Annotated in this window: 44 protein-coding genes; 24 read left to right on the forward strand and 20 right to left on the reverse strand. The window is 72.3% G+C overall.

Annotated features, from left to right (window positions below):
• Positions 1-872: 872 nt before the first annotated feature.
• From ACFTWP_RS24410 to ACFTWP_RS24420, 3 genes are all read right to left on the reverse strand, one after another.
• Complete coding sequence (locus ACFTWP_RS24410; RefSeq protein WP_380266859.1) at positions 873-1640, reverse strand: hypothetical protein; 768 nt, start codon at positions 1638-1640, stop codon at positions 873-875.
• A 261-nt stretch (positions 1641-1901) separates the two neighbouring features.
• Positions 1902-3062, reverse strand: coding sequence for a toll/interleukin-1 receptor domain-containing protein (locus tag ACFTWP_RS24415; RefSeq protein WP_380266860.1), 1161 nt, complete (start codon positions 3060-3062; stop codon positions 1902-1904).
• Positions 3063-3257: 195 nt separating this feature from the next.
• Positions 3258-4634 (reverse strand): helix-turn-helix domain-containing protein, encoded by a 1377-nt coding sequence (locus ACFTWP_RS24420; RefSeq protein ID WP_380266861.1) that lies wholly within the window; start codon positions 4632-4634, stop codon positions 3258-3260.
• Positions 4635-4869: 235 nt separating this feature from the next.
• On the opposite strand from ACFTWP_RS24420, the gene ACFTWP_RS24425 reads away from it, so the two are divergent.
• Entirely contained in the window at positions 4870-5370 is a 501-nt protein-coding gene (locus ACFTWP_RS24425; RefSeq protein ID WP_380266862.1) for a hypothetical protein, read from the forward strand.
• Positions 5371-5509: 139 nt separating this feature from the next.
• On the opposite strand, the gene ACFTWP_RS24430 is transcribed toward ACFTWP_RS24425, so the two are convergent.
• On the reverse strand, positions 5510-6514 hold the full coding sequence (locus tag ACFTWP_RS24430; RefSeq protein WP_380266863.1) for a hypothetical protein: 1005 nt from the start codon (positions 6512-6514) through the stop codon (positions 5510-5512).
• A gap of 458 nt (positions 6515-6972) precedes the next feature.
• Positions 6973-7650, reverse strand: coding sequence for a TetR/AcrR family transcriptional regulator (locus ACFTWP_RS24435; RefSeq protein WP_380266865.1), 678 nt, complete (start codon positions 7648-7650; stop codon positions 6973-6975).
• Positions 7651-7820: 170 nt separating this feature from the next.
• Between ACFTWP_RS24435 and ACFTWP_RS24440 the strand changes: the two genes are divergently transcribed.
• The 3 genes from ACFTWP_RS24440 to ACFTWP_RS24450 are packed head-to-tail and all read left to right on the forward strand — an operon-like array spanning position 7821 to position 12011.
• Positions 7821-9284 carry a purine-cytosine permease family protein gene (locus ACFTWP_RS24440; RefSeq protein WP_380266866.1) on the forward strand — a complete coding sequence of 488 codons (1464 nt, stop codon included), beginning with the start codon at positions 7821-7823 and terminating at the stop codon, positions 9282-9284.
• Entirely contained in the window at positions 9277-10404 is a 1128-nt protein-coding gene (locus ACFTWP_RS24445) for a DUF917 domain-containing protein (protein ID WP_380266867.1), read from the forward strand. The genes ACFTWP_RS24440 and ACFTWP_RS24445 overlap by 8 nt, the downstream gene beginning before the upstream one ends.
• Positions 10401-12011, forward strand: coding sequence for a hydantoinase/oxoprolinase N-terminal domain-containing protein (locus ACFTWP_RS24450; RefSeq protein WP_380266868.1), 1611 nt, complete (start codon positions 10401-10403; stop codon positions 12009-12011). Before ACFTWP_RS24445 ends, ACFTWP_RS24450 begins: the two co-directional genes overlap by 4 nt.
• A gap of 229 nt (positions 12012-12240) precedes the next feature.
• Here ACFTWP_RS24450 and ACFTWP_RS24455 read toward each other — a convergent pair whose 3' ends face one another.
• Both ACFTWP_RS24455 and soxR read right to left on the reverse strand, forming a co-directional pair.
• Positions 12241-13191 (reverse strand): GNAT family N-acetyltransferase, encoded by a 951-nt coding sequence (locus ACFTWP_RS24455; protein ID WP_380266869.1) that lies wholly within the window; start codon positions 13189-13191, stop codon positions 12241-12243.
• Positions 13192-13376: 185 nt separating this feature from the next.
• A complete protein-coding gene (gene soxR / locus ACFTWP_RS24460; protein WP_380266870.1) occupies positions 13377-13841 on the reverse strand; it encodes a redox-sensitive transcriptional activator SoxR in 465 nt (154 codons plus the stop codon).
• A gap of 90 nt (positions 13842-13931) precedes the next feature.
• Between soxR and fdxA the strand changes: the two genes are divergently transcribed.
• Positions 13932-14276, forward strand: a complete 345-nt coding sequence (gene fdxA / locus ACFTWP_RS24465) for a ferredoxin (RefSeq protein ID WP_380266871.1) — start codon at positions 13932-13934, stop codon at positions 14274-14276.
• Positions 14277-14451: 175 nt separating this feature from the next.
• Here the strand turns inward: fdxA and ACFTWP_RS24470 are convergent, their stop codons facing one another.
• From ACFTWP_RS24470 to ACFTWP_RS24480, 3 genes are all read right to left on the reverse strand, one after another.
• Positions 14452-15132 carry a GNAT family N-acetyltransferase gene (locus ACFTWP_RS24470; protein ID WP_380266872.1) on the reverse strand — a complete coding sequence of 227 codons (681 nt, stop codon included), beginning with the start codon at positions 15130-15132 and terminating at the stop codon, positions 14452-14454.
• Positions 15133-15312: 180 nt separating this feature from the next.
• Positions 15313-15459: a hypothetical protein gene (locus ACFTWP_RS24475; RefSeq protein WP_380266873.1), complete on the reverse strand. Its 147-nt coding sequence runs from the start codon at positions 15457-15459 to the stop codon at positions 15313-15315.
• Positions 15460-15932: 473 nt separating this feature from the next.
• Entirely contained in the window at positions 15933-16406 is a 474-nt protein-coding gene (locus ACFTWP_RS24480; protein ID WP_380266874.1) for a hypothetical protein, read from the reverse strand.
• 231 nt (positions 16407-16637) lie between these two features.
• Between ACFTWP_RS24480 and ACFTWP_RS24485 the strand changes: the two genes are divergently transcribed.
• Positions 16638-17168, forward strand: coding sequence for a suppressor of fused domain protein (locus ACFTWP_RS24485; protein WP_380266875.1), 531 nt, complete (start codon positions 16638-16640; stop codon positions 17166-17168).
• A 20-nt stretch (positions 17169-17188) separates the two neighbouring features.
• On the opposite strand, the gene ACFTWP_RS24490 is transcribed toward ACFTWP_RS24485, so the two are convergent.
• Positions 17189-17602 (reverse strand): hypothetical protein, encoded by a 414-nt coding sequence (locus ACFTWP_RS24490; RefSeq protein ID WP_380266876.1) that lies wholly within the window; start codon positions 17600-17602, stop codon positions 17189-17191.
• 169 nt (positions 17603-17771) lie between these two features.
• Positions 17772-18611 (reverse strand): DUF4190 domain-containing protein, encoded by an 840-nt coding sequence (locus ACFTWP_RS24495; RefSeq protein ID WP_380266877.1) that lies wholly within the window; start codon positions 18609-18611, stop codon positions 17772-17774.
• Positions 18612-18771: 160 nt separating this feature from the next.
• On the opposite strand from ACFTWP_RS24495, the gene ACFTWP_RS24500 reads away from it, so the two are divergent.
• Together ACFTWP_RS24500 and ACFTWP_RS24505 are read left to right on the forward strand one after the other, a co-directional pair.
• On the forward strand, positions 18772-18993 hold the full coding sequence (locus ACFTWP_RS24500; RefSeq protein WP_380266878.1) for a hypothetical protein: 222 nt from the start codon (positions 18772-18774) through the stop codon (positions 18991-18993).
• Positions 18994-19085: 92 nt separating this feature from the next.
• Positions 19086-20270, forward strand: coding sequence for a HEAT repeat domain-containing protein (locus ACFTWP_RS24505; protein WP_380266879.1), 1185 nt, complete (start codon positions 19086-19088; stop codon positions 20268-20270).
• 35 nt (positions 20271-20305) lie between these two features.
• Here the strand turns inward: ACFTWP_RS24505 and ACFTWP_RS24510 are convergent, their stop codons facing one another.
• Positions 20306-20716, reverse strand: a complete 411-nt coding sequence (locus ACFTWP_RS24510; RefSeq protein ID WP_380266880.1) for a DUF6262 family protein — start codon at positions 20714-20716, stop codon at positions 20306-20308.
• Between the two features lie 166 nt (positions 20717-20882).
• Between ACFTWP_RS24510 and ACFTWP_RS24515 the strand changes: the two genes are divergently transcribed.
• Positions 20883-21278: a hypothetical protein gene (locus ACFTWP_RS24515; RefSeq protein WP_380266881.1), complete on the forward strand. Its 396-nt coding sequence runs from the start codon at positions 20883-20885 to the stop codon at positions 21276-21278.
• Positions 21279-21734: 456 nt separating this feature from the next.
• Here the strand turns inward: ACFTWP_RS24515 and ACFTWP_RS24520 are convergent, their stop codons facing one another.
• Positions 21735-22508, reverse strand: a complete 774-nt coding sequence (locus ACFTWP_RS24520; protein WP_380266882.1) for an SDR family oxidoreductase — start codon at positions 22506-22508, stop codon at positions 21735-21737.
• A gap of 159 nt (positions 22509-22667) precedes the next feature.
• On the opposite strand from ACFTWP_RS24520, the gene ACFTWP_RS24525 reads away from it, so the two are divergent.
• The 11 genes from ACFTWP_RS24525 to ACFTWP_RS24575 all read left to right on the forward strand — a co-directional run bounded on the left by ACFTWP_RS24525 (position 22668) and on the right by ACFTWP_RS24575 (position 35011).
• Positions 22668-23525, forward strand: coding sequence for a helix-turn-helix domain-containing protein (locus tag ACFTWP_RS24525; protein WP_380266883.1), 858 nt, complete (start codon positions 22668-22670; stop codon positions 23523-23525).
• 524 nt (positions 23526-24049) lie between these two features.
• Positions 24050-25324 (forward strand): ATP-grasp domain-containing protein, encoded by a 1275-nt coding sequence (locus tag ACFTWP_RS24530; RefSeq protein ID WP_380266884.1) that lies wholly within the window; start codon positions 24050-24052, stop codon positions 25322-25324.
• A complete protein-coding gene (locus ACFTWP_RS24535) occupies positions 25321-26124 on the forward strand; it encodes a Rossmann-like domain-containing protein (RefSeq protein WP_380266885.1) in 804 nt (267 codons plus the stop codon). The genes ACFTWP_RS24530 and ACFTWP_RS24535 overlap by 4 nt, the downstream gene beginning before the upstream one ends.
• Positions 26121-27191: a PLP-dependent cysteine synthase family protein gene (locus tag ACFTWP_RS24540; protein ID WP_380266886.1), complete on the forward strand. Its 1071-nt coding sequence runs from the start codon at positions 26121-26123 to the stop codon at positions 27189-27191. Before ACFTWP_RS24535 ends, ACFTWP_RS24540 begins: the two co-directional genes overlap by 4 nt.
• A complete protein-coding gene (locus ACFTWP_RS24545; RefSeq protein WP_380266887.1) occupies positions 27188-28240 on the forward strand; it encodes an enolase C-terminal domain-like protein in 1053 nt (350 codons plus the stop codon). Before ACFTWP_RS24540 ends, ACFTWP_RS24545 begins: the two co-directional genes overlap by 4 nt.
• Positions 28237-29484, forward strand: a complete 1248-nt coding sequence (locus tag ACFTWP_RS24550) for an MFS transporter (protein WP_380266888.1) — start codon at positions 28237-28239, stop codon at positions 29482-29484. Before ACFTWP_RS24545 ends, ACFTWP_RS24550 begins: the two co-directional genes overlap by 4 nt.
• A complete protein-coding gene (locus ACFTWP_RS24555; protein ID WP_380266889.1) occupies positions 29481-30278 on the forward strand; it encodes a class I SAM-dependent methyltransferase in 798 nt (265 codons plus the stop codon). Before ACFTWP_RS24550 ends, ACFTWP_RS24555 begins: the two co-directional genes overlap by 4 nt.
• The gene (locus ACFTWP_RS24560; RefSeq protein ID WP_380266890.1) at positions 30275-31825 is read left to right on the forward strand and encodes an ABC transporter substrate-binding protein; all 1551 of its coding nucleotides are present in this window, start codon (positions 30275-30277) and stop codon (positions 31823-31825) included. The genes ACFTWP_RS24555 and ACFTWP_RS24560 overlap by 4 nt, the downstream gene beginning before the upstream one ends.
• Entirely contained in the window at positions 31822-32766 is a 945-nt protein-coding gene (locus ACFTWP_RS24565) for an ABC transporter permease (protein WP_380266891.1), read from the forward strand. Before ACFTWP_RS24560 ends, ACFTWP_RS24565 begins: the two co-directional genes overlap by 4 nt.
• Positions 32763-33557, forward strand: coding sequence for an ABC transporter permease (locus tag ACFTWP_RS24570; RefSeq protein WP_380266892.1), 795 nt, complete (start codon positions 32763-32765; stop codon positions 33555-33557). The genes ACFTWP_RS24565 and ACFTWP_RS24570 overlap by 4 nt, the downstream gene beginning before the upstream one ends.
• A complete protein-coding gene (locus tag ACFTWP_RS24575) occupies positions 33554-35011 on the forward strand; it encodes an ABC transporter ATP-binding protein (protein WP_380266893.1) in 1458 nt (485 codons plus the stop codon). The genes ACFTWP_RS24570 and ACFTWP_RS24575 overlap by 4 nt, the downstream gene beginning before the upstream one ends.
• Positions 35012-35044: 33 nt before the next feature.
• Here the strand turns inward: ACFTWP_RS24575 and ACFTWP_RS24580 are convergent, their stop codons facing one another.
• Entirely contained in the window at positions 35045-35482 is a 438-nt protein-coding gene (locus ACFTWP_RS24580) for a hypothetical protein (protein WP_380266894.1), read from the reverse strand.
• Positions 35483-35959: 477 nt separating this feature from the next.
• Positions 35960-36277, reverse strand: a complete 318-nt coding sequence (locus ACFTWP_RS24585) for a hypothetical protein (protein WP_380266895.1) — start codon at positions 36275-36277, stop codon at positions 35960-35962.
• A gap of 164 nt (positions 36278-36441) precedes the next feature.
• Between ACFTWP_RS24585 and ACFTWP_RS24590 the strand changes: the two genes are divergently transcribed.
• Positions 36442-37563, forward strand: coding sequence for a hypothetical protein (locus ACFTWP_RS24590; protein ID WP_380266896.1), 1122 nt, complete (start codon positions 36442-36444; stop codon positions 37561-37563).
• A gap of 261 nt (positions 37564-37824) precedes the next feature.
• Here ACFTWP_RS24590 and ACFTWP_RS24595 read toward each other — a convergent pair whose 3' ends face one another.
• Both ACFTWP_RS24595 and ACFTWP_RS24600 read right to left on the reverse strand, forming a co-directional pair.
• Complete coding sequence (locus ACFTWP_RS24595; RefSeq protein WP_380266897.1) at positions 37825-40128, reverse strand: tetratricopeptide repeat protein; 2304 nt, start codon at positions 40126-40128, stop codon at positions 37825-37827.
• Positions 40129-40418: 290 nt separating this feature from the next.
• A complete protein-coding gene (locus ACFTWP_RS24600; RefSeq protein WP_380266898.1) occupies positions 40419-40619 on the reverse strand; it encodes a LuxR C-terminal-related transcriptional regulator in 201 nt (66 codons plus the stop codon).
• Positions 40620-41522: 903 nt separating this feature from the next.
• Here ACFTWP_RS24600 and ACFTWP_RS24605 point away from each other — a divergent pair.
• Complete coding sequence (locus ACFTWP_RS24605) at positions 41523-42821, forward strand: ricin-type beta-trefoil lectin domain protein (RefSeq protein WP_380266899.1); 1299 nt, start codon at positions 41523-41525, stop codon at positions 42819-42821.
• A gap of 58 nt (positions 42822-42879) precedes the next feature.
• Here the strand turns inward: ACFTWP_RS24605 and ACFTWP_RS24610 are convergent, their stop codons facing one another.
• Together ACFTWP_RS24610 and ACFTWP_RS24615 are read right to left on the reverse strand one after the other, a co-directional pair.
• Positions 42880-43419, reverse strand: a complete 540-nt coding sequence (locus ACFTWP_RS24610; RefSeq protein ID WP_380266900.1) for a recombinase family protein — start codon at positions 43417-43419, stop codon at positions 42880-42882.
• 491 nt (positions 43420-43910) lie between these two features.
• Positions 43911-45260 (reverse strand): BNR-4 repeat-containing protein, encoded by a 1350-nt coding sequence (locus tag ACFTWP_RS24615; RefSeq protein ID WP_380266901.1) that lies wholly within the window; start codon positions 45258-45260, stop codon positions 43911-43913.
• Positions 45261-45951: 691 nt separating this feature from the next.
• On the opposite strand from ACFTWP_RS24615, the gene ACFTWP_RS24620 reads away from it, so the two are divergent.
• Both ACFTWP_RS24620 and ACFTWP_RS24625 read left to right on the forward strand, forming a co-directional pair.
• Entirely contained in the window at positions 45952-46998 is a 1047-nt protein-coding gene (locus ACFTWP_RS24620; RefSeq protein WP_380266902.1) for a substrate-binding domain-containing protein, read from the forward strand.
• 120 nt (positions 46999-47118) lie between these two features.
• Positions 47119-47975: ATP-binding cassette domain-containing protein (locus ACFTWP_RS24625; protein WP_380266903.1), on the forward strand; the 857-nt coding region annotated here is incomplete at its 3' end.

Genomic DNA, 47975 nt, shown 5'->3' on the forward strand with positions numbered 1-47975 from the left:
CGTACCGGCGTACCGGCGTACCGGCGTACCGGCGTACCGGCGTACCGGCGTACCGGCGTACCGGCGTACCGGCGTACCGGCGTACCGGCGTACCGGTGTACCGGTGTACGGCGGGGGCTTGGCCATCGGGCAGCAGGGCAGCCCGAGCCCCGCGCCACGACTCGGCAGTCCCCCCGCACAAGGAGGACGGATTAGGCAGGGAGATCTTCAGCAGGCACTGCCGAGCGGGCCACCGGGCAGGGCGGTGCCTTGGGTCGTCACGCTCCAGACTCGCTCTGTTAGCGCTAACAAATCTGACGGTAGATCGAACAGGGGGCGGGTGCTTGAGTGCCACAGACGCTAGGCCGCCACAGCGGGACGCGCAAGGGTTTCTGCCAACTCTCCCGAAGTGGCCCTGCACGCAAGGCCGTTCGGGACTCCTCGGAACGCCCCGCGCCGATCACCTGTCCCGGTCGAGCCGGCCGAGGCTCCGCCGCGGCAGCCAGGCAGGTGGGCATGAGCCTCGCAATGCCCAGAACACCCATCGCCCTGTGGGGTGTTGGCCCCGTACTCCTGCGAGTGTCGGCCCGGCCGCATGCGGAGCCACCGTCGACCGAACCGGGCCGATCAGCCCGGCGTTACGGCGGCGAGTGCCGACAGGTCCCGCACCAACTCGGGCCCCGGTCGCGCGGGCACAGTGGAAGTTCGGGGCGAAGTCACGCAGTCGCAGCCGGTGCCCCCGGTGCAGGGCGGCACGGAACTCGCCGCGCCGGGCGTGGTCGAGGAACAGCGGGTACTCCGAGGCACCGTCACCCGGGCCGGCCTCGCACTGCCACCAGAACGGCGTCGGAACCTGCCGGCCCGGCCGGCGCGCAGGGGTGCGGGGGTGCGGGTCAGCCGGTGGTGGGGGTCAGGTCGTCCCGGGTCTCCAGGTAGGCGCAGAGCTCGGCCCAGCTGGCGACCGTGCGGCCGTTGGGGGACGGGATCAGGGGCGGGACGGGGTGTTCGCCGACCAGGATCAGTCCGGCGTGTTCGCGTTCGGCGCGGCCGTCGTCCCTGATGATCACCTCGGTCCGCTTCCACCGCGGGTGGTAGCGCCGCTCGGGGATCTCCGCCAGGTCGGCCGCATCGGGCAGGCCGGGGCCGGGGTGGTCCAGGAACCGGATGACGGGGCCGGTCGAGCAGCCCGCGTCCGCCAGCCCGACCACCCGGAGGAGGTACGGCCGTCCGCTGTGCGCGCGGTAGGCGTAGACCCGGCCCGGGACGGCCCGCGCGGGCTGCGGGCGGCGGGCGCGCAGCGGACGCGGTTCGGGCTGCGGGCCCTCCAAGCGGGCCCGCACTCGTCGCAGGACGGCGGCCCGACGGCGGACTTCCGCGACGCCGGCTTCCTGCCAGCGGTCCAGGTCACCGCCTGAGTCCAGCAGGGTCAGGGCTTCCCGCCGGGCGGCCTCGGCCAGCCGACCGAACCGGGACTGGGTGTCGGCCAGGGCCAGCCGGACCACGGTCCGCTCGCCCGGGTCCGCGAGTTCCTCGGCGAAGGCGCTCAGTACCCGCGCCTCGGCCTCCTCCGCATCCGCCCCCGCCTGCAGGGCATCGCGATAGGCGTCACGGACATCGCACGCGGTGTCGTCCGAGTACAGCCCGGTCCCGTTCGTTCCCACGCTCGCCGGTCCTCCCGCCGAAAGCCGCACCCGCGCCAGGCACCGGTGGTCGGGCCGGTGCACGGGCGATCACCTGCACGAAGTCTCGCACCCCGCCGTCGCAGGCCCTGCCCGACCCCCCCGCTCACCGGCACCCGGCGAGCACCGGGCTCCGGGCTCCGGCCGCTACGATCCGGATTCGCGAGAGCTACAGGGTGGACGAGGCAGCGGGCTCGGACCGGACTGCGCCGCCCGCCCGGCCTGCGGGCGCCGGGCGCGTCCTCAGCCCTCCCGCAGGTCGCGGACCAGGCGGCTGACGGCCTGGTGGAGGGCGAGGCCGTCGTCACGGAAGTCCGGGATGTGGTACTCGCGGATGGTGCGGGCCACGTCGTAGCCCGCGTCCGCGTCGAACAGTTCCCAGCGCAGCAGCCGCTCGTGGGCGACGATGCGGATCGGGAAGAGCTTGCGGGTCCCGCTCTCCCGCTCCGCCCGCACGGCTCGGCCGATCTCGGTCGCCACCCAGTTGCTGGCCATGCTGGCCTCGGACAGGACGAGGATCATCCGTCCGCGCCGCTGGATCTCCTCGGTCACCTGTTCCAGGATCGTGCGGCCGCCCCGGATGTCGTGCGGGGCGAACCAGGTGTCCACGCCGTTGGCTTCCAGCTGGTCGCGCAGCTCGGTGGCGAAGGACTCGTCGGCGGAGCTGTAGCTGATGAAGACGCTGGGGCGGGCCGGCTCGCGGGAGCTGCGGGCGGTGTCGAGGTAGCCGCGTACGGTGTCCGGGTCGGCGCCGGCCCGGACGAGGAACCGTTCCAGGCCGGCGAGGTCGCGGGTCAGCTCCCGGACGGCCTCGTCGTCCCGGAGTTGGTCGCGGGCGAGGTCCAGGGCCCGGCTGTTGAGGATGAAGGAGGCCGCGATGGTGCGCTCGTCGATCCGGCAGAGCCCGTCGACGACGACCGGATCGAGGGTGGTGGCGACGAGCTTGGCGTCGGCGAAGACGTTGAATCCGAAGTGGGCGCCGTCGAAGCGGGCGCCGCGGAAGGTGACCTCGTCGAAGACGGCCTGGACGAGGAACGCCTCGCGGTAGTTGCCGCCGAACGTCCCGCCGCGGAAGGTGGCCTTGTAGAAGTCGGCGCTGCGGAAGGCCGCCTGTTCGAGGTCGCAGTGCAGGAACCGGGCCTCGATGAAGCTGGCCTGGATGGCGTTGATGCGGCGCAGGCGGCAGCCCCGGAACTCGCAGCGGTCGAAGGTGCCCAGGGCGAGGACGCAGTCGTCGAACTCGCAGTCGACGAAGACGGCGTCGCTGAGATTCTCCTGGCCGAGCCGCAGACCGGTGAACGTCCGGCCCTCGAACCGGCGGGTTCCGGCGGCGTATTCGGCAAGCAGTGCTCGGGTGGCCCGCTCCCCGCCGCCGGCGTCGGTGTCGCGGTCGGCGTCGGTCATGGGAGGCTCCCGGGGTTCCTGTGGACGCGGAGCTGGCGCCTTCAACATAGCACCGGGGCAGCGCAGTTCGGGCGCCGTTCGGAGCGCCGGGGAGGCGGCGGGGTGCCAGTGCGCGTTCCTCCGCCCCGGCGCGGGGTGGCCGCGAACGGCGCCCCGGCCCTGCGAGCTGCAGAGCCGGAGCACCGTTGACGCCGCTCAGCTCGTGAGCGGGGCCCAGCCGTGGTCCCCGTACCAGTAGTGCGGCAGGTCCTTGGTGCCGCTGGTGCGGAACGGGAGGCCGTGGTCGTCGATGCGCTCGGTGCCGGTCCGGCCCAGCGAGGACCAGTCGAGTTCCAGGTACCAGCGGCAGTCGCAGGCGACCGTCCGGGCGTCGACCAGCAGCACCTCGGGGTCCTTCGAGGACACGCGGTAGGGCATGCGCGCGGCCGGGGTGCCCGGTGCGCCCTCGGTGCCCTGGACCGATCGGGCGATCGGTCGGTCCAGGTCCAGGTTCACGGCGAACGTGCGGGGGTCCAGGTCGCCGCCGCAGCCCTGCCCCGTCGCGTAGACGGTGCCCTTCACCGGGGCTGCCCGTTCCACGACACGGACCCGCAGCGCCTCCAGGACGACGGCCTCGTCCGTCCGCCCCTGTACGGAGATCTCCACGAGTGTCTGGCCGCCGTGCACCGCGCCCTGATTGCGCGCCCACGGCGTGGCGTCCTGCGGAGCCGGGGGTCGCGGCACCTGCTCGGGTGCCTTGTCGATGACGTAGTCGTGATCGCAACCGACCTCCCAGAGCTGGGAGTTCACCGTCCAGGCGAGGGGTGTGACGGCGGGAGCGGCCGCCCCGGAGGGATGCACGGCCGGGCTCGACGAACGGTCACCCCCGGCGGAGGCGGACACGGCCGGGGAGCCGGGCCGGGCGCCCGGCGTCTTCGCGGCGGTCGTGCCGGACAACCGGTCGCCGCCGGCGGCCGAGGAGGAGAGGCTGCCCAGGACTGCGACCAGCGCGGTCACGACGGTCGCGGTGACCACGGCACGGCGCCGGTACCAGTTCCGGCCCGAGGCCGGACGCGGGGGCGAACCCGAGGCCGGACCCGAGGCCGCATCATGCACGGGTGACGAACCGGGGTTCGTCGCGGCGCTCCCCCCGGGACCGGGCGGGAGGCCGGTCGCCGCTGCGGGCGCGGAGTCGGCGGCCGTCGCGGACGCGGAGTCGGAAGCGGAAGCGGCGGCCGACGCGGGAGCGAACCCCGCCGCCCCCTCGGCCCGGTGGCTCCCGCTACCCGCCGAATCGGGTCCGGCGACCTCCGGTACGGACCGCGTCACCGCCCGGGACCGCTGTCGGGCCGCCACCGCCAGGACCCACCGCCGGTGCAGCTCGATCCGTTCGGCCGGACTGGCCCGGCACATCACGGCGAACCGCTCCACCGGGGCGAAGCCGAGCGGCACGGCCTCCCCCGTGCAGTACCGGTGCAGCGTCGAGGTGCTCATGTTCAGGCGGCGTGCGAGCGCCGCGTAACTGCGGTCCGTGCGGCCCTTCAGACGCCGCAGCAACGCCGCGAACTCCTCCACCTCGTCCTGGGACGACACCCGGTACCCCTTCCTCGCGTCCCAGGACGGCATCCCAGGCACTCCCCATAGGGAGAGGTCAGGAGGCCTGGGACGGTTCCACCGTTCCGGACGGGGCGCCGGCCGTTGTGCCCGGACCGCGGGGCCGCGGATGCTCCTGGTGTCGCCGGGGCCGCCCCCGCACCACGAGGGTCGAGGGGCCGCCCCACACCCGGCGACGCACGTCCGAACCCATCGAAACCGGGGAACCACACTGATGAACAGCAACACGACCACCCGCAGGCGCATCCGCCGCACCGCTCTGATCGCCGGCCTCGTCGCCACCGTGGCCCTGCCCCTGGGGCTCACCGCGTCGGCGCAGGCGACCACGGGAGCACCGACGGCCGGCGCCGCGGCGCAGCGGACGGTGAGCGGCAGGGCCTCGGACGACCTCACCCGGGTCGCCGACTTCTACGGGGCCTACATCGACGCCCGGCTCGACTCGGAGAACGGCGGGCTGGCCACCGAACTCCGCGCCTTCTACGTCCGGCCCGACTACCTCGGTGAGGTGGCGAAGTGGGAGGAGCTGAACCAGGCGGACGGCATCCTGCGGGCGCAGAACGTCCCGCTGACGTGGACGGTCCGGGACACCGGCGCCGCCGGCCGGGTCGCCGTCACCCTCACCTGGGGTCAGTCGGTCACCACCAGGCTCGTCGTCGACCTGGACCGCAACCACAGGATCACCCGCATCGGCGTCCCGGGCGTCGGCGGCAACTGACCGCGGCCGCGCTACGGGCCGGGCCCGCCCACCGCGGGCCCGGCCTGCCCTCCCCGGCGCGCTGGGCAGGGACGTGCGCCGGGCCCGGGAGACCGGTGTCGGCGTCCCGGGCGCGGCGGCTCCGTCCTCCCGGCTGGTGTCAGAACTGCCGCGAGGGCTTCCAGCTGACCACGCCGTTGTACTGGGAGGCCAGGAGGTAGACCGTGGTCGCGTAGGCGACGAGGGAGATGGCGCTGACCACCCGCCCGGTGTTCTCGGCGTCCCAGTAGCCCTGCCATCCGCCGGTCGAGAAGATCGACGTCAGGGAGATCTGGTGGCTTCCCAGGCGGCGTGTGGCGAGCTGCCCGTTCGAACCGTCCGCCATCGCCACCGCGGGCTGCCCGTCCGCCGCGACCCCGGGCAGGACGTCGTGACCCCACCACCAGCCCTCACCCCAGGACTGGCGGATGAGGTTCATCTGGCTGTCCGTACCGCGCCAGGCGAGGACGGTGATGTTGGTGCTGCGGCTGAAGGCGAGCGCGGGGGCGGAGTCGCTCCGCGCATCGGTGACGCGTGCGGGGTTGCTCCACTGGTTGCTCGTCCCGCTGAAGAACTGGCCCCAGATCTCGGTGCTGCTGGCTCCTCGGAAGGCCAGGTAGATGCTGTTGTTCGGGAGTGCGGCGGCCGCCACGGGGAAGTTGTTGGGCGTCGCCGTGCCGTTGGGGACCTGGTTCCACCACGGCTGGATGTTGGGGAGGTGGTTCACGCCGACGGTCGACACGTCCGTGTAGAAGACGAACCCGTTGGTGCCGGTGTGGAACACCCGGAAGACCGCGTTGTCGCCGGTCGACCACCGCCACACCACCGCCGGGTTGGCGTACGTGGTGGCGCCCGGCATCGGCGTCACCCGGCCGTGGTTGACGGACAGGTAGATCACGTTGTCGTAGCCGCGCCACGTCTGGATGAGCACCCCGTTGTTGGGGTCGCGCGCCTCGACCATGCCGCCGGCGGTCTGGACCGCCACGTTGTTCTCGACTTCCTCGCTCCAGCTGACGCCCTCCCCGTTCTGCGTGGCGAACGCCGAGGAGTTGGAGAGGAAGAGGACGGAGAAGGCCGTCAGCATGGCGACGGCGGCTATCCGCCATCGCTTAAGGGAGAGGTTCACTCGGACTCCTGGCCGTGGACTCGGATGAGGGACGGGTGCGGCGCGGCCTCGGGAGGACCGACCACCGGTGGTCGTCCTGGCTGCCCGCAGCCCCACTGTGCTTCCTCGCAGCACGTCGACGCATCCGACATCTGACGGCACGTGAGTCATCGGCCCGTTGAGTCAGATGACTCACCGTCGGGGCCGAGCCCCGCGGCCGCCCTCGCACTGACCGGTTCGTCGTGTTCAGGGGGTGGGTTCGTGTCGTCGCACGGGGTGGCGCCGGCGGAGATCCCGGAGGAGGCCGCGCGGTCGCCCGGGCCGTCCGCGTCCGCCTCGACGCCCGGCCTACCGGCAGACCCCTCGCCCCACCCGCGTCTCGACCTTCGCAGCACTCGGCCCTGCCGGATGGGATCCGGCGGCAGCGGCCCGCGCGGCTCGCGCAGGTGAGGCCCGGAGGGCGGCGGAGGAGCCCGGGGTCAGGCCGGCGTGTCCCCCGGTGCGGCAGCGGTGGTGCCGACGGTGTCGAACACGGTGCTGAGGGCTTCCGGGGGGAGACCGAGTTCCTTCTCGGCGAAGCGGGCCATGGTGCGACGGACGTCGACCAGGCCGCGGTTGACGCCGAGAGTGACGTGGATGATCACGCCGTCGAGGGCGGTGAGCAGTTGCCAGGCGACCGCGTCGGGGTCGTGCGGGGCGAAGGAGCCGTCGGCCAGGCCGCGGGCGAGGAGGCCGGCGACGCGGGCGTGGCCGGCGCGCATGATCCGGTCGACGCCGTCCTTGACGGCGGGGCTGCGGTTGGAGCGGCACCAGGCGTCGAGCCAGAGCCTGGCGTGCTGGTCGGGTTCGTCGGAGACCCAGGCGAGCAGCAGGGTGCGCAGGCTCTCCACCGCGCCGTCGGCTTCGTCGACCCGGGCGAAGACGGCTTCCAGGGTGGTGCCGGCGGCGTGGCCGAAGGCTTCGGCCTCCAGGGCGTCGACGCTGTCGAAGTAGTGGTGGACCAGCCCCCGGGTACAGTCCGAGGCCTCGGCCACGCTGCGGTACGTCACCTCTTCCAGGCCTTGGCCGAGTGCCACCCGCGCCGCTGCCTCGACGATCCGGTGGCGGCGCTCGGCGGGCGACAGGCGCTTGACGCGGGGCTGCTCGACGGCGGTCATGGATCACTTCTACGCCAGTGGGAGCAGGTGGGGCAAGCTTCGGCGGCACATTGTCGGCCTGGAGGCCAACAACTGTTGACAGGAACTTTCGACCATGGTGCACTTCCCGCACTCCAGCTTGTTGGCCTTCGGGCCAACAATGCTGTTCCCCCACAAGCGAGGCGGAGAGCATGGACTCCAGACACCCCCTACCCCCCGACCCTGCTCCCGCGCTGGCCCCGAACGCGGAGCTCGAAGACCTCCGGGACGGCAACAGGGCTGGCCGGATCGAGGTTCGCGGCATCGACCGCGTCCCCGACAACGAGCGGCACGGCCGTCCGCGTGACCTGTTCTGGGTGTGGTTCGCCGCCAACATCACCTACCTGTACTTCCTGCTCGGTGGCTTCGTGCTGCTCATGGGCCTGAACCTGTGGCAGTCGATCGCGGTGGTCGTGGTCGGGAACCTCTACTGGGCGGGCGTGGGGACGCTCGCCGTCAGCGGCCCGGCGTCGGGCACGCCCGGTGTGGTCGTCACGCGGGCGATGTTCGGGATCCGCGGCAACCGCCCGCTGTCCGCCGGGATCGGTTGGCTGATCGCGGTGGCCTACGAGGCCGTCAACCTCGCGCTGGGGGCACTGGCCGGCTTCGCCCTCGCCGCGCACCTCGGCCTGTCGGTCTCCACGCCCGTCAAGGCCGCCATCCTGCTGGTGATCGCCGCCGCGACCTTCGTCATCAGCGTCTACGGGCACGCGACGATCGTGCGGGTCAGCCCCTGGTTCACCGCGCTGCTCGCCGCCGCCATGGTCCTCCTGGCGGTGTTCGTGATCGGGCACACCCGCACCGACTACGCCCCGCCGCAGCCGCTGCACGGCAGCTCGCTGCTCACCGCGCTCTGCCTGGGCGTGGCGCTGATCGCCGCCGTCCCGCTGTCCTGGGCCAACGGCGCCGACTACGCCCGCTACCTGCCGGCCACCACCTCGAAGCGCGACGTCCTGCTCAGCACCGCCCTCGGTGCGTTCGTCCCGGCGGTCCTGCTCGGCGTCCTGGGCGTGCTGGCCGGTACCAGCATCGACATGGGCGACCCGCAGACGAACCTGGCCGCGATCGTGCCCGGCTGGTTCTACCCGGTGTTCCTGTTCGTCGTCGTGTTCAGCTCGCTGACCAACAACGTGCTGACCGCCTACTCCTCCGGGCTGTGCCTGCAGTCGGTGGGCATGCGCGCCAGTCGCTCCCGCACCGTGCTGATCGACGCCGCGCTCAGCGTCGGCATCGCCGGATACGCGCTGTTCGTCAGCGACTTCATCGACTCGCTCAACAACATCCTCGCGGTCACCGTCGTGATCCTGGCGCCGTCGATGGCCCTGTACGTCTGCGACATCGTGCTGCGCCGCAACCGCTACGACGGAGTGGCCCTGCACGACGAGACCCCGACCGGCCGCCACTGGTACCGCGCCGGGTTCAACGTCGCCGGCACCCTGGCCTTCGCGCTCGGCGCCGTCGCGTCGCTCCTGTGCGTCAACACCACCGTCTACCAGGGCCCGCTCTCCCGGGCGATGGGCGGCGCCGACCTGTCCTTCCTGTCCGGACCGCTGGTCACCGCCGCCGTGTACGCGGTGCTGTGGCGTCGGAGCGAGCGAGGAGCCGACCGTGGCTGACACCCTTCTGACCCGGACGGACCTGCCCGACCTGGCTCTGGGCTGCGCCGTGTTCGGCACCGGCGGGGGCGGCGACACCGCCGCCGACCTCCTGGCCGCCGACCACGCCCTCGCCGTCCACGGCGACGTCCCCCTGATCCGCTTCGCGGACCTGCCGCCCGACTCGCTGGTCCTGCCGCTGTCCATGATCGGCGCACCCACCGCGGGCCTGGAGATGCTCGGCAGCGGCCGGGAGGCCAGCACGCTGCGCGCCGAGGTCGAACGCGCCACCGGGCGGCCCGTCGCCGCGGTGATGGCCCTGGAGATCGGCGGAGCCAACGGACTCGCCCCCGTCGGCTGGGCCGCACAGCTCGGCCTGCCGCTGCTGGACGCCGACGGCATGGGGCGTGCCTTCCCCGAGCTGCAGATGGTGTCCATGCACGTCATGGGCATCCCCACCGACACCGTCTTCATGGTCGACGCACTGGGCAACACCGCCGCCCTGCGCCCCGTCGACAGCGCCTGGTCCGAACGCTGGGCGCGCGCCCTGTGCGTCGCCTCCGGCGCCTCCGCCCTCATCGCCGACTACCAGCTCACCGGCGACGACGGCCACGCCGTCATCCACGGGTCCGTGTCGCGCGCGCTGCGGGTCGGCCGGCTGCTGCGCACCGCCGAACACCCCGTCGACGCCCTGGTCGCCGAGCTCGGCGCCACCCGCCTGCTCACCGGCACCGTCGAGGACGTGGTCCGCGACACCGGCGACGGCTTCGTCCGGGGCGCGCTGCACGTCCGGGGTCACGGCACCGACCAGGGCCGCCACATCACCGTGGACCTGCAGAACGAGAACCTGGTCGTCCGGGAGGACGGGACGGTCCTCGCCGGCGTCCCGGACCTGATCGGCGTCCTGGACACCGAGACCGGCATCGCCATCGCGACCGAGGCGCTGCGCTACGGACAGCGGGTCACCGTCCTGGCCTGGCCCTGCGACCCGCTGTGGCGCACCCCTCGCGGCCTGGAGACCGCCGGGCCGGCCGCCTTCGGCTACGCCCACCCCTACGTGCCGGTCGAGTCCACCACCCTCCCGGCCGAGTCCACCACCCTCGCCGGCCCCGCCGTGCACGAGAGGCAGCCCGCCCGATGACCACCACCGGCCACCCCCGGAAGCCCCTGCGGATCGGCATCGACGTCGGTGGCACCCACACCGACGCGGTCGCCCTCGACACGGACGACCGCATCCTCGCCCACACCAAGCAGCCCACCAGCCCGGACATCACCGCGGGCGTCCGCGCCGCCGTCGACGCCGTCCTCGAACTGCTCGGACCGGACGACGCCCGCAACGTGCGGCAGGTGATGCTCGGCACCACCCACGCGACCAACGCGGTGGTCGAGCGCCGGAACCTGGCCCGGGTCGCGGTGATCCGGATCGGACGCCGGATCACCTCCGCCGTTCCCCCGCTCACCGCCTGGCCGGCCGACCTGCGCGACGCCGCCGTGGCCGGGACGGTCATGGTCGACGGCGGATACCTCGTCGACGGGCACCAGGTCGCCCCGGTCGACCGGGACGAGGTCCGTCGTTTCCTCCACCAGGTCGCCGGCCGGGCCCAGGCCGTCGCCGTCACCGGTGCGTTCGCTCCGATGTACCCGGACCAGGAGCACCTGGTCGCCGAACTCGTCCGCGCCGAACTGGGCGCCGGGACGCCCGTCTCGCTCAGTCACGAACTCGGCTCGCTCAGCCTGCTGGAGCGCGAGAACGCGACCACGCTCAACGCCGCCCTCGGCCGGGTCGGCGCCCAGGTCGCGGACGCGCTCGACCAGGCCCTGCGCGAACACGGCCTGGACGTCGCCGGCTACCTCGCCCAGAGCGACGGCACGCTGATGGAGGCCGCCCACGCCAGGCGCTTCCCCGTCCTGACCATCGGCTCGGGCCCCTCCAACTCCCTGCGCGGCGCCGCCCTGCTGACCGGCCACCAGGACGCGATCGTGATCGACGTGGGCGGTACGACCACCGACCTCGGCGTCCTGGTCGACGGCTTCGCCCGCGAGAGTGCCGCCGGCAGCCTCATCGGCGGGGTCACCACCAGCCTTGCCATGCCCGACGTCCTGTCCCTCGGCTACGGCGGCGGCACCGTCATCCACCCCGACCGCGTCGGACCGGAGTCGGTCGGCCACGCGATCCGCCGCCACGGGCTCGTCTTCGGCGGCGCCACCCCGACCCTCACCGATGCCGCCGTACACGCCGGACGCAGCACCACCGGTACCCGCTCCCGGCTCCTGGACCGGCCCACCGAGCCGTTCCGGCGGGCGATCACCGCCTTCGACGACGATCTCGCCCACGCCGTGGCCCTCGTCTCCCACGGCCGCCGCGACCAGCCCGTCGTCGCCGTCGGCGGCGGCGCCGACCTCCTCCCCGACACCGTCGCCGGACGCACCGTGGAGCGCCCCGGCCACGGCGGCGTGGCCAATGCGGCCGGCGCCGCCATCGCCCTCATCAGCGGCGAGTACGAAACCCTGATCCCCGCCGGCCCCGGCCGCGGCGAAGCCCTCGCCCGCGCCCGCACCGAGGCCCTCGCCCGCGCCCGCACCGAGGCCCTCACGCGCGCGGCGGCCGCCGGCGCCGCGCCGGAACACACCACGATCGTCCGGATCCGTGAAGTCCCCCTCAGCTACGCCGGACAGCCTGCCGTACGCGTCACCGTCAAAGCCGCCGGACGCCTGCGCACAGGCCCACCACTCCCCCGTCGACCGTAGAAGCCCGCCAGCCGTCGCCTCCCGGGTTCGTCAGGGACGGTCGGGTCGCCCCGCCGCCTTGAGCACAGTGCTTCCGGGCGCGGACGCTGGTGGTTGCCTCCGCCCTGCCGGATCTCGTCCGGCAGGGCGGAGTGCTGCCAGGGACGCAATGCGGGTGGGGGCGAGGGGTCCGCCGGTGGGCCGGGCGTCGAGGCGGGCGAGGTCGACGGAGGCGATCCCGGCTCGCACGTCAGGCCGGACGGACCAGCTCCCAGGTGTCCACCGCGAAGTCCAGCGCCATGCCGTGCCGCTCGTAGAGCGCCAGGGCGCCCGAGCTGTTGTCCGTGTCGACGCCGAGGCCGACCCGAGTCCGGCCGAGGGCGGCGTAGTGGGCGAAGAAGTGCCGGAGCAGGTAGCTGCCGAGCCCACGCCCCCGAGCAGTGGCGAGCACGCCGAGGTTGGCCGTCCATCCCATCGTCGTACGGTCGTTGCGGGTGCGGATCGCGGCCGCGTCGACCCCGTCCAGGGTGGCGATCCAGACCAGCGACCAGTCGGCCCGCTCACCGTCGATGTCGTCCAGCCACTGCTCGTAGCTGCGCGGCTGGAAGTCGAAGTGCTCGGCGAAGCTCTCCTGGAGCAGCCGGTGCGCGATCCGCCGGTCCTCCTCGTGCGTGCAGTCCCGCAGTGTCACGCCGGCGGGCGGAGCGGGCAACGGGTTCCCGGAGGGCTCGACCTGACGAGCCAGCACGTTGTACCGGCGGACCGGGCGCCAGCCCCGGCCGCGCAGCGCCTCGGTGTCGACGGCGGGCTCGGTGTTGAGGTGCATGTGGACCACGGCGCGGTCCGCGCCGTTGCCCGCCGCCCGCTCGGCGGCCCGGGCCTCCATGAGGTCGAACAGGTGCCGCGCCCCGGCCCGCTGGTCCGGCAGGACGTACTGGCACATGTCGATCCGCTCGGCGCCGGAGTCGTCCCAGAGTAGGCCGTAGCCGACCAGCCGGACGCCTTCGTGGAGCAGCCAGGAGTCCCGCTCCAGGTCTCCCTCGGGGTGCCTGAGGTCGGCCTCGACCTCGTTCAACTCGGTGTCCGCCCGGCCGATCTCCAGCAGATCGATCTCGTTCAGCAGTGCACAGACGGCCTCGGCGTCGCCGAGGGTCGCCGGACGTACCGTCAGGTTGGCGGGGAGCGTCCCAGTCGTGGTCATGCGGGTGACCCTTCCATCACCCCGGCGGCACCGCGAACGAATTTCGGGTCGCCCTGGACGACGCTCGGCACATGCCCGGGCCTGCGGTACGAGCGCCGGAGGCCGCCCGGTCCTCGCTCTCCGGCCGGTGCGGCGAGCATGCGCACCTCGCTGCGGACCGTCCGACCCTCACAGCCGTTCGACCCTCACAGCCGTCGGGCGCCGGCACCGTCCTCGGCGAGCGTGTCGCCGGGGTTCAGCAGAGCGCAGGCCTTCATCGAGAGGCATCCGCAGCCGATGCACCCGGTGAGCTCGGCCTCCAGACGCTCGATGGTCTGCCGGCGCTCCTCCAGGCGGCGCTTCCAGCCACGCGAGGCGCGCTGCCACTCCTGGTGGCTCGGCGGACGGTCGAGCGGCACGTCGGCGAACGCCTCCCGGAGGTCCTGCAAGGGAATGCCGATCCGTTTGGCCACCGAGACCAGCGCGACCCGGCGCAGCATGTGCCGCGGGTAGCGGCGCTGGTTGCGGTCGTCGCGTTCGGACGCGATCAGTCCGAGTTCCTCGTAGAACCGCAGGGCGGAGACGGCCGCCCCGGTCCGCGCGCTCACCTCGCCGATGCTCAGCCAGTCGTCCGGGCCGGCCCCGGCGTCGCCGGAACGGTAGCTCGTCATGGAGATCCTCCTGTTGACCTCAAGCTTACTTGAGGTCATACGGTCGGCTGCATCGGAACGGCGAGCAGGACCGGAGAGGACGGCAGTTCAATGACGTTTGTGATCGCTTTGCCCTGTGTGGACGTCACCGACAAGGCATGCATCGACGAGTGCCCCCTCGACTGCATCTACGAGGGTGACCGCATGCTCTACATCCAACCGGACGAGTGCATCGACTGCGGCGCCTGCGAGCCGGTGTGCCCCGTCGAGGCGATCTACTTCGAGGACGACACTCCGCAGGAGTGGCAGCACTTCACCGCCGTGAACGCCGAGTTCTTCGCCGACCTCGGCGCCCCCGGCAGCAGCGCGAAGCTCGGTCCGATCGGACGGGACCATCCGCTCGTGGCGGCGCTGCCGTCCCAGGTGCCACCTGAGTCGGACGGCCGGCAGATCTGACCGGGGATCTGACGGGATCTGACGGCACGGTACGAGGTCGGGTACGCACCGGAGCCGGACACGGACGCCCCGACGATCCGGACCGCCTTCCCGAACCACCGTCCCGCGGCCTCCCGGGTGCGGGTCGCCGGGTCGCCGACCGTGTCGGCCCCGGTGATCCGCACCCGGGATCCGGCTACGAAGCGGGCCGTCGAGGATCCGTGGCGCTGTCGTCCGGCACTCCGAACATCGGCAGGCAGGGCGACAGGCCACCGACCGAGACGGGGACGCGCTCGTGCGACTCCCACCGGGCACGCGTCAGCCTCAGCCGCCTCGTGGTCGTCGGCCGACCACGGACCACGTGACGGTCGATGCCGTCCAGTTCGTAGCCGTGCTTCTGGGAGACGGCGAAGGAGGAGGCGTTGTCCTCGAAGGCCCCCGACGTCGCCTCCAGCGCGTTCAGACCCACGAAGGCCAGATGCAGGACGGCGGCCCGCATCTCGGTGCCGATCCCCTGCCCGTGGAACCGGGCGCCGAGCCAGGAGCCGGTGCTGACCTGCCGCAGTACGGCGAAGTCGCGGGCGGCGACGCTCTGCAACCCGACGACCCGGCCGTTCTCGAAGACGGCGAGGTTCAGGGCCCAGTCGTCCGGCGCCCAGTTCCCCTGGCGCAACCAGTGGTGCTGCACCACCGAGCGGGCCCGTTCTGCCGGCGGCAGGTCGGTCCACGGCACGAGGAAGGGCATGCGGTCCGGCGCGTGGACCCCCTCCGCCGCCAGGTCGGCCAGTTCGGCCAGTTCCTCGTCGCCGGGCAGGCGGAGCTCCAGGCGGCGAGTGGTCAGACGAAGTCCCAGCAGAGGCCAGTGATCGATCAGCATGCGTCATTCTTGAGGACGGGGGCAGCTCCGGTCATCCGATTTCCGGAGCCGGACCAGCCAGGACTTGGGCTGGTTGCCCGACCCGGTTCGGGGCCCTTGCAGCGCAGTCGGACACTCAGCGCCCATGGCCGTCCGGCAGTGGCTCGCCGCTGCGACTGTCCGGCCGAGCCCGGCCGGAGGTCAGCGATCGGCGATTCGGCGTATCCGCTCACTCCGGACGAGCGACACGAAGCCAATGACGAAGAGCACGACGACGGCCGCCTGGTGCGCCGTGTCCTTCCAGAGACGATGGATCATCCACTGGGTTATGCCGTCTGTAGCGTTCACGCCGGTGATCGTATGCCGGAACTCTGCAGGTGCGGGAGGAGGGGTCGACGTTCGCGCAGGCGAAGGCCGCCCCCCTGGACAGATCCGACGTCCAGGTCGGCTCGCCCCCGTCGCTCAGCCGGGCCGGCGAACTGCATGGTGCTGTTCGCCCTCGGCGTGCTGTCCACCGTTTCGTGTGCGCGGGCCATGACAGAGGCTTACTCCGGTGGGCCGATCGAAGTCGCCTGCTGCCACCAGTGCACCGCCCGGACCGCGAGAACGTCGTAACGGTGGCACCGGTTCGGTGAAGGCGGGCCGGTCTCGGCCGACCGATACGGCTGGCGCGGTTGCCGAGACGGCGGTTGCGGGGATCTGCCGGACGCCTGACGGCCGTCGCAACCCGCCGATCCGCCGGCCCACCGTTGCGCCGGCCCGTCGATCCGCCGGTGAGGAACGCGACCGGGGTTCTCGGAGCCGTGTCGGGCGCAGCCGGGCTACGGTGCGGCGCGGTGAGAGGCGGCGAGGCGCTCGGCCGAGGCCACGATGAACGCCGACACCGCGGCTGCGAACTCGGCCTCGCGGTCCTTGAGTTCGGCGAGGTCGGCCGCGTCGCGCAGCACGTCCAGGTGCGCGAACGCGGCGTCGGCGAGCGGCTCGGGCCGGCCGGAAACCAGCTGCAACCGGAAGCGCGCCGTCTCGGCCAGGGCGCCCAGGCGGTCGGCCTCGGCGAGCGCCAGGTTGAGTTCGGCGGAATCCGATCGTCGCAGCCAGGCGGCGACGACCGCGCGCTTGAGCTCGGTCACGGCCGCGGCGAACCCGCTGCACGCCGCCAGACGTTCCAGGCGCAGCCTCTCCTCACGCGCCATCGCCTCGGTCCGCGCGGCGCTCCGCTGCTGGTAGAAGTAGGTGCTGAAGGACCCCAGCAGGGTACCCAGGACAGCGATCAGGCTCCCAAGAACTGCGCTCATACGGAAGAGCTGACCAGATGCCGAGCCCGATCCCAAGCCCGCGGCAGGCCAAACAATCACCCTCGGTACTCCGCGACCGGAGGTCAGCCTGACTGGCACCCACCCCGTCCGATCGCTACTGTCCAGGGGATCAATGGCCATCGCCGGGCCTGACGTGCTCGGAGGTCGGACGGAAGTGCCTGATGCCGGGGCTCATAGACCACCTGGAGAGCCGACTCGGGCGCATGATCGGTGCCTGGTCGCCCCCCGCGGGCGCAGCGCAGGGCACTCCTCAGGTGGCGTGCTTCCGCGAGGGTCGGCTCCCCGGCGTCCAGGCGTTCGCGACGGTCGGGCTCTCCCGTACCCCGTTGTGGCACCCGCGTTCGGACCGCCACTTCCACCTGGAACTGCTGGCCTGCGAGAGCACCAGCCGCCCGAAGGGCTACGGGCACTTCCCCGCCGTACTGGAATACGTCGCCGGGCAGCTGGCGGCGAGCGGCGAGCGGCGAGGCGATCCTCCGCGGCGACGTGGTACCGCTTCCCGCACCGCTGCCCGGCGGAACCATGACGTCGCTCTACGCGGGGCTGCCCGTCTACTTCGACGAGGACTTCTTCTCGGTCACCGTCGAGAACGGCAGTGGTGTCGCCGTCGTCTGGCTGATTCCCGTCACGGCGGACGAGGCCGCCTTCATCCAGGACAAGGGCTGGGAGGCCTTCGAAGACGCGCTGGTTCGCCAGGACCCCGATCTCCTCGATCCCGACCGCCCCCAGCTCGACCTGTGAAATCCTCAACCAGGCCCGCGCTACCTGTCGACGTCCACCGGGATCCCGCGGAGCCGCAGCCGTGTCTTCAGGAACTCCATCTCCACCAGGGTGCCCTCCACACCGTCGCCGCTCAGCTGCTCGACGAACCGCCGGGCCTGCGGCAAGGACACCCCCGAGACTTCGCGGAAGACCTTCATGGCCTGCACGAGACTGGGCACCGACCCGACCAGCCGCAGTCTGGCGGCTCCGTTCGCTGCCAGCAACGCCTGCCGCCACCCATCGTCCGGCGCCGCGCCCGGCCCGGCATGCTCGCACCGATAGGTGCCGCAACCGTCGCAGGTGAATTCGGCGTCCCACCACAACTCGCCGAAGTCGATGAACTGATTCACCTGCCGCACCGCCATCTCACCGCACGCGCAGAGCACCGCGATCTTCACCGTCTGGCCGGCCACCCCGACTCCCTCCGTCCAGCTCACACCCTCGGATTCCCGCACCGCGGAGATCCTGCGCGACCGCCTTCGAGCACGGGCGTCGCCCCGCCGGAACCAGCGGACCTGGGCTCCGGCCCCCCGGGCGAAGTCGTCCACCCCGCCGCTGCTGACCCGGCCCGCTGACGCCAACTCAGAGCGCGCCGGTCCACCGGACGGGCAGGGAGGTGAACCGGTCCGGCAGGAATTCGACCTGGACCTGGCCGAAGTCGGCGGGCTGCAGCGCGAAGGTGCGATTGCCGACCACCTGCTGACCGGGCTTGAGGGTGCCGTCGATCGCCCTGTGGCTCCCGGGCCCCTCGTAGAGGTCCTCGGCGTCGCCGTGCGGGCCCTTCAGGTAAAGCATGCCCGGGTGCATGGCGCGCGGCTCGGCCGTGGTGTTGACCACCGTGACCACCACCCGCACCGCCTGCACACCCGACTCGGCGGGAAGGACGTCCAGGCGCGGGGCGCCGGTCTCCGGCTTGGCCACGGTGATCTTCAGGCCGTCGGCGGTGGTGTAGCTCTGACCGAAGGTCAACTGACGGGCCTTCTCGTCGGCCGCCCGGCTCTGCTGCTTCGCCCGATCCGCCTGGACGGACCGGTAGACCGCCACCCCCATGAAGGTACCCACTCCGCTGGAGACCAGCAGCGCGAGCACCCCGAGGATCACCCCGGCCATCGCCGCGCCCCGGTTGGTCGCCGCACCGCGGCGGCACAGCCGCAGCCCGATCACCCCCAGCACCACCGCCACCAGGGCGAGCAGCCAGGCGAACCAGAACAGGACCAGCGTGAGCGCCAGCACCATGCCGACGATGCCGAGCACCATCGCCGCAACGCCCAGCCCGTTCCGCGGCACAGGGCCGGGCACCGGGTACGACGGCCAGTGGGCGGGGGCAGGCGCCGGGTACGGCGCGCCCGGTGCCGGGGCGGAATCCGCTACCGGGGCGTGCCAGGGGTCGGTGGACTCCGGCGGCGGGGCTTGGGTGGTCACGTGCGATCCTTCGAGTGATCCGCGATCGGAAGGACGAACGTATCAGTCACATGATCGGCACATCTCCACCGCCTCACCCCTGCCGCATCGGTCCGCCCCCCGACCAACGTGGCCGCCGGCCCGCTGCGCGGGACCATGACTGTGAGGGCTAGAAGCGGAGTTGTACCGGCACTGGAACCGCGGTCTGAACCTCACTGACGGTTGCGACACCAGGCGCGAGGTCATCCTGTCGGAGGCTGTCGCGGCACCGCAGGCCGAGGCCGGGTGCAAGCTCACCGGCGGCGTCCGGGAGTCGTACTACGACGGCGTCGAGGTGGACGCGGCGGCCGGCCTGGACGTCGACCACATCTTATCCGCACCTGCGACGGATCACCGTGGATGAAGATGCTGGTGACTGGGTCAACGGCATGCCGCCGACAGCTCTCTGGCGTCCCGACTACGGGGACTGTCAGTGGGGTGGGTGATGCTTCTCCTGTGACGCTCCAGGACGAGAACCCGATCGACGGTCAAACCGCCGGCGATTGCCTGCCTGATCCGCGTTCTCTGATCGAGGACACCGACTGGTCTTCACTGGAGCACGCTTACGGACCGGCGCAGGACACGCCGCTGCGCCTGATCCAACTCCTGGCCGAGGAGCCGGAGGTCCAGGCCGAGGCATTGGGGCTGCTCGACATGTCGGTCCTGCACCAGGATTCCTTGTACAGCGCCACGGCGCCGGCCGCACTGTTCATCGCCACGATCCTGGACGACCCCCGCACGCTGGCCCGGCACGAGAGCTACTTTCCTTGGGACGACCGCTCCCGGCCGCTGCGCGCCGCCCTGCTCGAATGGCTGGGCCGGGTAGCGGACTCGGCCGCCTACGGCGAGAGGACCGGCGCGGAAGACGGCAACGACCCGGGAGCCACCGACGCCGTCAGAGCCGTTCGCGGACCGATCTGCAACGCCGTCACCGCGCACCTGCTCGCCCCGGACCCAGCCGTCCGGGAGGCTGCCCTCGGCGCTGCCACCGCACTCTTGCAGGCTCCAGACCTGGCCGGGCGGATCGTCACCACCACCCAGTTTCTCCGACGTCTACTCGCCGAGAGCACCGACCGGCGTGAACGCGCAGCCACGGTTCTGACGATCGGGGCCTGGGGCGAGGACACCAGCGAACTGCTCACCGATCCCGACCCCGCCGTCCGGGCCTACGCGGCGCTGGCACCCGGCTGTATCGGCAACACCCAGGCAACGCAGGTGATCCTCAATGCCCTGCTCGAACCGGCCACCGTCGACTCCTGGCTCCCGGAGCCCACCGCCGCCGACCCCTGGATCGTGGACCCGTTGCCGCAGATCGAAGGCCGTCTACGGCACGCCCTGCTGTCTGCGGCCATCGAACGCACCGACGACTTCGAGGAACTGCTCGCGGTCGCCGTAGCCTGCGTGCCCTTCTGCAGCAACCTCACCATCGGCGACGACTGGGGCCCCCTGCTGGCTGCGGCCTTCCCGTCCGGCTACAGTCCGGGGGCCGAGCTCACACCCGCCCAGCACCGCTTCCTCAGAGCGCTCGCGGACCGCGATGTGTGCTGGCGATATACCCACCTCATCGCGTCCTGGTTTCAGGACATCGGCCTTCCAGCAGACCAGGATGCCATCAAGGCGCTTCTGGAGCACACTCGTTGAGAGACCCTGGGCGTCACGTCGGAAGCCGCCGGGAATCACTCCGGTTCGTACCGGGCCAGACGGCGTCGAAGTTCCAGGTTCTCGCCGTGGGCCACCTCCAGGGCCTTCCGTAGCCGCGCGATCTCCTCACGGTGGGCCCGCTGCTGCTGTGAAAGGCATGCGCTCAGGGCTCGTACGGCCGCCGAGGTCGACGACGGCGCTTCGGCGTCCGCCTGACGCACTCCGGGAACCCGGTCAGCTTTCGCACGGTGGCGTTCGACCAAGATGCGGATCTCGGGGTGCCTGTAGAGAAAGTCGGTGCTCACGCCTGCCACCCGGGCAACGGCAGTGAAACTGACGGGCTGGCCGGCCCCGACAATGTGGGCGAGCGCGGTCCGGGCCCGCTTGTCGGCATCCGCGGTTCGCCCCTTCGCCGCCTGGTGAAGATGCTCTGGCAACGGGCTCAAGGCGGGCGCTCCTCGCTGTGGTCAAAGGACGGTCCCGCCCGGTCGGGTGCGCCAGCTCCTCGCACCGCGCGAATGGTTCCGCCCTCCTGCACGCCGACCTGCTCGACGGCGACGAGGACCTTCGTGAGGGCGCGCGCGGGTCTCAGCGAGTCGTCCCACCAGCCAGATGTTGTGCTACAAGAGCTTCGACGGCAGCCTGGTGGCCAAGTACACCGACGACTCCGCCGGGACCCTGACCATCGGCGGGGCCTGGGGCACCATCACCGACCCCGATGCGGTGGCGGCGTCCGCGACAGCCGCGATGCAGTCCCCGCGGAGCACCTGGACCAGGCCGCTGACCGACGCCGACGCCCAGGACCCCCACGACCCGCACAGCAGCCTCAAGTGCGGAGCCTCAACCGAGGCGATGATCGTCATGACCACATGCCTCTGGGTGAACCACTACACGGCTGGCTCAGTCACCTTCACCACCTGGATCGACGGTCAACTCGCCCCCCTCGATCAGGCTGACGCCGCAGAGCGCACCCGCCGCATCCGCGACACCATGACGATCCCCGAGTAGCCGCCGCGCCCGTCGGGTCGGCCGTCCCCAGACGGTGGTCGAACTGGCCCGTCGGACACCCTCTCCGTGGGCACGTGTCGCGGTCGCCCGCGAGCTCGTCGGGCTGTGTCTCACGGCTCATGGATCGTCGGCAGGACTCCGGCGGCCGTGGCCAGGGGCTTCTTCCTCCTGCGAGTGCTCCTGCAGCCCGTGACGTGACTTCGGGATTCCTGAACCAGCGGGACCTGCTGTCGGTGGTCGGCATCGAGGCCGACCTCGGGTTGGTGGCGCCGCGAAGGCCGCTGTCGAGGCGAAGCCGACGGCCGCCCGCACGGACCGGTTCGCCTGGGCCTGGTCGCCTCGCCGTCTTCGTCGAGCGGAAACGGCATCCCCGGATCCCCACCCCGACAGTGGTCCACGCTCGCCTCCAGTGACAGACTCTGACTGTCCATCACTGTCGTCCCCAGTCCTCAATGCTCAGGTGAAGGAGCGGGTCGCCAAGATTCCACCGTCCACCGGGAGCGTCACCCCGGTGATGTACGAGGCCCGGTCGCTGAGCAGCCAGGCCGCGGCCTGGGCGACCTCGGTGGCGCTCGCCGGGCGGCCGAGCGGGGTGAACCGGGCGACGGCCTCACCGAAGGCCGGACCCGCGGTGAACAGTGGCTCGGCGGACGGTGTCCTGACCACCCCGGGCGCGATCGCGTTGGTGCGGATGCCGTGCCGGGCGTAGTCGGTGGTGGCGGCCTTCACCAGTCCGGTGAGACCGTGCTTCGCCGCCTGCTGGGTGCCGTCTCCGAAGCCGCCGACCAGCCCGCCGACTCCGCTGCACAGCACGATCGCCCCACCTCGGCCGCCCGCGAGCATCGCCCGCAGCTGGGCCCGCATGCAGAGCCAGGTGCCGCGCAGGTTGACCGCGTGGACGGCGTCCCAGTCCTCCTCGGTCCGGTCCGCGAGCGGGGCGGGCATCGGCCCCGACCCGGCGTTGTCGAAGGCGGCGTCAAGCCGGCCGTAGGTGTCCAGCGCGGTCCGCACCGTCCGCTCGGCGCCCTCCGCCGTGGCGATGTCCGCGGCAACGGCCACCGCCCGGGCGCCGCGTGCCCGCAGTCCGGCGGCCAGCGCCTCGACCTCGGGCCCGGTCCTGGCGGCGAGCACGAGCAACGCGCCCTCCGCCGCGAACAGTTCCGCCGCAGCCGCGCCGATGCCCCGGCCCGCGCCGGTGATGATCGTGACCTTCCGGTCGAGAAGTCCCATACGACGAGCCTCCCCCGGCGGAAGCAGCCGTACCAGCGGCCGGATCGTCCCAGGCCCGGGAGGCCGGGCCCGGCGTTCCCAGCCCGTGGGAGCCCGGTCCCGCAAACGGGGTCTGCCAGGTCCTGGATACGGCAGCCGCACTGTGACAGCGTGTCAGACATGTCCGAGACCCCGTTCAGCGCGTTCCTGCGCGCCCGCCGCCTGGGCCTGCTCCCCGCGGACGCCGGGCTTGCGACCGGACCGCGCCGCCGCACACCGGGGCTGCGCCGCGAGGAGGTCGCCGTGCGTGCGGGCATCTCGGCCGACTACTACGCCCGGCTGGAACAAGGCCGCCAACGGCTGCCGACCGGCGCGGTGCTCGACGGGATCGCCGCCGCCCTGCTGCTCACCGAACCCGAGCGCGGCTACCTGCACCGCCTGGCCCGCCAGCGGACCGCGCCCACGGCCGCCGCCACCGACGGACCGCCAACCGTCGACGCGACCGCCACCGCGTTGCTCGCCTCGCTCGACCGCTCGCCCGCCTTCGTCACCGGCCCCCGCTTCGACCTGCTCGCCTGGAACCCGTACGCCGCCGCCCTGATGGCCGGCCCGGCATCCCGGCCCGCGCTGGAGCGCAACCTGCTCTGGCAGGTGTTCTGCTGCCCGTACGGCGCCGCGCTGTCCGCGAACCACGCACCCACCGGGTCCATCGGCGCCGACCTGGTCGCCGGACTGCGCGCCCAGCACGCGGACCGCCCGGACGACCGCGAGCTCGCCGCACTGGTCGCCCTGCTCTGCGCCCGCAGCCCGCAGTTCGCCGCTCTCTGGGCCCGCCACCGGGCCGCCCCGCCGCGCCAGGGCCGCCTCGCACTGCACCACCCGGACCTGGACACGGAGATCCTCGACTACACCGTCCTCGGCCTTCCCGGAACCGGCCGGCACCTCTTCGTCTACCTGCCCCCCGCGGGCCCGCGGGAGCGAGACCCCTTCCGCCGCCTGGGTGAGCGCCCGGCGGCCAGGCCGGCAGCCCGAGCGTGAACGGCCAGGGCGGCGCCGGGCGGTGGAGCCACGGCAGGGCCGCCGCCCGGTTTCGGACCCCAGGTGTTGGCCAATGTCCGGCACGGTCGAAGGCAACGTAGACCGAACCTCTACCCGCTCTAACTGGTCCGGGCAGTCACGTTGACCTGGCTGTTTCCGGTCAGCGAAGTGACGAGATCGCCCGGCTGCGGGTGGGCTGCATCCGCTGGCGGCATGACGGGGCCACCATCGCGGGTGACCCCGAAACCCGCCGCGGACGGGCGCCGCGGCAGCGCCGCCGCGGCGGGCGAGAGCGAGCACCACGGCACGGCGATCGACGCGGACGGGAACGAGCTCCTGCCTCGACGCATGCCGACAGCCGGCTCGATCTGCCGGAACGTCACTTCAGTGCAACGCAGTTGGCCACCTGCGACCCGGCCAGCGGGGCGGTCGACTGACCAGTTATTGAAAATGACAACGGATACCGATAACGTCTCTCTCCGGAACCGGCCCACGCCGGTCCGTCCATCACGAGAGGGGATCACGTGGCACATCTGCTCGTTGTCGAGAGCTGGGTCGGCTCCATGAGTCGGCTGCTGCCGAGAGCCATCGCCGAGGGCGGGCACCACTTCACCTTCCTCACCCGCGACCTGGACCACTACCTGCGCTCTGCGCCCGGAGACAGCGAGCCGCACCCGCTGCTGACCGCCCGGAACGTCCTCACCGCCGACACCAACGATCCGCAGGGCCTGCTGCCGTACGTCGAACGTCTGCAGCGCGCGCTCTCCTTCGACGGCGTGGTCTCGTCCTGCGACTACTACCTGCCCACCGTCGCGGCCGTCGCCGAGCGGCTCGCGCTTCCCGGTCCGCGCGCCGACGCGGTCCTGGCCGCGTGCCGCAAGGACCTGACCCGCCGCAGGCTGGCCGAGGCCGGGGTGCCCGGTCCGCGGTTCGCGCTCTGCCGCGACCTCGCCGAGGCGTCCGCGGCCGCCCGGGAGATCGGCTATCCGCTGGTGGTGAAGCCGGTGGACCTCTGCGCCGGCATGTACGTGCGCCAGGTCGGCGACGAGCGGCAGCTCGCGCAGGCGCTCCGGGCGCTCGCCGCCTTCCCGGTGAACGCGCGGGGCCAACTGCGCGATCCGGCCGTCCTGTTGGAGGAACTCCTCACCGGGCCGGAGGTCAGTGTGGAGACGGTGTCCTTCGGCGGCGAGGTGCACGTGGTCGGCGTGACCGGCAAGACGATCGGCGGCGCCCCCGCGTTCGTCGAGGCCGGCCACCTCTTCCCCGCCGACCTCGAACCGGCCCTGGCCCGGGCCGCCGCCGACACCGCGGTCGCCGCGCTCCGGGCCCTCGGCCTGGACCAGGTGGTCGCGCACACCGAGCTCAAGCTGACGCCCGACGGCCCGCGCATCATCGAGGTCAACCCGCGCCCGGCCGGCAACCGGATCACCGAACTGGTCCGCCGGGTCACCGGCGTCGACCTCGCCGCTGCTTGCGTGGACGTGGCGCTCGGCCGCCGCCCGGACCTCACCGGGCAGGCCACCGCGGCCGGCAGCGCCGCGATCGCCTTCCTGCTGCCCGACCGGGACGGCGTGCTCGCCGCCGTCGAGGGTGCCGACACCGTACGTGCCCACCCCGCGGTGGTCGAGCTGACCCTCGCCCCACCGGGCCGCACGGTCCGGAGGGCCGCCAGCAACAACGAGTACGCGGGCCACGTCATGACCGTCGACGCCGCCGCCGGTGGTGCGAGCCGCACCGCCGAGCACCTGCTCGCCCGGCTGGCGCTGCGCTACGAGCACGATCCGGCGGCCACGGCGTGACCCACCTCGACGACCTCATCGCGCGAGCGGCGGGCGGTGCGTTCGGGATCGACCCGGCCCGCCAGCACATCACCGTCGCCTTCACCACCACCCAGAGCGTCCGGCACGAGGGCCGCGCCGGCGGCTACCGCAACGAGGTGCTCAGTCTGCGTCTCGGCGCCGCGGTCGGCTCCTGCGCCGTCGAACCCGGCACCATACCCGCCACCACCCTGGACGAGTGCGTCGGTGCCACCGTCGCCGAGTTGCTCGCCCATCCGAGCCAGGTGGTCCGGGTGGCCGCCCTCGACGCCCTCCTGATGCACATCCGCCCGCACACCCCGGCCAACGGCGCCCGACCGTACCCGCTGCCCGCCGGCAGTTCCCTCGTCAAGTCCCGCGCCCGGGCGAAGGCCGTGGTGGAACTCCTGCCGCTGGAGCACGTACGCCGGGTGCTGGTGGTCGGCGTGGTCAACTCCCTGCTGGAGCAGCTGCGCAACCACGGTGTCGACTACCTCGCCTGCGACCTCAAGGGCGGACGGACCGAGTGGGACGAGCCCGTCCACACCGACGCGATGGCCCAACTCCCTGACTGCGACACCCTGCTGGTCTCCGGCATGACGCTGGGCAACGGCACCTTCGACGCGCTGCTCGACCACGCCCGCGACAACCGAAAGCCACTGGTGACATTCGCACAGACCGGCAGCGCCGTGCTGCCGCAGTTCCTCGGCCACGGGGTGAGCGCCGTGTGCGCGGAGCCGTACCCGTTCTTCTGGCTCGACGGCGGCCCCGGCACCGTCCACCGCTACGGCGGTGCGCGATGACCGCCCCCGTACTGGCGCACCCCGCCAACCCCGACCTGCTGCCGCTGCTCGGCCGCACCCCGCTGGCCCGGATCCGCACCCCGCTCCCCCACCCGCAGCCCGGCTTCTGGGCGAAGCTGGAGTGCCTGGGCGCCGGCGGGATGAAGGCCCGCTCGGCGGTGGAGATGCTGAGCGGCGCCCGCGCCCGCGGTGAACTGCGCCCCGGCGGAACGGTCGTGGAGTCCACGTCCGGCACCCTCGGCGTCGGCCTGGCCTTCGCCGGGCAGGCGCTCGGCCATCCGGTGATCCTGATCGGCGACGCCGAACTCGAACCGTCGATGCGGCAACTGCTGCACTCCTACGGCGCCGAGCTCGACATCGTCGAGCGGCCGGCCGTCAAGGGCGGTTGGCAGGGTGCCCGGCTGGCCAGGCTCCACGAGGTGCTCGCCCGGATGCCCCACGCGTACTGGCCCGACCAGTACAACAACCCCGACAACGCGGCCGGCTACCACGCGATGGCCCGCGAGCTCATCGGCGAGATCGACGAACTGGACGTCCTGGTGTGCAGCGTCGGCACCGGCGGTCACAGCGCCGGCCTGGTCGAGCCGCTGCGCCGGCGCTGGCCGGGGCTGCGGGTGATCGGCGTGGACTCGGTGGGCTCGGCGATCTTCGGGCAGCCCGCCCGGCCGCGCCTGATGCGCGGGCTCGGCAGCAGCATCCACCCGCGCAACGTCGCCTACCGGGCCTTCGACGAGGTGCACTGGGTCGGTCCGACCGAGGCCGTCGACGCCTGCCGCCGCCTCGCCCGGGGCTGCTTCGTCAGCGGCGGCTGGAGCACCGGCGCGGTCGCCCTGGTCGCCGCCTGGGCCGCGCGCACCGAGGCCGGGGCCGCCGTCGCGACCGTCTTCCCCGACGGCCCGCACCGCTACCTGGGCACCATCTACGACGACGCGTACTGCCGCGCCCACGGCCTCACCCCGGAGAACGCCGCCACGCAGCCGGTGGAGATCCCGCACCCCGGCGCCGCCGAGGTCGCCGGCTGGGCCCGCTGCCGCACCGTCCTCGACCCACTGGAGGTAGCGCCGTGAAACTGCAGACCCGCACCGAACGCCTGCGCCTGACCGAACCCCTGCGCATAGCCCGCTCCGTGATGGCCGCCCGCGACGCCGTCGTCGTCACCCTCACACACGAGGGGGCGAGCGGCCACGGCGAGGCCGTGAGCAGCGACTACCTCGGCCTGCCCACCGAGCTGATTCATCGTCAACTGTCGGAGTTCAGGCCGCGACTGGAAGGGCTGCGCCACCCTCAGGACGCGCTCGAACATCTCGCGGACGGGGCGTTCGCCGTGCTGTCGGCGGGGGTGCGGGCCGCGCTGGAGGCGGCGCTGCTCGACCTGGCGGGCCGGCTCGCGGGCGAGCCGGTGCACCGGCTGCTCGGCGCGCCCGCCGCGCCGGGCGCCGCCACCGCCCGCACCATCGGCATCACCGACCCGGTCCGGGCCGCCGCGCAGGCCGCCGGCCTCGCCGCCGCCGGGTTCACCGTGCTCAAGGTCAAGGCCGGGTCCCCCGATCCGGCCGAGGACCTGGCCCGGGTGGAGGCCGTCCGGCTCGGCGCGCCCGGAGCCCGGATCCTGCTCGACCCGAACGGCGCCTGGACACCCGAGCAGGCGAGGACACTCATACCCCTGTTCGCCGACCTCGGCGTCGAAGCCGTCGAGCAACCCATCGCCCCCGGCCGACCGGACGCGCTGGCCGACCTCGCCCAGACCTCGGCCCTGCCGGTGATCGCCGACGAGGACGCCGTCGGCCTCGACGACGCCCTCCGGCTGGCCGGCCGGGTCCACGGCGTCAACATCAAGCTCGCCAAGTGCGGCGGTCCGTCCACCGCACTGCGGATCTGCGAGGCGCTGCGGGGCAGCGGCACCGACATCATGCTCGGCTGCCTGACCGCCAGCTCACTGGGCATCGCGCCCGCCGTGCACCTGGTGGACCGGGCCCGCTGGGTCGACCTGGACGGGCACCTGCTGCTCGCCCACGACCCGTGGCAGGGCATCGGCGGCACGGACGGAACCGTCCGCACCGGCGACCGGCCCGGGCTCGGCGTCCGGCGCGCACCCGCTCCGGAGGCGGCCACGTGAAGGCCCTCCACTCGATCCGGACCTTCCCCCCGGCCGTACGCCTGCTGCTGGTCAACCAGCTCGGCGTCAACACCGGTTTCTACCTGCTCGTCCCCTACCTCGCCGCGCACCTCGGGCAGGACCTCGGCCTGTCCGCCGTGGCGGTCGGCGTGGTGCTGGGCATCCGCAACCTCAGCCAGCAGGGCCTGTTCGTCATCGGGGGCTCCGCCGCCGACCGGCTCGGTGCCCGCGGCGTCATCATCGCCGGCTGCGCGCTGCGCACCTGCGGCTTCGCCCTGTTCGCGTTCGGCGACCACCTCGCCGTGCTGATCGCAGCCTCGGTCCTCAGCGGCCTGGCCGGGGCCCTGTTCAACCCGGCCGTCAGGACGTACATCGCCCAGGAGGCGGCCGACCGGCGGGCCGAGGCCTTCGCCCTGTTCAACGTCTTCGCGACCGCCGGTGCGCTGATCGGCCCGCTGCTGGGCACCGCGCTGCTGCTGGTCGACTTCCGCGCCGCCGCACTGACCGCCGCCGGCATCTTCGCGGTGCTGACGGTCGCACAGGCGCTGACACTGCCCGCCCGACCCGTCCCCCCGGTCCGGACCGCCGTCCTCGGCGACTGGCGGGAGGTGGCCGGCGACCGGCGGTTCCGCGCCTTCGCCCTCGCCCTGGTCGGCATGTACGTCCTGGAGAGCCAGCTCTACCTGCTGCTGCCCGACGGCGCCCAGCGCGCCACCGGCTGGGCGGGGGCGGTGAGCCTGCTCTTCCTGACCGGCGCGCTCGCCCATCTCGCCCTCCAACTGCGCATCACCCGCCGCCTCCAGGCGTCCGGACGCCGGGGCCGCTGGATCGCGTGCGGGCTGCTGGTGACGGGCCTGGCCTTCCTGGTGCCGCCGGCCGTCGGCGGGCTGACCGGCCTGCTGATCGCCGCCCTGGTCCTGCACGTTGGCCTGATGACGGCCCAGCCGTTCGTGATGGAGCTCGTCCCCGAATTCGGCCGCCCCGGGCTGACCGGTACCTACTACGGCCTGTTCTACCTGCTCTCCGGAGTGGCGGCGGCGCTGGGCAACGCCGCGGTGGGCTGGGCCATGGACGGCCCCCGCTGGGCGCCGTGGCTGCTGTGCGCCGCCCTCGGCGTGGCGGGCGCGGTCGCCGTCGCCCGCCTGGACCGCGCCGGCCGCCTACCGCAGCCCCGACCGCCCACCGCCGGGCCGAGCGAGCCGAGCGAGCCGAAGGAACCGAAGGAACCGAGCGCCTCCCGATGACCAGTGGCAACCTGCTCACCGACACCCCCGAACTGTACGAGCTGCGCTTCCCCGACCCCGACCACCTCGCCGCCCGCTGGGCCGAGTCCGTCCTCGACGCGTACGGCGCCGGGCCCCGGGTGCTGGACATCGGCTGCGGCACCGGCCGTGACGCCGCCTGGCTGCACCACCGGGCCGGGCGCCGGGTGACCGGCATCGACGCCTCCGAGACGATGCTCGCCCACGCCCGCACCCACCACCCCGGCCCGCAGTACATACGCGCCGACATGCGGGAGTTCGACCTCGGCCACCGCTTCGACGCCGCGCTCTGCCTGGACAGCGCCCTGCTCTACTGCCACACCAACGCCGACCTCGAAGCCCTCCTCTCCCGCTGCCGCGACCACCTCACCCCCGGCGGACTGCTGATCGCCGAGATGCGCAACGCCGCCTTCTTCCTCGGCCGCACCGGCCCCCTGGAGGCACCGCGCACCGACACCGTCACCCACGACGGGATCACCCGCACCTCCCGCACCGTCCTGCGGATCGACCACGGCGCCCAACTCCTGCGCCGCACCCGGACCTGGACCGCCGACGACGGCTCACCACCCGTCGAGCAGCACTCCGCCTGGCGGCTGCTGTTCCCCCAGGAGCTGCGCCACCACCTCGCCGCCCAGGGCTTCGAGACCCTCGCCCTCTACGACCGGCCGGGCCCGCGGACCGAACCCGCCTGGACCCACGGCGCCCCACCCGCCGACACCGTCGACTCCGACCGCCTCCACCTGATCGCCCGACTCACCGAAACGAGCACCACGTGAACCGGCTCCACCGCCGATCCTTCCTCCTCAGCACCGGCGCCGCCGCCCTCGCCGTCACCGCCGCCGGCTGCGCGACCACCGGCACCTCCTCCGGCTCCTCCGCCGACACGGCTCCCCAGCAGGGCGGACGGCTGCGCGCCGCCTTCGCGGGCGGCGGCGCCAACGAGACCCTCGACCCGCACCTCGCCAACCTCTTCGTCGACGCCGCCCGCGCGAAGGCGATGTTCGACAAGCTCGCCGACTTCGGCCCCGACCTCGCCGCCGTACCCCGCCTCGCCGAGAACTGGGAGCCCAACCCGGCACTGGACACCTGGACGGTCAGGCTGCGGAAGGCCGCCTTCCACGACGGCCGCCCCGTCACCGCCGACGACGTCCTCTACAGCTACCGCCGGATGGCCGACCCCAAGCGGGCCTTCCGCGCCAAGGCCTCACTGGAGCCCGTCGACCTCACCGCCAGCCGCGCCCTGGACGCCGGCACCGTCGAGTTCCGGCTCAAGCGGCCGTACGCCGAATTCCCCAACGTCATGGCCGCGTTCGGCGCCTACATCGTGCCGAAGGACGCCGACGTGTTCACCGAGCCGGTGGGCTCCGGGCCGTTCGGATTCGTCGCCTTCAAGCCCGGCACCTCACTGCTCGTCAAGCGCAACACCGACTACTGGGAGGGCGCACCCCACCTGGACGAACTGGAGTTCCTGGTCGCCGACGAGGAGTCAGCCCGGGTGAGCGCGCTGCTCGGCGGACAGGCCGACTACGCCCACGAGTTGAACCCCGCCACCGCCCGCGCCCACGAGGGCGGGGGGCAGATCGACATCGTCCGGCTGCGCAACAGCGCCATGCAGGGCTTCGTGATGAAGACCGACCGGGCGCCCTTCGACGACGAGCGGGTACGCCAGGCGTTCTTCCTGATCGCCGACCGCAAGGAGCTGGTCGACGGCGCCCTGTCCGGCGCCGGTGAGATCGGCAACGACCTGTTCGGCAAGGGCTGCCAGTACTACCCGGCGAGCCTGCCGCAGCGCGCCCAGGACCTGGAGCGGGCCAGGGCACTGCTGCGCGGGGCCGGCGCCGAGAACCTCACCGTCACCCTGGACACCTCCCCGGTCGCCGCCGGCTTCGTCGAGGCCGCGGGCATCTTCAAGGAGCAGGCCGCCAAGGCCGGCGTGAGCGTCGAGGTCAGGGTCGGCAACAAGGACACCTACTGGAAGGACATCCTGGACGGCGGAACCTTCGCCTCCTACCGCTCCGGCGCGATGCCGATCGAATCGCACATCTCGCAGCGGCTGCTCACCAAGTCCACCACCAACGCGACCCACTGGAAGCAGGCCGACTTCGACGACCTCTACGCCCAGGCGCAGTCCACCCGCGACCCGGCCGCCCGCACCGCCCTGTACGAGCGGATGCAGCGCCGTCTCCACGACGAGGGCGGCTTCCTGATCTGGGGCTTCGCCGACTGGATCGTGGCCACCGCGCCCAAGGTGCGGGGCGTCGCCGAGGAGGCCCCGGCGAACACCCTCGACTGGGCCCGCTTCGACAAACTGTGGCTCGCGTGACACCGCTGCGCACCTGGCTCGGCCGCCGACTGCTGCTCGGAGCAGGGCAGTTGGCGGCCGTGCCCGCGCTGGTCTTCGCCCTCACCGAGGCACTGCCCGGCGACGCGGCGGACGCCCTCGCCGGGGACGACCCCGACCCGCGGCGGATCGCGGTCATCCGCGCGGCCATGGACCTCGACCAGCCCGCCTGGCAGCGGTTCCTGCAGTGGTCCGGCCGGCTGCTGACGGGCGACCTCGGCACTTCCGTGGTCAGTGGCCGCCCCGTCGCCTCCTTCCTCGCCGACGGACTCGCGCCGACGCTGCTGCTGGCCGCGCTCACCCTCGCGCTGCTCGTACCGCTGTCGGTGTCACTCGGCGTCCTCGCCGCCCGCAAGGAGGGCGGGCTGCTCGACCGGGTGGTCAGCTCGACCACGCTGGCGGTTTACGCCGTACCGGAGTTCGCCCTCGGCGTGCTGCTCACCAGCGTGTTCGCGCTGCGGCTCGGCTGGCTGCCGCCGACCGCGATCGGCGGGGTCTGGCAGCAGCCGGCCGTGCTCGTACTGCCGGTGCTCGTACTGCTCGCCCGTCCGGTCTGCTCGATCAGCCGACTGGTCCGGGCGGGCATGATCGAGGCGATGGCCGCCCCGTACGTGGCGCAGGCCCGCCGCTACGGCCTGTCCGAGCTGCGGATCCGCTGGACGCACGCGCTGCCGAACGCCGTCGCCCCCGCCGCCCAGCAGTTGGCCCGCACCTGCGACTGGCTGCTGTGCGGCGTGATCGTGGTGGAGACGCTGTTCGTGATCCCCGGCCTGGGGACGGTGTTGCTCGACGCCGTCGCGGCCCGCGACGTGCCGGTGGTCCAGGGCCTGGCCGTCGTCTTCGGCCTGCTCACCGTCGCCCTCAACCTCGCCGCCGACCTGGCCGCCCGCCGATCAGCCCCCCGCTCGGAGGTCGCCGCGTGAAGCGACGCTTCGCCCTCGGCGCAGCCCTGATCGCCGTACCGCTCCTGCTCGCCCTGCTCGGGCCGGTGTTCGCCGGGCCGGCGGGGCCGCGCGGGGTGTCGTTCCTGCCCGGGCAGGGCCACTGGCTGGGCACCGACTTCACCGGCCGCGACGCCTGGCGACAGGTGCTGCTGGGCGGCCGCTCGGTCGTCCTGGTCGCCCTCGCCGCCACCGGACTCGGCTACGCCGCCGCCGTCCCGCTCGGCCTGGCCGCCGCGCTCACCCGGCGCGGCTGGCTGGAGGAGGTGCTGATGCGCCCGCTGGACGTCGTGATCGCCGTACCCTCCCTCGTCCTCGTACTGATCACCGCTTCGGTGCTCTCCCCCGGGCTCGTGGGTCTGAGCCTCCTGGTGGCGCTGGCCGCCGCACCGGACGCCGCCCGGGTGGTGCACGCCGCGGCGGTGGAGATCGCCGCCCGGCCGGCGGTCGAGGCGATGCGGATGTACGGCGAGTCGTGGGCCCGCATCGGCCTCGGCTACACCGTCCGTGCCATGCGTCGCACGCTCGCCGCCGACCTGGGCACCCGGCTGGTCGGCGCGCTCTACCTGGTCAGTACCGCCGCCTTCCTCGGCGTCGGCGTGCAGCCGGACGCCGCCGACTGGGCGGTGATGGTCGACCGCAACCGGCCCGGCCTCGGCCTTCAGCCCCTCGCCGTGGTGGTCCCGGCCGCCCTGATCGCCGCACTGGCCATGGGCACCAACCTGCTGCTCGACGCCGCCCTGCAGCGCGGCGCGAAGGGAATCGCGCGATGAACGACCCGTTGGTGACGGTGGACGCCCTGCGCGTCACGGTGGACGGCCGGACCCTGGTGGACGGGGTGAGCCTGCGCGTCCACAGCGGCCGGGTGACGGCCCTGTTGGGAGCGTCCGGCAGCGGCAAGACCACCACCGGCCTGGCCCTGCTCGGCGAGTATCCCGACGGGGCGGTCGTCGGCGGGCGCGTCGACGTCCCGACCGGAGCGGTCGGCTACGTGCCCCAGCATCCGGCCTCCGCGCTGAACCCCGCCCGCCGGGTCGGCGCGCTGCTCCACGACATCGCCCGCCGGCGCGGTGGCGCGCTGCCCGAGGTGCGGGCGGCCCTGCGGCGCGCCCAACTGCCGCACCCGGACGAGGTGCTGCGCCGGTATCCGCACCAGCTGTCCGGCGGCCAGCAGCAGCGGGTGGTGCTGGCGCAGGCCCTGCTGTTCGGAGCTCGGGTGATCGTCGCGGACGAGCCGACCACCGGACAGGACGCACTCACCAAACGCCGAGTGGTCGAGGAACTCGCCGCGGTGGTCCGCCAGGGCATCGGACTGCTCCTGCTCAGTCATGACCTCGACGTGGTGCGGGAACTGGCCGACGAGGTGGTGCTGCTCGAAGGCGGCCGGACGGTGCGGCCCGGCCCGGCGGAACGCCTTCCTCCGGCGCTGCCGGTCCAGTTGGTGCGACGGTCCGCCGCGCGCCCGGCCCCGCTGCTGGCGGTCGGACCGCTCGATGCGGTCCATCCGGACGGCGTCCGGGCGCTGCACGACGTCCGCCTCACCGTCGGCGTCGGCGAGTGCCTGGCGCTGGTCGGCCGCTCCGGGAGCGGCAAGACCACGCTCGGCCGCTGCCTGGCCGGCCTGCACGATCGGTACCGGGGCGAGGTGACGCTCGACGGACAGGTACTCGCGCCCAGTCTGCGCCGCCGCTCCCGGGCCGAACTCGCCGCCGTCCAGTACGTGTTCCAGGACGCGTACGCCGCCTTCGACGAACACCGCCCGGTCGTCGACCAGGTGGCCCGCCCCGCCGTGCGCCTGCGCGGACTGCACCGCGAGGAGGCGACACGCTCCGCGCGGCAGCTCCTGGCGGACCTCGGCCTCGACGCGGCCCTCTGCGCCCGCCCACCCGGCGCCCTGTCCGGCGGCGAGCTGCAACGCGCGGCACTGGCACGGGCGCTGGCAGCCGGGCCGAGGGTTCTCGTCTGCGACGAGATCACCTCCGGTCTGGACGCCCCGAACCGCTCCGCCGTCCTCGACCTGCTCGCCTCGCTGCGCGAGCGGGCCGACCTCGCCCTGCTGCTGATCACCCACGACCTCGCCGTGGCCGGCTCGTTCGCGGACGCCGTCGCGGTGCTCGACCACGGCCGGATCGTCGAGGAGGGACCGGCGGCCGAGGTACTGAACAGTCCGCAGCACGCCTTCACCCGACAACTGATGGGCGCCGGAAGGCCGGAGGCGTCCGGCTGAGCGCGCTACCGGACGGGCGGTCCGGCCGCAGGCCTACAGGTCCCATTCGCCGGGAGGCGTCGGCTCGGCATCGGGGTAGTTCTCCCTGATCTCGCGCAGCAGCCGTTCGTCGGCCGTGCAGACGTCCCAACTGGTGCTGTCAAACTCTCTCAGGATCACCACGAGCTCGCCGGCCGAGTACCCCTTGAAGTCGCCGTCGACCGTCTGCAGGTCGGGCGCGGCCAGGGCCAACAGCTCCGGGGTGCCGATTCCGGTTCCCGTCGATGTACTCTCCAGCACGGCGCACGCGGCATCCAGCCGCGGGTGGTCGGTTCGCACCTTCCAGGTAAGGTCTAGCCCGAACGATCCCAGCCGTACGAGGAGTTCCGCCAGGGTGACGTAGCGGCGGGCGACGTGCCCGGCAGTGCGATCTCCGACTTCGCGCCAAGCTGCGAATGTCAGCGACTGCATCGGAGCCGACGTCTCGGTCATCTGGCTGGAACCCCGTTCGCCTGGAGGAGCCGGGCACCGCCGACCCCTCCATTGTGTTGCTGATCCCGTCCGCACGAAACCGGTTTCAGATCCGTGGTGTCCTGGTCCAGGTCCAGTCGGCAGCGAGAGCACGGGCGCCGGCCCGGTGTCGACGGGGTAACGCGCGAAGGCTCCGATGACGCCCGTCCGCCGGAGCCGTGGTGACGGGGCGGCCATCGCCGACGGCCTGATCGGTAGCCCCCTTGATGGGGCCGTGCAGGAGCCGATTCACGTGTTTCGTCCTTCGGAGAGAGTCACGATCGATTGCGAGCGTTGGTCGGGGACAACAAGGACCGGGAAGCGCGACGCTGTGCCTCCCGATCCAGCCTTACCGGCTGAGTCGCGGGCGTTCAAGAGGGCCCCGCTCGCCATCGACGCCCGCCTGACGGTACCGCGGCTCGGCCCGACAGCCTTCCGGCCGAGGGCTTGCACCCGCCTTCAATCCGGTCTGACGACCGGCTCCAGCAGGTCCTCGAAGGCATCAGGAGCTGACGCCCAACGTTCCTTACCGGCGGCCGGTTCGGCGTCGGTGAGGAGGCAGGCATCAAGCCGTTCGATAATACCGTTCGTGTCCAGTCCAGCCGCGGTGAAGGCGAGGCGCTGTATTAGGTCACCGAATTCAGCCTGTCGGCCCGGGGCTGCGGTGCCGCCGGCGGAGGGTGAACACAGCTGTCGGGATTCGTCCGGGACGGTCCTGAGCCAGCGTCCGCTCTCCTCGACCGCGAGGCAGGCCCCGGCACCGTCCCATGCGAGCACCGACCATCGAGTGGGTCGAGTGGAAGTCGGGGTGCCAGCAAGGATCTTCGGGCAGGCGAACGGGACATCCTATTGAAGGACCCACCGACAGCCGGCGTGCACGGTGGCTCCGCGCGGCATTCTCCCTTGCTCCCACAGTCCGTGAGCTGGAAGGATCCTCCGCTGTGAGTCTCCTCCTGATCTTCCTACTGATCGCCTTCACCCCCTCCTTGATAGGTACCGTCCGCAGGTCCAGGGCCGCCGACTGGGCCAGGACCGGGTTCGACCCGTCCGCGTACGGTCTGGCGTCGACCGCGATGCTCGACCCGCACCGGTCCGGCCCGCCGATGGCCTCCGAACAGCGGGAGAGGTTCCAGGCGGTGGCCGACGCTGCCTGGAACGGCAACTGGCGCCCCGCCGCCGACCATGTCGGAGCGGCCGGCGAGGACTGGGACGAACGCTGGTCCAGACTGGAGCTGCTCGCCGAGATCGCGACGCAGGACGATGCCTGGCTGACGGCGTGGCGCGCCGCCGAGCCGGGCAACTGCGACGCCGCCGCACTGGAGGCCAAGCACCTGGTCCACCAGGCCTGGACGATCCGGGGCCGGGGGTACGCACACGAGGTGCCGCCGCAGAACATGGCGAAGTTCGAGCAGCTGCTCCCGGCCGCGATCGAGGCCGCGCACCGGGCCGCGCTCCTGGCACCGGAGAATCCGGCTCCGTGGGTGGTCATGGTCACCGCGGCACGCGGCGCCCGCTACGCCCCGGACCGCTTCCGGCCGCTCTGGGAGGGCCTGGTCGCCCGCGCCCCGCACCACTACGAGGGCCACTGGCAGGGCATGCAGTACTGGTGCGCGAAGTGGTACGGCTCGAACCGGAAGATGATGGCCTTCGCACGCCGCGCCATGGACCAGGCCCCGACCGGCAGCCCGCTCGCCGGTGTCTACCTGCACGCGCTCTCCGAACTCACCACCCGTAGCGGCGCCCGCGCGTTCCCCACCACCTGGGTGGCCCGGCGGCGCCTCAAGGCGGTCGCGGCCGCGCTGGCCGCCGTCCCGGCGAACGACTCGCGCCTGCCCGCCCTGCGGCACATGCTCGCCGACTACCTGGGCAGGGCCGGGCTGTTCGCGGAGGCCCTGAAGCAGTTCCGGCTGATCGGCCGCTGGTGCGGTGCCGACCCCTGGGCTCGCCGAGGTGACCCGGTGGCGGCGTTCGACCTCGCTCGCGGTGTCGCGGTGAGGCTTTCCAGGGCGAAGCCGTTGCCGATGCAGGCGCGGCGCACCGAGAACGCCTTCCCCATGCACTGACCGGGGCGGCGCCGCGGGCCGAGCAACCCGCTCGGTCCTGCGGCGCCCGGCCGCCGACGCCGTCTGCCGATCGCGCGGCAGCGCGGCCCTCCCGTCTAACGACCTCGCGGAGATCGGCGGCGTCCCCGAGGGCCCGCGACCGGTGGTCCGCCCGCCCGAGCTGGGCGAGTGCTACGAAGGCCGCCGGTGGGAGATCGCCTGGTGCGGGGGCACCGTGAGTGGATGCAGGCCGGCCCCTGGACGTCAACGCCCGCTCGCGGTTCATCCAGTACGCCTACTCCTCCGACCCCGTACACGACGCCACCAACCACCCGTCGCTCCCGCCTCCGCCGTCGCATCGGCCAGATTGCGCTGAGCCAGCCCTTCGCTGTGCTGGTCGCCGAGGTCACGGTAGACGGTGACGGCCCGGGTGAGGACGTCGATCGCCTCCTCGAAACGGCCCACTGCTCGCAGGGCGTTGCCCAGGTTGTTCAGGGCTCCGCCCTCGCTGTGACGGTCGCCGAGGTCACGGTAGATCGTGACGGCCCGGGTGTGGGCCTCGATCGCCTCCTCGAAACGGCCCACATCATGCAGGACGCTACCGAGGTTGTTCAGGGCCTGCCCTTCGCTGTGGCGGTCGCCTTGCTCGGCGAAGATGCCCTCGGCCCGGGTGTGGGCCTCGATCGCCTCCTCGAAACGGCCCAGATCATGCAGGGCGTTGCCGAGGTTGTTCACCGCCTGCCCTTCGCGGCGGCGGTCGCCCCGTTCGGCGAAGATGCCCGTAGCCCGGGTCAGGGCGTCGACGGCCTCCTCGAAACGGCCCACTTCTCGCAGGGCGTTGCCGAGGTTGTTCACCGCCTGCCCTTCACGGTGGCGGTCGCCCCGTTCGGCGAAGATGCCCGTAGCCCGGGTGAGGACGTCGATCGCCTCGTCGAAACGGCGCATCACCCGCAGGGCGCTGCCGAGGTTGTTCACGGCCTGCCCTTCGCTCTGGCGATCGCGGAGGTCGGCGAAGATGCCCGCGGCCCGGATATGGGCTTCGACGGCCTCCTCGAAACGGCGCACCTCGTGCAGGGCGTTGCCGAGATTGGTCAGGGCGCCCCCTTCACTGTGGCGATCACCGAGCTCCTGGGTGGCGGTGAGAGCGTGTCGAGAAGTACTGAGGGCGTCGTCGAAGTGCCGGCGCAACAGCAGGAACTGCTGGAGGCAGAAGGCCAGGTTGACGGCGTCGCGGGGATGCCGACCGATGGTGGCGACCAAGGTGGGGTGTTCGGCGTCCAGCCAGTCCAGGGCCTGGGTGCGGTCGTCGAAGAACTCGGGGGCGGGGAGTGCACTGAGGAGATCGTCGGCGGCGTCTGCGAGCGAGGTGTAGCGCCGAATGAGCCGGTCGAGGGCCTGCCGGCTCTCCTCAGTGGCGGGCCTGGCGAGTTCGGCGGTGTAGAGGCGGATGAGATCGTGCATGCGCCAACGCCCCGAACCCACGGGCTGCTCGGTGAGGAGGCCGGCGGCGGCGATGGCGGCGAGAGCGCCGCGGGTCTCGCGCGTGGGCCGGTCGGTGAGGGCGGCGGCGCTCTCGGTAGCAAGGTCGGGCCCGGCACACAGCCCGAGGAGGCGGAACACCCGCGCGGGTTCGGGGGCCAGGCGTCGGTGCGAGAGATCGAAGGCGGCGCGCACCGCGAGTGACTGCCCGTCGGTGTCGTGGAACTGCAGGGCGTCCAGGGTGCCGGCGAGGTCTTCGGCGAGGGCGGCGACGGGCAGGCCGGGGTCGGAGGTCAGCAGCGCCGCGGCGATCTGCAGGGCCAGCGGCAGGCGCCCGCAGTGCGCCACCACATCGGCCAGCGCCTGTGGTTCGGCCGCGATGCGCCGGTCGTCGGGCCGGGCCAGGGTGACGGCGGAGCAGACGAGTTCGGCGGCGGCGGTGGCGTCGAGCTCGTCCAGCCGCAGGAGGCGTGCGCGGAACGTGGGAGAGGTGAGGGTGTCGCGGGAGGTGACGAGCAGCCGGTGTGCGCGCTGCGCGGGGACGAGGTCGGTGAGTTGGCTGGTGCCGGAGGCGTCGTCGGCGACGATCAGGACCGCTCCGGCCTGCTCCGCCCGCCGGGCGAGCTCGGACCGGTAGAGCGCGGCGAGCTCCTCCGCCTCACCGGGCAGGTCCTCGTCCCGGACCCCGAGCTGGCGCAGGAGGATCCCGAGGGCGCGCTGCGCGGTGACGGGGCCGGTGGGGTCGTACCCGCGCAGGGCGACGAACAGCACCCCGCCGGGGAACATCCCCCGGGTGGCTGCTTGCTGGGCGGTGTGCAGGGCGAGGGCGGTCTTGCCGACCCCGGCCAGACCCGCGACCGCTGCCACCGTCGCCGACCCGGGCGCTCCCTGCGGCCCGAGGGCGGTGAGCAGCTCGTCGACCTTCGTCCGTCGTCCGACCAGGTGGTCCGGCGGTGCGGGTAGGGCGGCCAGGGCCTTCGGCAGAGGTGAGGGCGCCCGTGCGATGTTCGTGATGTGCTGGTCGTGGGCGGCCAGGTAGATCCGGGCATCGCCGGACGCGGTGACGTGCTGCTGGACGCGTCCGGGCGCGCCCTCGTCCGTCGTCATGGCCTGGGTCGGTTCGTGTGGTGCTCGCCCACGAGGTCGAACGACGCCCACCTGACCCGCCGCAGGCACAGCACGAACGTGGTGACCGCCGCCGCGACGGTGACCACCCACCGAACCGAACGGGACATCCCGAACCCCTCCCTCACCCCCGCCGCCCCAGACCCCCCGAAACGACGGCGCGGGCACCCTACCCCTTGATCACAGACGGTGTCCAAGACGACACGCCGGGAGCTGGCGACGCTGCGGGGACTCGCCCACGACCACGCCCGCCGGTGCCGCCGCACCCCCGGCTACGGCGTGGGCGGGTGGTTCGGCCGGGTCAGCTGTTCGCGGGTGGTGCCGAGTTTGCGCAGGATGGCTGCGACGTGGTGTTCGACGGTGCGCGGGGAGAGGAAGAGGGCGGCGGCGATGTCCTTGTTGACGGCGCCGTGGACGAGGAGGTCGTGGACCTGCTGCTCGCAACGGGCGTGCGGCGCCCGACCGACCCGCATCCGACGAACCTCCAGCCGTGGAAGGACAGCACCGTCCGAGGCGGCGCCGATGACATCACCGTAGGCCTCCACGACACGAACCGCCCGTGCGCACCGGGCACCGTCAGACCGTTCCTCCCCCGAGGAGTTCGGCGGAGCCGCAAGCGGACGTGGTCACCGTCGTCCCTGCCCTCGTACGTGGGGCACAGCCTGCCCGTCCTGGCAGCAGGACGGGCAGGACGTCGAGGACGCGCGGGCATCCGCGGTGAGAAGCGCATCCGCCGGGGCGGACGGCTCCTCGCCGCCGACACCGTGGCAGGACGACCGGAGCGGACGCCGGTCGCGCACACACGGTCGGAGGCGGTAGACGCGGCCACCCCCACGACGGAAGGCAGCGCGACGGAAGGCAGCGCGGCGGAAAGCCGTCACGGCTGGGAACCACCCTTGACCGGCCGCTGGGGCCGATGGCACCGTGCACGAGGGACGTTCGCGTGAAAGAATGTCAACTTACTTGTTTTGCAACGCACTTCAGCCTGAGCGCAGGTCGCCCTCCGGGTACTCCACGGCCCCCGCCGTCCGGGGCGCCACCGGATGCGGCCCCACACCCATCGGTACGCCCGCCTGTTCGGCCAACGGGCTGGGCCGCCGGCACCACCCCTCGTTTCCTGAGCCCGTCCGGCCTGCTCGTACCTCGGCGTACGGACGGCAGCAACCCTCACCCCGAAGGCAAGCACATTGTCCAACTCCCTTTCCCCGAGAGCTCGCGGCGCCTCAACCCCGCTCACGTCTCCGGCACGGCGGAGGCTCCGCCGCAGGGCGGCGACCGCTCTCGCCGCTCTCGCCGCCCTGCCTCTCGGCGTCCTGGGCACCGCGGCGCCGGCCAACGCGGCCGGGCCGGCCCTGGACCCGAGCCAGTTCAAGGGCGTGAACTGGGCCCGTCCTGGCGACAACTTCGTCAACGGCCCCGTGGTGCCCGAGGGCCTGGCCGTGACCGACGGCTACACGACCGTCAAGGCCAAGGCCGGCGCGGTCTACAACGGGTTCCGGAGCACCACGGGGGCCGACACGGTACGACTCCCGATCAACGTCCACTCCGTCCCGGGGACGGCATGGGGTGACGCCTACGCGGGAGCCGTCGACGCGGCAACCGCCAAGGGCTTCAAGGTGATTCTCTCCTACTGGGAGGACGGCGCCTCGTCCGGCGGAAGGGTCGTCGACACGGCTGCCTTCAACGCCATGTGGAATGCCGTCACCGCCAGGTACGGCTCCACCAGCCTCGTGTACTTCGAGCCGATGAACGAACCCCACGGCTACACCGCGGCCGCCTGGGCGGACATCGCGGCCGGCTGGATCACCGCTCACCCGTCGATCCCGCGAAACCGGATCATCGTGAGCGGCAGCGGCTACAACAGCGACGTCACCTCGGTGTGCGCGGACAGCCGCCTGGCCGGGACCTACCTGTCCCTGCACCTGTACACGTTCCAGTTCGGCGCCAAGACCCACGACGAGTGGACCGACCTACTGGCGTCACGGATCGGTTCCTGCGCGGGACGCACCGTCCTGGACGAGTTCGGCGCGCCCGCGGACGACGGGCGGGACTACGACGACGCGGGCAGCACCGACAACTACGTACGGTACGTCCGCGCGTTCACCGAGCGCATCCGATCGCTCGGCCTGGGGTCGCTCTACTGGCCGGCGCTCGGGGGGAAGGCCAAGGCGCGTCCCACCTACGACTGGTACTCCCTGTACGCCCTTCACGGCAGTGGTGCCGATCTGACGCTGAGCGTGCGCAACACCACCGTGGTCGACCGGCTGAAGTACGCCTGGGGGCTCGGCGACGGCTCCCCCACCTCGTCGCTCCGCAGCGCCGGCACCCGGACGTGCGTCGATGTGCCCGGGGGCACCCGTGACAACCGCACCCAGGTCCAGGTGGCCGCCTGCGCCGCAGTCGCGGGCCAGACGTGGACGCGAACGGCCGGTGGCCAGTTGACCCTGTACGGCGGCGAGAAGTGCCTCGATGCCCTGGGGCGGGGCTCCGTCGACGGAACCAGGGTCGGCATCTACGACTGCACCGGCGGAGACAACCAGAAGTGGGTCTTCTACTCCGACGGCACCATCCGTGGCCTGCAGTCCGGTCTGTGCCTGGACGTGAACGTCACCACGTCCAAGGTCCGGCTGTACTCCTGCCGGGGCGGCACCAACCAGGCCTGGCAATCCGTATAGGCGGTCTCCGGCGGGGAGTGCGTGGTGGTGGTGGGAAGGCTCCGACGAACCGGCGTCATCAGGCGACCGTGGGCTGTGGGCAGGTGCCCAGCAGGCCCGGGCAACCGCCCGCGGATCCCGGCACCGGCGCCGTCGGACCGCAGCGGTGAACCGCGGGCGCGACCGCCGCCGGGACGGGGACCAAGAACACGCCGCCTCGCCCCGAGGCGGTCTGCGAGGTGGCCGGCCCGGCGGCGCTGCCGAAGGTGCTGCGCGCGGGGAGCTGGAACAGGCGGCAGGAGTGCCGCTGCAGTTCCTCGACCACCGCCTGAGCCCAGGCGTCGTCGAGACCGAACACGAACGGTCCCGGCACCAGAACGGTCTCGAAGAGACCCGCCCGGACGGCCCGGAGCAGGGTGTCCAGGGCCGGCAGGCCGTCCCTCGCGCGCCGACCGTTGTCCAGGAAGACCTCCGGCCCCGGCAGCCCCGCCTCCACGGCCGTGTCCTCCAGCACTCGCCGGTGGAACTCCATCCCGGTCACATCGAGGGGGTAGGCGCGGAGGTAGATCGCCGTCCGCGGGGCGGATCCTCCCTGATGTCCTCTGCCGATTGCGAACATGTCGCCACCTACTCGATCCTCAAGCCGCGCCGGATGCTGCGACACCTCCAGCACAGCCCGCCGGCTGTTGGGTATTCAATGCGGACCCCTACCCATACCTACCCTCGGTGACAGAATCCCCCGTGAGAACAACAATGGGTAACCGGTGCGGTGGCGGTGCCGAACCCGCACCGCTCCACGATCCGTGCAGGCGGAACCCGGGAGCCACGGCCTCGGACCCGCGGGCACCCGTACGGCGCCGCGACGGCCCGTCCCGGGCTCGGGGTACCGGTCCTTCCGCTCCGCAACGGTCCACCGGCCGTCCGTACGCCGCGCGCGGGAAGCCGAAGGGCCACCGAGGACCGGTCACGATCCCCGGTGGCCCCGCCCGGACGGTCGACCTGCCGCATCAGCGGTCCCCGGAGTCGGGGACCGGGGCGGCGGGGCCGACGGTTTCCCGGGACGAAGGGGTCGGCCGGACGGGCAGGGGCGCGCACACCCCCGCCCGGGTGTCAGCGCTTGACGGTGAAGACCGGCCACTTCCCGCTGTAGTCGTCAGTCTGGTTGGCGTAGTTGACCATGGTGCCCATGACGCTGATGGAGTTGCGGTTCTCGATGTAGTCGGCGTGGTCAATGCGGTCGGCGTCGGTGCCGGCCTTGTCGACCGGCAGGTCGAAGACCGGCGCGAGGGTGGCGCCGTCGCGCAGGACGACGCTGGACAGGGTGGTGAAGTCCTCGTTGGCGAAGAGGAACTCGAAGTCGTCGGTGCCGGTCTTGACCATGTCGAAGAACTGGGCCGTGCCGGACTTGACGGTGCCGATCTCCCAGGTGGATCCGTTGAGGCGGCCGTAGCGGACGTTGCGCTGGCCGTTCACGGCCTCGCCGAAGCCGACGTAGATCTGCCCCGCGTCGGTGGCCCACACCTGGGAGTACTGGATGGGGTGGGTGGAGTAGAAGTCGCCGGAGCTCGCCGGCGAGGCGGCCCGGACCAGGTGCGCGGACAGGTCGGCGCTGTTGACGGTGTTTCCGGCGTCCTGCCCTGCGGCGTTGGACATCCGGCCGGTGGCCGGGTCGTAGACGCTCACGTAGAGGTTCTTGCCCTGCCTGGCGTGGCCCTGGGGGCCGCCCCAGAGGGTGTAGCTGATGTAGATCCTGCCGTTGATCGGGGCGACACCGAAGGCGTACACCTCGTCGAACCTGTCGGGGGTCTTGCCGGTGTCGATGATCGTGGACGGGGCCGACCAGGTGGTGCCGTTGTCGTCGGAGCTCATCACCTTGTAGCTGCGGTAGGGGTAGTTGACGTCGTCGTTGCGGGAGTAGAAGAAGTAGAGCTTCTCGCCGACGACCACCGGCATCGGGTAGTCGTTGAAGTCGCCGCTGATCTTCGTCGTGGTCCAGGTGCCGTCGGCGGAGTGCGCGGTGGGGGCGACGGCCATGTAGGAGGCGACGGAGTGCTTGTTGAAGAACACCGCGAGCCTGCCGTTGGGCAGCAGCACGATCGTCGAGTAGTTGTGGTAGTCGAACTGCCCCGTCTGGTTCTGGGCCTTGACCAGGACCGGGGTCTCCCACGCCGCGGTGGCGTGGTCGTAGGCGCGGACGTAGACGTCCATCTTGGGGCCGTTGTAGGTGATGTAGGTCTTGTTCGAGGCGGCGTCGTAGAGGCCGCCGCCGAACGACCGCCGGCACTGGAACGTGGCGTCGGTGCTGAGGACGTCGAACGAGGGCGTCGAGGCCGTGGCGGCCGCCGCGGTGGGGGCCGCGGCGGGGGGGAGCGCGACGGCGCCGGCGGCGAGGGTGAGCGCGGCCGCGACGAGCACGGTGCGGCGACGGAGGGGGGCTCCCGGGATACCGGTTCTGGACATGGTGGGGTTCTCCTTGAGCGAGGCGGGTGGGGCCGCAGAAGGCAGGCGCCGGCGACGGGCAGCGGGCCGCATCTGGTTCAGGGGGTACGTCCGCCACCCTGAACGATCGATCAGAAGCAAACACATGCCGACAATGAGCTGTATGACACTCGCGTTTCAGACAGATGTCAAGGGGCTGCGCACAGTCACCTCAGCCACCACCCCGGCCCACCGCCGCAAGCAGCGCGCATCACAGTCGAGCGGATCGAGGGGCGGCCGTCGGTACTAGGTAGGGGTACCCACACTTCACTCACGGATTGATCCGATCGTCACTCGACCGTGGCCATCGACAGCTCAGAGCACTGTGCTCCACCTGCGGAAATATGGTCAGTGTCGGCTCCGCAGGTCCGCACCCCCCACTGCGTCGTCGGACATCGGACCGGGTCCGCGCAGTCAGCGAACCGCCGACTCCCCCACCGGCGACCCGCGCCCACCGAGACCCGGTGAGCCACGGACACACGGCTTCGCAACCAGCCCCACCCCGGCATCACGGCGGCGTATCGGTTTCAGCCCAGCACCCCGAGGGCGTTGACTTCCGATCGATCGATCAGCTTCGATGATGCATCACGTTCGGTTTAGTGCGAACGTGATCGGATGGTGCTGTGGCATTCCCAGCGCCGCTGTTCCCACCCTTCCAGCCAAGGAATCCGCCATGTTCAGTGCACGCACCCGCCGCTCCTGTGCAATCACGGCAGCAGGCCTGCTCATCCCGCTCACTCTCACCGCGTGTTCGACCGGTCAGGCGCCCTCCGGCGGCGCGGACGTGGCGAAGGTCGACGGCAAGATCTCGATGACCTACCTGCAGAAGCAGGGCGACCAGGAGTACTTCGTCGGCGAGGCCGCTGGCGCGAAGGCGAAGGCCGCTGAGCTGGGCGTCGACCTCAAGGTCGTCAACCTCGGCACCGACGCCAACAAGACGGTCAGCGAGGCCAAGGCCGCGATCGCGCAGAAGTCCAACGGCCTGATCGTGGTCGTGCCCGACCCCGCCGTCGGCCCGCAGGTCGTGCAGACCGCCAAGGACGCCAAGGTCGCGCTGCTGACCTCCGACGACCAGATCTGCACCACCGGCCCCGACCCGACGGTCTGCACCTCCGACACGCTCGTCCCCCGGATCGGCTTCAGCGGCGAGCAGATGGGCGGCGAGGTCGGCAAGCGCGCCGCCGAGGAGTTCAAGAAGGCCGGCTGGAACCCCGCCGAGACCCGCACCATCTCGGCCTGGAAGCAGGACGTCACCGTCTGCACCGACCGGGTGAAGGCCGCGAAGAACGCCTTCTTCGCCGGAGCCGGCGCCAACGTCCAGAACATCGACGTGGCCACCGACAACACCCCGACCGGTGCCCAGGACAAGATCGCCGCGACCGTGACCGCCAACACCGGTGTGAAGCACTGGGTGGTCTGGGGCTGCAACGACGAGAACGTCCAGGGTGGCGTCACCGCGCTGGAGAACGCCGGATTCAAGGCCGACAACGTGATCGGCGTCGGCCTCGGCGCCTACCTGGCCTGCAAGAACTGGAACTCGGGCAAGCCCTCCGGCATGAGAGCGGCGCTCTTCATCAACGGCAGCGACGTCGGCGCCCTGGCCGTCCAGACCATGTACGACAAGCTCAAGAACGGCAAGGACTTCCCGAAGGAGGCCTTCGCGCCGACCAAGATGGTCGACGCCTCCAACTGGAAGGCCTCCGGCGTCACCTGCAGCTGAACCCGCAGGTCACCCGCCCGCGCCGGCTCGGCGGCTTCCCGACCCGCCGCGCCGGCCCCACCCCCCGCCCTGTCCCCATCGGCTCACGCAGCCGACGGTCCACCGTTAGTGAGGCCCTCGATGACCAGTCCCGGCACCGAACCCCCGGCTCTCCCACCCCCGACCGCCGCCGGCCCCGTGATCGCCGTCGAAGGGATCACCAAGCGCTTCGGAGCGGTGCAGGCGCTCTCCGGTGTCAGTCTCGACTTCCCCGCGGGCCTGGTCACGGCACTGATGGGGGAGAACGGCGCCGGCAAGTCCACCCTGCTGAAGATCCTGACCGGCGACCACCAGCCGACCGAGGGAGGCATCCTGATCGACGGCCGGCCCACCGCCCTTGCCTCGCCGCAGGACGCCCGCCGGCTGGGCATCCGGATCATCCCGCAGGAACCCGAGATCATCCCGCACGTCTCCGTCGCCGAGAACGTCTACGCCGGCTCCCTGCCGCGCACCGCCGGCCGCCGCCTGAACCGCGCCGAGCTCCACCGCCGGATCACCGCCGACCTGGAGCGCCTGGGCTTCGACAAGGTCCTGCTCCCACACCTGCTGGGATCGGAACTCACCCCCGCGCAGCGTCAGTTGGTGGAGATCCTGCGGGCGCTGACCGGCGACGCCAGGGTCATCGCCTTCGACGAGCCGACCTCCTCGCTCTCCGACGGCGAGGTCGAGGCCCTGTTCGCCCTGATCGGCCGACTGCGCGCGCAGGGCGTCGCCGTCGTCTACGTCTCCCACCGAATGAAGGAGATCTTCCGCCTCGCCGACCGCATCGCCGTCCTGCGCGACGGCGCCGTGGCCGGAGTCCTCGACGCCGCACACACCGACGAGGGCGAGGTCGTGCGCCTGATGGTCGGCCGCGACCTCACCACCCTCTTCACCCGCGAACGCGTCGCCACCGACCACGTCGTCCTCGACGTCCAGGGCCTCACCACCGACCACGT

Origin of the sequence: Kitasatospora sp. NPDC057015, assembly GCF_042673745.1 — a bacterium.
In the GTDB taxonomy this organism is placed as follows: Bacteria; Actinomycetota; Actinomycetes; order Streptomycetales; family Streptomycetaceae; genus Kitasatospora.

Bases quoted from the DNA above. Each gene is read 5' to 3' on its own strand.
- ACFTWP_RS24610 (WP_380266900.1), bottom strand. From the start codon at position 43,419: ATGTTCGCAATCGGCAGAGGACATCAGGGAGGATCCGCCCCGCGGACG.
- ACFTWP_RS24455 (WP_380266869.1), bottom strand. From the start codon at position 13,191: ATGACCACGACTGGGACGCTCCCCGCCAACCTGACGGTACGTCCGGCG.
- soxR (WP_380266870.1), bottom strand. From the start codon at position 13,841: ATGACGAGCTACCGTTCCGGCGACGCCGGGGCCGGCCCGGACGACTGG.
- ACFTWP_RS24480 (WP_380266874.1), bottom strand. From the start codon at position 16,406: ATGAGCGCAGTTCTTGGGAGCCTGATCGCTGTCCTGGGTACCCTGCTG.
- ACFTWP_RS24470 (WP_380266872.1), bottom strand. From the start codon at position 15,132: ATGCTGATCGATCACTGGCCTCTGCTGGGACTTCGTCTGACCACTCGC.
- ACFTWP_RS24575 (WP_380266893.1), top strand. From the start codon at position 33,554: ATGAACGACCCGTTGGTGACGGTGGACGCCCTGCGCGTCACGGTGGAC.
- fdxA (WP_380266871.1), top strand. From the start codon at position 13,932: ATGACGTTTGTGATCGCTTTGCCCTGTGTGGACGTCACCGACAAGGCA.
- ACFTWP_RS24615 (WP_380266901.1), bottom strand. From the start codon at position 45,260: ATGTCCAGAACCGGTATCCCGGGAGCCCCCCTCCGTCGCCGCACCGTG.
- ACFTWP_RS24520 (WP_380266882.1), bottom strand. From the start codon at position 22,508: ATGGGACTTCTCGACCGGAAGGTCACGATCATCACCGGCGCGGGCCGG.
- ACFTWP_RS24580 (WP_380266894.1), bottom strand. From the start codon at position 35,482: ATGACCGAGACGTCGGCTCCGATGCAGTCGCTGACATTCGCAGCTTGG.
- ACFTWP_RS24515 (WP_380266881.1), top strand. From the start codon at position 20,883: ATGTTGTGCTACAAGAGCTTCGACGGCAGCCTGGTGGCCAAGTACACC.
- ACFTWP_RS24595 (WP_380266897.1), bottom strand. From the start codon at position 40,128: ATGACGACGGACGAGGGCGCGCCCGGACGCGTCCAGCAGCACGTCACC.
- ACFTWP_RS24600 (WP_380266898.1), bottom strand. From the start codon at position 40,619: ATGCGGGTCGGTCGGGCGCCGCACGCCCGTTGCGAGCAGCAGGTCCAC.
- ACFTWP_RS24555 (WP_380266889.1), top strand. From the start codon at position 29,481: ATGACCAGTGGCAACCTGCTCACCGACACCCCCGAACTGTACGAGCTG.
- ACFTWP_RS24415 (WP_380266860.1), bottom strand. From the start codon at position 3,062: ATGACCGACGCCGACCGCGACACCGACGCCGGCGGCGGGGAGCGGGCC.
- ACFTWP_RS24620 (WP_380266902.1), top strand. From the start codon at position 45,952: ATGTTCAGTGCACGCACCCGCCGCTCCTGTGCAATCACGGCAGCAGGC.
- ACFTWP_RS24450 (WP_380266868.1), top strand. From the start codon at position 10,401: ATGACCACCACCGGCCACCCCCGGAAGCCCCTGCGGATCGGCATCGAC.
- ACFTWP_RS24435 (WP_380266865.1), bottom strand. From the start codon at position 7,650: ATGACCGCCGTCGAGCAGCCCCGCGTCAAGCGCCTGTCGCCCGCCGAG.
- ACFTWP_RS24525 (WP_380266883.1), top strand. From the start codon at position 22,668: ATGTCCGAGACCCCGTTCAGCGCGTTCCTGCGCGCCCGCCGCCTGGGC.
- ACFTWP_RS24540 (WP_380266886.1), top strand. From the start codon at position 26,121: ATGACCGCCCCCGTACTGGCGCACCCCGCCAACCCCGACCTGCTGCCG.
- ACFTWP_RS24440 (WP_380266866.1), top strand. From the start codon at position 7,821: ATGGACTCCAGACACCCCCTACCCCCCGACCCTGCTCCCGCGCTGGCC.
- ACFTWP_RS24425 (WP_380266862.1), top strand. From the start codon at position 4,870: ATGAACAGCAACACGACCACCCGCAGGCGCATCCGCCGCACCGCTCTG.